Origin of the sequence: Paenibacillus sp. 1A_MP2 (genome assembly GCF_052244825.1) — a bacterium.
In the GTDB taxonomy this organism is placed as follows: Bacteria; Bacillota; Bacilli; order Paenibacillales; family Paenibacillaceae; genus Paenibacillus; species Paenibacillus vandeheii.
Genome location: NZ_JBQQCS010000001.1, coordinates 2,592,862 through 2,650,532 on the forward strand (window position 1 = coordinate 2,592,862; position 57,671 = coordinate 2,650,532).

General features: G+C 47.6%; 36 protein-coding genes, 14 pseudogenes and 1 other annotated feature (2 of these 51 only partly in view). Of the genes and pseudogenes, 48 read left to right on the forward strand and 2 right to left on the reverse strand.

The window, feature by feature from the left end; translation table 11 throughout:
- The 33 genes and pseudogenes from ACTWJ7_RS12690 to ACTWJ7_RS12850 all read left to right on the forward strand — a co-directional run.
- Positions 1 to 644 (forward strand): annotated as a pseudogene (locus tag ACTWJ7_RS12690) (ABC transporter permease) (it extends 219 nt beyond the left edge of the window).
- 17 nt (positions 645 to 661) lie between these two features.
- Positions 662 to 2,424: pseudogene (locus ACTWJ7_RS12695) on the forward strand (ABC transporter ATP-binding protein).
- Between the two features lie 153 nt (positions 2,425 to 2,577).
- Positions 2,578 to 4,209 (forward strand): bacillithiol biosynthesis cysteine-adding enzyme BshC, encoded by a 1,632-nt coding sequence (gene bshC, locus ACTWJ7_RS12700; RefSeq protein ID WP_301877921.1) that lies wholly within the window; start codon positions 2,578 to 2,580, stop codon positions 4,207 to 4,209.
- A gap of 45 nt (positions 4,210 to 4,254) precedes the next feature.
- Positions 4,255 to 5,520, forward strand: a complete 1,266-nt coding sequence (locus ACTWJ7_RS12705; RefSeq protein ID WP_301877920.1) for an adenosylhomocysteinase — start codon at positions 4,255 to 4,257, stop codon at positions 5,518 to 5,520.
- A gap of 275 nt (positions 5,521 to 5,795) precedes the next feature.
- The gene (gene mraZ / locus ACTWJ7_RS12710) at positions 5,796 to 6,233 is read left to right on the forward strand and encodes a division/cell wall cluster transcriptional repressor MraZ (RefSeq protein WP_017687291.1); all 438 of its coding nucleotides are present in this window, start codon (positions 5,796 to 5,798) and stop codon (positions 6,231 to 6,233) included.
- Positions 6,234 to 6,251: 18 nt separating this feature from the next.
- Positions 6,252 to 7,202: a 16S rRNA (cytosine(1402)-N(4))-methyltransferase RsmH gene (gene rsmH, locus ACTWJ7_RS12715; RefSeq protein ID WP_301877918.1), complete on the forward strand. Its 951-nt coding sequence runs from the start codon at positions 6,252 to 6,254 to the stop codon at positions 7,200 to 7,202.
- Positions 7,203 to 7,229: 27 nt separating this feature from the next.
- Positions 7,230 to 7,658: a hypothetical protein gene (locus ACTWJ7_RS12720; protein ID WP_301877917.1), complete on the forward strand. Its 429-nt coding sequence runs from the start codon at positions 7,230 to 7,232 to the stop codon at positions 7,656 to 7,658.
- A gap of 133 nt (positions 7,659 to 7,791) precedes the next feature.
- A pseudogene (locus ACTWJ7_RS12725) lies at positions 7,792 to 10,121 on the forward strand (penicillin-binding transpeptidase domain-containing protein).
- Positions 10,122 to 10,213: 92 nt separating this feature from the next.
- Positions 10,214 to 12,176, forward strand: a pseudogene (locus ACTWJ7_RS12730) (stage V sporulation protein D).
- A gap of 128 nt (positions 12,177 to 12,304) precedes the next feature.
- Positions 12,305 to 13,791, forward strand: a pseudogene (locus ACTWJ7_RS12735) (UDP-N-acetylmuramoyl-L-alanyl-D-glutamate--2,6-diaminopimelate ligase).
- Positions 13,791 to 15,203, forward strand: coding sequence for a UDP-N-acetylmuramoyl-tripeptide--D-alanyl-D-alanine ligase (locus tag ACTWJ7_RS12740; protein WP_301878423.1), 1,413 nt, complete (start codon positions 13,791 to 13,793; stop codon positions 15,201 to 15,203). The pseudogene ACTWJ7_RS12735 and the gene ACTWJ7_RS12740 overlap by 1 nt, the downstream one beginning before the upstream one ends.
- Before the next feature lie 12 nt (positions 15,204 to 15,215).
- A complete protein-coding gene (gene mraY / locus ACTWJ7_RS12745) occupies positions 15,216 to 16,184 on the forward strand; it encodes a phospho-N-acetylmuramoyl-pentapeptide-transferase (protein ID WP_024628420.1) in 969 nt (322 codons plus the stop codon).
- Between the two features lie 3 nt (positions 16,185 to 16,187).
- Entirely contained in the window at positions 16,188 to 17,606 is a 1,419-nt protein-coding gene (gene murD / locus ACTWJ7_RS12750) for a UDP-N-acetylmuramoyl-L-alanine--D-glutamate ligase (protein WP_443145504.1), read from the forward strand.
- A 48-nt stretch (positions 17,607 to 17,654) separates the two neighbouring features.
- A complete protein-coding gene (spoVE, locus tag ACTWJ7_RS12755; protein ID WP_285078090.1) occupies positions 17,655 to 18,752 on the forward strand; it encodes a stage V sporulation protein E in 1,098 nt (365 codons plus the stop codon).
- Positions 18,753 to 18,759: 7 nt separating this feature from the next.
- Positions 18,760 to 19,124, forward strand: a pseudogene (locus ACTWJ7_RS12760) (glycosyltransferase); the annotation flags it as partial.
- Positions 19,125 to 19,382: 258 nt separating this feature from the next.
- On the forward strand, positions 19,383 to 19,868 hold the full coding sequence (locus ACTWJ7_RS12765) for a UDP-N-acetylglucosamine--N-acetylmuramyl-(pentapeptide) pyrophosphoryl-undecaprenol N-acetylglucosamine transferase (RefSeq protein WP_443146371.1): 486 nt from the start codon (positions 19,383 to 19,385) through the stop codon (positions 19,866 to 19,868).
- A 148-nt stretch (positions 19,869 to 20,016) separates the two neighbouring features.
- A pseudogene (gene murB, locus ACTWJ7_RS12770) lies at positions 20,017 to 20,921 on the forward strand (UDP-N-acetylmuramate dehydrogenase).
- A 17-nt stretch (positions 20,922 to 20,938) separates the two neighbouring features.
- Positions 20,939 to 22,222 carry a UDP-N-acetylglucosamine 1-carboxyvinyltransferase gene (murA, locus tag ACTWJ7_RS12775; RefSeq protein WP_079349612.1) on the forward strand — a complete coding sequence of 428 codons (1,284 nt, stop codon included), beginning with the start codon at positions 20,939 to 20,941 and terminating at the stop codon, positions 22,220 to 22,222.
- Between the two features lie 58 nt (positions 22,223 to 22,280).
- Positions 22,281 to 23,048 (forward strand): cell division protein FtsQ/DivIB, encoded by a 768-nt coding sequence (locus tag ACTWJ7_RS12780; protein WP_301877908.1) that lies wholly within the window; start codon positions 22,281 to 22,283, stop codon positions 23,046 to 23,048.
- A gap of 290 nt (positions 23,049 to 23,338) precedes the next feature.
- Positions 23,339 to 24,622: a cell division protein FtsA gene (ftsA, locus tag ACTWJ7_RS12785; protein ID WP_024628413.1), complete on the forward strand. Its 1,284-nt coding sequence runs from the start codon at positions 23,339 to 23,341 to the stop codon at positions 24,620 to 24,622.
- Positions 24,623 to 24,773: 151 nt separating this feature from the next.
- Positions 24,774 to 25,885 (forward strand): annotated as a pseudogene (gene ftsZ, locus ACTWJ7_RS12790) (cell division protein FtsZ).
- Positions 25,886 to 26,135: 250 nt separating this feature from the next.
- Positions 26,136 to 27,114, forward strand: a pseudogene (gene spoIIGA, locus ACTWJ7_RS12795) (sigma-E processing peptidase SpoIIGA).
- Positions 27,115 to 27,125: 11 nt separating this feature from the next.
- Positions 27,126 to 27,848 (forward strand): RNA polymerase sporulation sigma factor SigE, encoded by a 723-nt coding sequence (gene sigE, locus ACTWJ7_RS12800; protein ID WP_017687308.1) that lies wholly within the window; start codon positions 27,126 to 27,128, stop codon positions 27,846 to 27,848.
- Positions 27,849 to 27,958: 110 nt separating this feature from the next.
- Positions 27,959 to 28,741, forward strand: a complete 783-nt coding sequence (gene sigG / locus ACTWJ7_RS12805) for an RNA polymerase sporulation sigma factor SigG (RefSeq protein WP_024628410.1) — start codon at positions 27,959 to 27,961, stop codon at positions 28,739 to 28,741.
- A gap of 229 nt (positions 28,742 to 28,970) precedes the next feature.
- Positions 28,971 to 29,323: pseudogene (locus ACTWJ7_RS12810) on the forward strand (YlmC/YmxH family sporulation protein).
- A gap of 51 nt (positions 29,324 to 29,374) precedes the next feature.
- On the forward strand, positions 29,375 to 30,268 hold the full coding sequence (pgeF, locus tag ACTWJ7_RS12815) for a peptidoglycan editing factor PgeF (RefSeq protein ID WP_301877905.1): 894 nt from the start codon (positions 29,375 to 29,377) through the stop codon (positions 30,266 to 30,268).
- A 6-nt stretch (positions 30,269 to 30,274) separates the two neighbouring features.
- Complete coding sequence (locus ACTWJ7_RS12820; protein ID WP_079349608.1) at positions 30,275 to 30,976, forward strand: YggS family pyridoxal phosphate-dependent enzyme; 702 nt, start codon at positions 30,275 to 30,277, stop codon at positions 30,974 to 30,976.
- Positions 30,967 to 31,434, forward strand: coding sequence for a cell division protein SepF (locus ACTWJ7_RS12825; protein WP_024628406.1), 468 nt, complete (start codon positions 30,967 to 30,969; stop codon positions 31,432 to 31,434). Before ACTWJ7_RS12820 ends, ACTWJ7_RS12825 begins: the two co-directional genes overlap by 10 nt.
- Before the next feature lie 7 nt (positions 31,435 to 31,441).
- On the forward strand, positions 31,442 to 31,711 hold the full coding sequence (locus ACTWJ7_RS12830; protein WP_024628405.1) for a YggT family protein: 270 nt from the start codon (positions 31,442 to 31,444) through the stop codon (positions 31,709 to 31,711).
- Positions 31,712 to 31,727: 16 nt separating this feature from the next.
- Positions 31,728 to 32,509 (forward strand): annotated as a pseudogene (locus tag ACTWJ7_RS12835) (YlmH family RNA-binding protein).
- 241 nt (positions 32,510 to 32,750) lie between these two features.
- Positions 32,751 to 33,260 carry a DivIVA domain-containing protein gene (locus ACTWJ7_RS12840; protein WP_024628403.1) on the forward strand — a complete coding sequence of 170 codons (510 nt, stop codon included), beginning with the start codon at positions 32,751 to 32,753 and terminating at the stop codon, positions 33,258 to 33,260.
- A gap of 58 nt (positions 33,261 to 33,318) precedes the next feature.
- Positions 33,319 to 33,610 (forward strand) — a binding site (T-box leader).
- Between the two features lie 768 nt (positions 33,611 to 34,378).
- Entirely contained in the window at positions 34,379 to 37,477 is a 3,099-nt protein-coding gene (gene ileS / locus ACTWJ7_RS12845; RefSeq protein ID WP_079349779.1) for an isoleucine--tRNA ligase, read from the forward strand.
- 228 nt (positions 37,478 to 37,705) lie between these two features.
- The gene (locus tag ACTWJ7_RS12850; protein WP_024628401.1) at positions 37,706 to 38,059 is read left to right on the forward strand and encodes a DUF5665 domain-containing protein; all 354 of its coding nucleotides are present in this window, start codon (positions 37,706 to 37,708) and stop codon (positions 38,057 to 38,059) included.
- Positions 38,060 to 38,071: 12 nt separating this feature from the next.
- Here the strand turns inward: ACTWJ7_RS12850 and ACTWJ7_RS12855 are convergent, their stop codons facing one another.
- Entirely contained in the window at positions 38,072 to 38,809 is a 738-nt protein-coding gene (locus tag ACTWJ7_RS12855; RefSeq protein ID WP_301877904.1) for a TraR/DksA C4-type zinc finger protein, read from the reverse strand.
- Between the two features lie 220 nt (positions 38,810 to 39,029).
- Between ACTWJ7_RS12855 and lspA the strand changes: the two are divergent.
- The 9 genes and pseudogenes from lspA to ACTWJ7_RS12900 all read left to right on the forward strand — a co-directional run bounded on the left by lspA (position 39,030) and on the right by ACTWJ7_RS12900 (position 45,444).
- Positions 39,030 to 39,523 (forward strand): annotated as a pseudogene (lspA, locus tag ACTWJ7_RS12860) (signal peptidase II).
- Positions 39,516 to 40,499, forward strand: coding sequence for an RluA family pseudouridine synthase (locus tag ACTWJ7_RS12865; RefSeq protein ID WP_301877902.1), 984 nt, complete (start codon positions 39,516 to 39,518; stop codon positions 40,497 to 40,499). The pseudogene lspA and the gene ACTWJ7_RS12865 overlap by 8 nt, the downstream one beginning before the upstream one ends.
- A gap of 109 nt (positions 40,500 to 40,608) precedes the next feature.
- Positions 40,609 to 41,862 carry an LL-diaminopimelate aminotransferase gene (locus tag ACTWJ7_RS12870; RefSeq protein WP_024628397.1) on the forward strand — a complete coding sequence of 418 codons (1,254 nt, stop codon included), beginning with the start codon at positions 40,609 to 40,611 and terminating at the stop codon, positions 41,860 to 41,862.
- Positions 41,863 to 42,039: 177 nt separating this feature from the next.
- Complete coding sequence (locus ACTWJ7_RS12875; RefSeq protein WP_443145505.1) at positions 42,040 to 42,954, forward strand: decaprenyl-phosphate phosphoribosyltransferase; 915 nt, start codon at positions 42,040 to 42,042, stop codon at positions 42,952 to 42,954.
- Positions 42,955 to 42,986: 32 nt separating this feature from the next.
- Entirely contained in the window at positions 42,987 to 43,706 is a 720-nt protein-coding gene (locus ACTWJ7_RS12880) for an HAD-IB family hydrolase (RefSeq protein ID WP_443145506.1), read from the forward strand.
- Positions 43,645 to 43,935: an EamA family transporter gene (locus ACTWJ7_RS12885; RefSeq protein ID WP_090810048.1), complete on the forward strand. Its 291-nt coding sequence runs from the start codon at positions 43,645 to 43,647 to the stop codon at positions 43,933 to 43,935. The genes ACTWJ7_RS12880 and ACTWJ7_RS12885 overlap by 62 nt, the downstream gene beginning before the upstream one ends.
- On the forward strand, positions 43,922 to 44,242 hold the full coding sequence (locus tag ACTWJ7_RS12890; protein ID WP_301877901.1) for an EamA family transporter: 321 nt from the start codon (positions 43,922 to 43,924) through the stop codon (positions 44,240 to 44,242). The genes ACTWJ7_RS12885 and ACTWJ7_RS12890 overlap by 14 nt, the downstream gene beginning before the upstream one ends.
- A 25-nt stretch (positions 44,243 to 44,267) precedes the next feature.
- Positions 44,268 to 44,963 carry a hypothetical protein gene (locus tag ACTWJ7_RS12895; protein ID WP_443145507.1) on the forward strand — a complete coding sequence of 232 codons (696 nt, stop codon included), beginning with the start codon at positions 44,268 to 44,270 and terminating at the stop codon, positions 44,961 to 44,963.
- A 40-nt stretch (positions 44,964 to 45,003) separates the two neighbouring features.
- A complete protein-coding gene (locus ACTWJ7_RS12900) occupies positions 45,004 to 45,444 on the forward strand; it encodes a DUF6080 domain-containing protein (RefSeq protein WP_443145508.1) in 441 nt (146 codons plus the stop codon).
- Between the two features lie 277 nt (positions 45,445 to 45,721).
- Here ACTWJ7_RS12900 and ACTWJ7_RS12905 read toward each other — a convergent pair whose 3' ends face one another.
- The gene (locus tag ACTWJ7_RS12905) at positions 45,722 to 48,397 is read right to left on the reverse strand and encodes a YhgE/Pip domain-containing protein (RefSeq protein WP_301877899.1); all 2,676 of its coding nucleotides are present in this window, start codon (positions 48,395 to 48,397) and stop codon (positions 45,722 to 45,724) included.
- 783 nt (positions 48,398 to 49,180) lie between these two features.
- On the opposite strand from ACTWJ7_RS12905, the pseudogene pyrR reads away from it, so the two are divergent.
- The 6 genes and pseudogenes from pyrR to pyrF form a co-directional block, all read left to right on the forward strand.
- Positions 49,181 to 49,788 (forward strand): annotated as a pseudogene (gene pyrR, locus ACTWJ7_RS12910) (bifunctional pyr operon transcriptional regulator/uracil phosphoribosyltransferase PyrR).
- A complete protein-coding gene (locus ACTWJ7_RS12915) occupies positions 49,742 to 50,653 on the forward strand; it encodes an aspartate carbamoyltransferase catalytic subunit (RefSeq protein ID WP_301878419.1) in 912 nt (303 codons plus the stop codon). The pseudogene pyrR and the gene ACTWJ7_RS12915 overlap by 47 nt, the downstream one beginning before the upstream one ends.
- Positions 50,654 to 50,776: 123 nt before the next feature.
- The gene (locus tag ACTWJ7_RS12920; protein ID WP_301877898.1) at positions 50,777 to 52,081 is read left to right on the forward strand and encodes a dihydroorotase; all 1,305 of its coding nucleotides are present in this window, start codon (positions 50,777 to 50,779) and stop codon (positions 52,079 to 52,081) included.
- Positions 52,082 to 52,477: 396 nt separating this feature from the next.
- On the forward strand, positions 52,478 to 53,620 hold the full coding sequence (gene carA, locus ACTWJ7_RS12925; protein ID WP_024631220.1) for a glutamine-hydrolyzing carbamoyl-phosphate synthase small subunit: 1,143 nt from the start codon (positions 52,478 to 52,480) through the stop codon (positions 53,618 to 53,620).
- A gap of 1 nt (position 53,621) precedes the next feature.
- A pseudogene (gene carB / locus ACTWJ7_RS12930) lies at positions 53,622 to 56,839 on the forward strand (carbamoyl-phosphate synthase large subunit).
- A 111-nt stretch (positions 56,840 to 56,950) separates the two neighbouring features.
- Positions 56,951 to 57,671, forward strand: the 5' portion of a protein-coding gene (pyrF, locus tag ACTWJ7_RS12935; protein ID WP_301877897.1) for an orotidine-5'-phosphate decarboxylase. It continues 20 nt past the right edge of the window; only the first 721 of its 741 coding nucleotides appear in the window; it begins with the start codon at positions 56,951 to 56,953; its stop codon lies off the right edge, out of view.

Genomic DNA, 57,671 nt, shown 5'->3' on the forward strand with positions numbered 1-57,671 from the left:
GGTCGTGATGTATGGGTAAGAACCTGGGTAGGTGCACGTGTATCTCTTACTGTAGGTCTAGCTGCTGCTTTAATTGACCTTGTTATCGGGGTCATTTATGGAGCGATTATGGGCTTCTACGGTGGACGTGTTGACGGCATCATGAACAAGTTCTCCGAGATCCTGTACTCCCTGCCTTACATGCTCGTTGTTATCTTGTTGCTGGTTGTATTGGAGCCAAGTCTGACAACGATTATCATTGCACTTACCATCACAGGCTGGATCAGTATGTCCTGGATTGTACGTGGTGAGATTATGCAACTCAAAAATAGAGACTTTATCCTTGCTGCTCGTTCCATGGGCGCTAGCACAGGACGTCAGCTTTTCCGTCATTTGTTGCCAAATGCTATCGGACCCATTCTCGTCACATTGACGTTGTCCATTCCAAATGCGATTTTTGCTGAAGCATTCCTGAGCTTCCTCGGATTGGGTGTATCTGCACCTAAATCTTCCCTTGGATCCATGATCAATGATGCACTTACAGGCTGGACGCTGTATCCTTGGCGGATGTGGTTCCTGCAGGTTTAATGGTTATGACAATGCTCGCATTTAACTTGCTTGGTGACGGCTTGCGCGACGCGCTTGATCCGAAATTACGTAAATAGAAATAGGAGGTGGGATTATGGAGCCGATTTTAACAGTCAAAGACCTGAGTGTGTCGTTTACGACGCGTTCTGGTGAATTTGATGCCGTTAAAAATGTGAGTTTTGAACTTGGCAAAGGAGAGACGCTGGGGATCGTAGGTGAATCTGGTAGTGGTAAGAGTGTTACTGCCCAAACCATCATGAAATTGATTCCCTCCCCGCCTTCGAAGGTCAAAAGCGGAGAAATTACTTTTCACGGGCAGGACCTGCTGAATAAGACAGATAAACAGATGGAAGCCATCCGTGGTAAAGATATCGGCATGATCTTCCAGGATCCAATGACTTCTTTGAATCCTACCATCAAAATTGGTAAGCAAATTACCGAGGTACTGCGCAAGCATCAGAATATGTCCAAAAAGAAGCTGAAAAAAGCGCATTGGAAATGCTCGAACTTGTAGGCATCAAAAATGCCGAAGTGCGTATGAACCATTATCCACACCAATTTTCCGGTGGTATGCGCCAGCGTGCTATGATTGCGATTGCCTTGGCATGTCGTCCATCCCTTCTGATTGCGGATGAACCAACAACTGCACTCGATGTAACGATTCAGGCACAAATCTTGGATGTTATGAAAGACATGCAGCAAAAGCTTGGAACTTCGATCATGCTAATCACGCATGACCTTGGCGTAGTAGCAGGAATGTGTGATCGAGTTGTCGTTATGAAGGAAGGCGAAGTTGTTGAAACAGGAACAACTGCCGAAATCTTCAGTAATCCTCAACATCCATACACGATTAAATTGCTGAATGCTCTTCCTCGTCTGGACGAGCCTAAGAAAGAAAAGCCTACTCCAGTTGGTATTATCAAAGGTGCCAACAAGCCGCTGGTTCAAGTGAAGAACCTGAAACAATACTTCAATTTGGGCAAAGGGAACATTCTCAAAGCGGTTAATGATGTTAGCTTTGATATTTTTGAAGGCGAAACACTTGGAGTTGTAGGGGAGTCTGGCTGTGGTAAATCCACAACTGGCCGTACAATTCTGCGCCTTTATGAGCCAACAGGCGGAAATGTTAACTTTAATGGAACGGACATCTACAAGCTGTCTCCGCGCAAGATGAAAGAAATGCGTAAAGATATGCAGATGATTTTCCAGGATCCTTATGCTTCCTTGAACCCACGTTTCAACGTTATGGATATCATCGGCGAATCTCTTGATATTCATGGTCTGGCGTCAAGCCGGGCAGAGCGGAAGAGACGTGTTGAAGAATTGCTGGATCTTGTAGGTCTGAATCCTAGCCATGCACTCCGTTATCCACATGAATTCTCTGGTGGTCAAAGACAACGGATCGGGATTGCCCGTGCACTGGCTGTAGACCCTAAATTCATCATCTGTGATGAGCCATTGTCTGCCCTGGACGTTTCCATTCAGGCTCAGGTCGTTAGTTTGCTTGAAGAACTTCAGCAACGCCTCGGCTTGACGTACCTGTTCATTGCGCATGACTTGTCCATGGTTAAGCATATCAGTGACCGTGTAGCTGTAATGTACATGGGTAAAGTGGTGGAGTTGGCAGAAAGTGAAGAACTGTATGCGAATCCGATTCACCCTTACACCAAAACATTGCTGTCTGCGATCCCTGTACCTGATCCGGAAGTAGAAGCGAGCAAACGTCGCATTTTACTGCCGGAAGAACAAGCACTTAAGAATGGATCTGGTGGTCCTGCAAATGATCCATACAACCTGGAGAATGCTCAATTGATTGAGGTATCCAAAGGTCACTGGGTTTCAGAACCTTACGTATAAAAGTACAATTTGTATTTGGACTTATCCATGAATATCAAACCGCCGACCTTGTTCGGCGGTTTTTTATTTTTTGATGCACTTTCTTTTGACGAAAAGGGCTCACATTCGGTACAATCAAGTAAGCTCTTTGAAGCAGAATAGGAGGCAGACCTCATGAAAGGTATTACCGAGGCACTCCGCAGCGGAACGAGACTTGCAGAAGACTATGTCTGTTCAAGGGATGCTGCGCGTGGCCTTTACGAGTATGACATTCGCTGGGAATCGGGGCTACATACACGTGCCGAGTGGCTGGACCAATCGGAGAACACACGTGTACCTCGTCAAAGTCTGGCAGAGTATCTACGTATATATAATAAACGGGTGAATGATCATGGTGCAGTCCATGAATCCATCACACGTCTCGCGGAACAAGATGCGTTGGTTGTTACGGGAGGGCAACAAAGCGGCCTGCTCACAGGTCCGTTGTTTGTAATTTATAAAGCGGCAAGTGTAGTTGCAGCTGCGCGGGAAGCGGAGAACAGGCTACAGCGGCCGGTCGTTCCCGTTTTTTGGATTGCAGGTGAAGACCATGACTGGGATGAAGTCAACCATATGTATTTACCTGATCCCAACGGAGAGATGAAGAAGCTCAAGTTACAGGGGCGATTCGCAGGAAGAGATTCCGTGAGTTATGTCCATGTGGAAACGGAGCAATGGATGAATGTGTTAGATCAGGTGGAACATGTATTGCCAGATACGGTCCATAAATCAGGATTGATGAAGCTGATCACCGAAATCCATCAGTCGAGTTCGAACCTGAGTGATGCGTTTGCCCGATTAATTTCAGCCTTGTTTGGAAGTAGTGGACTTATTCTGATGGATGCAGCAGATCCAGACTTGCGCAGACTGGAGCAGCCGGTATTTGAGCGATTAATTCGTGAGAATGAGACATTACGCAATGCATACTCATATGGCGCCTCTGTGCTGGAACAAGCCGGATATGCAATGCCTGCTGAAGTCGCGGAAGATGGGGCCAATTTGTTTTACATACATGATGGAGCACGGTTGCTTCTGATGTTGAAAGACGGATTGTATGGCGACCGTAAAGGTCTGGTTTCATTTACAGAAGAGCGGCTTCTTCAGGAACTGGCTGAACATCCTGAGCGGTTTAGCAACAATGTATTGACGCGGCCTTTAATGCAAGATTCCATTTTACCTGTAGCGGCTGTTATTTTGGGTCAAGGGGAGATTGCATATTGGGGGTTAACGCGTGAGGCGTTTCACCGCTTCGGATTACAGATGCCGATCTTACTTCCACGTCTGTCCTTTACCATTATGGAAGATGTTCATCACAAACATATGAAACAGTACGGCCTTTCTTTCCAAGACGTTCAATACCATATGGAAGAAAAGAAGGAACAGTGGCTGGCACAGCAGGAGACCTTCCAGGTCGATGAACAATTTGAGCGAGTTCAGCAAGCATTTGCCGACTTATATCGTCCATTGCTTGATCAGATCGCTGAGATTCACCCTGGTCTGGAACGTATTGGAGATACCAATATAGGCAAGATCATCGAACAGATGCAGTATCTGCAACAGCAGACCCACAAAGCCATTAAAGATAAACACAATGTGAGTCTAAAACACTGGAACGGGATGCAAAACTCACTCTTTCCCATGAACAAACCCCAGGAAAGAGTACATAATGCACTCTTTTACCTGAACCGTTATGGAACCGAGTGGATTGGACAACTGATTGAAAGTCAGAGCGAATTCCGTGGACAACACCAAGTAATTACATTGTAGTTACCTTTTATAATAGAAGGAATTTATAATCGAGGAGGATGAGGAATGGCTACCCCTGCATTGCAAAACAGTATCGTTAAGGATATGGGACTCGCTTCGGAAGGTCATCTGAAAATTGATTGGGTAGAAGCGCATATGCCGGTGTTGAACCGCATTCGTTCTCAATTTGAACAGGATCTTCCGTTTAAAGGTTTGAAAGTAGCCATTTGCCTTCATCTTGAGGCCAAAACAGCTTATCTGGCGAAAGTCATTCAAGCGGGTGGTGCAGAAGTAACGATTACACACAGCAACCCATTATCAACACAGGACGATGTTTGTGCTGCTCTGGTCGAAGACGGCGTTACCGTTTATGCCAAACATAATCCGGACCCTGTAGAGTTCAAGGAATTGCAACTCCGGGCACTTGAAGTGAAACCTGATCTGATCATTGATGATGGCGGCGATTTTGCCACCATTATTGCATCCGAACGTCCTGATCTTGCTGCCACCATTCGTGGCGGAGCAGAGGAAACGACAACGGGCATCATTCGTCTGAAAGCTTTGGCGAAAGAAGGACAACTGCGCTTCCCGATGGTTGCAGTCAATGACGCTTATTGCAAATACCTGTTTGATAACCGTTACGGTACAGGTCAGTCTGCATTCGATGGTATTATCCGTACAACCAATTTGGTTGTTGCAGGAAAGAACGTAGTTGTAGCCGGTTACGGATGGTGTGGTAAAGGTGTAGCGATGCGTGCTAAAGGATTAGGAGCCAGTGTAATCGTAACTGAAATTGATCCCATTAAAGCCGTAGAAGCACATATGGACGGATTCCGTGTGATGACGATGGTGGAAGCTGCAAAATTGGGTGATTTCTTCATTGCTGTAACCGGCAATAAAGATGTGATTACTGGAGAGCATTATGATGTGATGAAGGATGGAGCAATCCTGAGTAATGCGGGTCACTTTGACGTGGAAGTGAACAAACCTGAACTTGCTAAACGTTCCGAATCGATTCGTACCGTACGCCGCAACATTGAAGAATATCGCTTCAAAGATGGCCGTAAAATGTATTTGCTGGCTGAAGGACGTCTCGTAAACCTGGGTGCAGCCGACGGACACCCAGCCGAGATTATGGATACAACGTTTGCATTGCAAGCACTGGGTCTGCGTTATGTGAGCGAGAACTATGCGGAACTAGGTAAAAACGTTGTTAACGTACCTTATGACATTGACCAACAGGTTGCCAGCTACAAACTGGAAAGCTTGAATATTGCCATCGACTCCCTGTCAGCCGAGCAGGAAAAATATCTGGACAGCTGGAAATTTTAAGAGGCATCCAATAATTACAAGCTGATTAAGTGCTTCAAAGGGTTTAAAATGGTTTATTAATGATACGGCTCATATGCGGGTGTACGTGCAATTGCCCGTAAACGGGAAACGTCTTTGATCCTGAGTGACAGGATCAAAGACGTTTTTTTGCGATTACTAAATTAAAAAAAGTAAAGCAAGCAAGAAGGGTTTTGATTTTTTTGTTCGAATCTATTATGCTTAGGTGGTGGAAAGTGGGGCAAAGTGGGAGAAACGGGTGAGGAGTGAGTGGGCCAATGTTTATGGGGGAGTTCCAACATAGCATTGATGATAAGGGTCGGGTCATTATTCCGGCTAAATTCCGCGAATCTCTGGGACCGTCTTTCGTTGTCACACGGGGTTTGGACCAGTGTCTTTTCGTGTACCCTATGGAGGAGTGGGGGGTCATGGAACAGAAGCTCAAAGCACTGCCATTGATGAAATCTGATGCACGTGCGTTTACCCGGTTTTTTTTCTCGGGTGCCACCGAATGTGAATTGGATAAACAGGGCAGGGTAAATTTGCCGGGCAATCTTAGAGAGTATGCCAAGCTGGACAAGGATTGCGTTGTTCTTGGCGTGTCGAACCGGGTGGAGATTTGGAGCAAAGGCATATGGGAGAGTTATTTCAATCAATCCGAAGAAGCATTCAACGACATTGCCGAAAAGCTGGTCGATTTTAATTTTGATCTATAAAGTCAGGAGGGGTGCAGGTTGTTTCACCACATAACCGTACTCAAAGAAGAGGCAACAGAGGGTTTAAACATCAAGCAGGACGGTATATACGTGGACTGCACTTTAGGCGGTGGCGGACACAGCTCCGTTATTGCATCCAAGCTCGGTCCAGGGGGGCGTCTGATCGCACTGGATCAGGATGATTGGGCTTTGGATAACGCGCGTGAAAAATTGGCTCCGTATGGAGAGCAGATTACATTGGTCAAAACCAATTTTCGTGATCTGGAACAGGTTCTGAAAGATCTGGAAGTACCGATGAAAGATGGCGTGCCGCAAGTAGACGGTATTTTGTACGATTTGGGGGTATCATCACCGCAGTTCGACGAAGGAGAACGTGGATTTAGCTACAATCACGATGCTCCGTTGGATATGCGTATGGATCAGGATGCATCCCTTACCGCCAAAGAGATTGTTAATGAATGGCCGGAAGAGGAGATTGCCCGCATCTTGTATCGCTATGGTGAAGAGAAATTCTCTAGAAGAATTGCTCGTGTCATTGTTGAAAAACGAAAGCAATCCCCGATTGAGACTACTGGTGAACTGGTGGAATTGATCAAAGAAGGCATTCCGGCCGCGGCCCGTCGAACTGGAGGACATCCCGCGAAACGCAGCTTTCAGGCATTGCGAATTGCGGTTAATGATGAGCTGGGCGCGTTCGAAGAGGGGTTACACCAGGCCGTTCGGTGCTTGGCACCCGGCGGACGTGTATCTGTTATTACTTTTCACTCACTTGAGGACCGGATTTGCAAACAGATTTTTAGCAGTTATTTGGAGAAGTGTACATGCCCTCCCGATTTCCCGTTGTGTGTTTGCGGCGGTAAGGGTGTCATGCGTTTAGTGAACAGAAAACCGCTGATTCCAACGGAAACGGAACTGGCCGAAAACTCCCGTGCTCGTTCAGCGAAGCTGCGCGTAGCCGAGAAACTGTAAACCAAGAGCGGAGGAGAGAGTCGGAGTATGGCATATACACGTGGTAATTTAGCAGTGAAAGAAAAAGCGTCCCAAGAACGTGTGAACCAGCAGCGGTATAAGGAAACCACCAAAGTGGTGACCCGTCGTACCGGTCTTCCGGCACGCGAGAAATTTTTGTATTTGATCACTTTGCTCGCAGTCATTGTTGTGGGTGGTGTAATGATGTCGCGTTATGCTCACATCTATGATCTGAATAAGCAGGCACAGACGACATTGTCCGATGTGAGAGAAGCAGAGAAAACCATTGCAGATCTGCAAGTGGAAAAAGAAAGACTGAACAATCTGGTCATCGAGAATGCTCGCAAACTTGGTTATGTTGAGGCTTCCGGCAAGGATGTCATTTTTGTACCTCGTTCAACAAGTACAACGAATTCGGCAGGTACTGATTCGTCTTCGGATACAGCAAATAACTAGAACATTTTGTATCAATCCATAACGAGACTTCCAAGCAAGATGAGATCGAAATGCTCCTGTTCGACAACATCTTGCACTTGGGAGTGAGCTGGAATTGAAATATACAAAATGCTGAAGTAAAAGAGGTGTACCGATGGTAAAAAGAATAAAGATGCGCACGCTGCTTATAGGGGGATGTATTACCCTCTTTTTCTTGTATTAATAACCCGCATTTTTTTTATTCAGGTTGTTAATGGCGGTATTTGGCAGGAGCGAGCGGCTGGTTTGGTCGAACGCGAACAAACCATCAAGGCAAGTCGCGGGACAATTACAGACCGCAATGGCAACATTCTGGCGACGGATGCACCTGCTTACACGGTGTCTGTGAATCCGGCTCTGATTAACGAGTTCGGGATTGAAGATGTGATCATTAAAGAATTGTCTAGTTTGTTGGGGAAAAACGAGAGCGAAATGCGTTCGCTTGTAACAGCTAAAGATAAGGATGGGAAGTTCTACAAGCAACGTGAAGTTCGCAGTGAAGGGTATAAAATCAGCCCTGAATTGGCTGCTAAAGTAGATGCATTTCGTGAAAAACTGCAGGATGACTACAAGGCTAAAAACGCGATTGTTATGACACAGGAGTCGAAGCGATATTATCCCGAGGAAACGCTCGCCTCTCATCTACTGGGATACATGAGCCGTGATGGCAAGGCTGTTAATGGACTTGAGGTTTCGTATGATGAACAGCTTACAGGTACAGATGGTTATCTGAACTATCAGAAGGATGCCAAAGGTATTAAGCTTCCTGACTCCCAGGATAGTTATCTTCCTCCGCAGAACGGGAACAATCTGAAGCTGACGTTAGATGATACCATTCAGTACTACATCGAAGAAGCGATGAAAGAAGCGGTAGCCCAGTACAATCCACTGAGCATGACTGTCATCGCAGCAGATCCTAACACCATGGAAATCTTAGGGATGGCCAATTGGCCGACCTTTAATCCTAATACGTATGGGGAAACGCCGGATCAGAAAAACTTTATTAACCATGCGATACAATCCATCTATGAACCAGGGTCTACTTTTAAAATTGTTACTCTGGCGGGTGCGGTTGAAGAGAAGCTGTTTGATCCAAATGCAACATTTGAATCCAAACGGGTATACATCGGTGGCTATCCAATTAGTGATAACGGTCACGCCTATGGCCGAATTTCCTACTTGGAAGGTGTCAAACGTTCAAGTAACATTGCGTTTGTTAATCTGGGTTATAACATGCTTGGTGGTGAACGGTTGCGTCATTACATAGACCAATTCGGTTTTGGTAAAAAGACGGGCATTGATCTGCCGAGTGAATCGGCCTCACCAATCAAGCCGCTGGTTTATAAATCAGAAATTGCCACAGCAGCATATGGTCATGGTCTTGTACAGGTAACGCCAATCCAGCAGGTAGTAGCCATTTCGGCCATTGCCAACGGTGGCAAACTTATGGAACCGCATCTGGTAAAAGAAATTATTAATCCAAATGACGGTACATCAGAAGTAATTAAGCCGAAGGTTGTTCGTCAGGTTATTTCCAAGGAGTCTTCCAAACTGGTGAGCGGGTATCTGGAACAGGTAGTAGCAGACCAAACAATTGGTACAGGGCGTAATGCATACATTGAAGGTTATCGCGTGGCTGGTAAAACGGGTACAGCAAGAAAAGTTGTGAACGGGACATACAGCAAATCGAAGGATGTCGTTTCTTTTATCGGATTTGCACCTGTTAATAATCCCAAAATCGCGATGTTGATTGTGATTGACCAGCCTGATGGATCCAATATTGGCGGAGGGACTGCAGCAGCTCCGGTATTCAAGAAGATTGTAAGCCAGACTCTTCAGTATATGGGAGTTCCCAAAGACACGGTGAAGACCACTGACAAAAAGTCAAAAACAACTCCGGTCGTTCAAGCTAAAGCTCCTGATCTGTCAGGTAAAACAGCCAAACAGGCCAGAAGCCAATTATTGAACGCAGGAATTGCCTATGAGACACTTGGTCAAGGTGAAAATGTCATTCGCCAGTATCCTGTGGCGGGTGCAGCCATGAATCCTGGCCAGCGAATTTATCTGCTCACCGAAGAGAGCAGCAAGATGAAGATTCCTGATCTGACTGGCGAATCTCTCCGGGATGCCCTTGAAGTTCTTTCTCTTATGAAAGTGGGGGTAACCGTTAAAGGCGAAGGATATGTCGTGAAACAAACGGAGCAGGTATCAGGCGAACAGAGAACGGTTGAGCTTTCGCTGCAGACGGCCAAAGCGGCAGTTACCGGTATAGCAGATGAAGCCCCCGAGTCTTCTGATCCAGCATTAGGTGACGAGACTAACAATCAGGGAGCAGCTAATGGTACGGAGAACACCGAAGAAACGGGCAAAACGGATACTACAAAACCACCTTCAAATGAGACAAAATCGTCTGCCAACACATCGGACGAGGGTTCGCTCCCATAGAGATCACTGACAGCTTGTTCTAACCCCCGGTTGTCCTGAATATTCATGAATGGAACACAATCATGATTTTGGGACGAGTGGGGGATCTTTTCGTGAAGGGGTCAAGCGTAAATCTGCGGCGCAGGCTGTTGTGGAGTTTAGTGATTTTAGTTCTGTTATTCTCAGCCTTGGTGATCAGGCTTGCTTATGTACAGTTGGGAAAAGGACCGGAACTATCCGCGAAAGCGGAGGAGTCTTGGCGGCGGAATATTCCTTATTCAGCCAAAAGGGAGAGATCCTGGATCGAAACGGAACCTCTCTTGCCTACAATATAACTACACCGACCATTATGGCGATTCCTGCCCAGGTGAAGGAAGCAGAGACAACAGCAAGAGCACTCGCTCCTTTGCTGGGGATGACCGAAGAGAAAGTGCTGGCAACCATCAAAAAAGAGAACTGATTGTAAGACTACAACCCGGTGGCCGCAAAATTACGATGGAGAAAGCTCAGCACATCCGTGATTTGAAGCTTCCGGGTATCGTTGTTGCTGAGGATAATAAACGCTTTTATCCTTATGATGATTTGGCGGCGCATATTCTCGGTTTTACGGGCATTGATAATCAGGGCTTAACGGGTGTAGAAAAAAGATATGATGATAAGCTGAACGGTTTAAATGGCAGTGTGTCCTACTTGTCCGATGCGGCCGGAAGGCTAATGCCGGGCTCATCTGAGAAGTATGTGGAACCGAAGGACGGTCTGAACCTGAAGCTGACTATTGATAAATCGATTCAGTCCATCATGGAACGTGAGCTGGATCAGGCTATGGTCAAGTTCCAGGCCAACTCGGCGCTTGCCATTGCAATGAACCCCAAAACGGGTGAAATCCTTGGCATGGCCAGTAGACCCGGATATGAACCAGCGGATTATCAGCAATACCCGGCCGATGTATACAACCGGAACTTACCGATCTGGATGACGTACGAACCCGGTTCAACGTTTAAGATTATTACGCTCGCAGCAGCACTTGAAGAGAAGAAAGTAAATCTGACGCAGGATCAGTTCTATGATCCCGGATTTGTTGAAGTTGGAGGCGCTCGCCTGCGTTGCTGGAAAAAGGGTGGCCATGGAAGTCAAACCTTCCTCCAAGTCGTGGAGAACTCCTGTAACCCTGGATTTGTTGCACTGGGTCAGAGACTGGGTAAAGAATCGCTATTCTCCTATATCAAAGACTTTGGATTCGGGACCAAAACAGGCATCGATTTAAGCGGTGAAGCCAGCGGGATTCTGTTCAAACTGTCACGGGTCGGACCTGTTGAGCTTGCAACAACTGCTTTTGGTCAAGGCGTTTCGGTTACACCGATTCAGCAAGTAGCGGCTGTGTCAGCAGCCATTAATGGTGGTAAACTATACAAGCCTTATGTTACAAAGGCATGGGTTCATCCGGAAACGGGTGAAGTGATGGAAGAGGCCAAGCCGGAACTGGTTCGTCAAGTCATTTCGGAAGATACGTCCAAGCAAGTACGTGAAGCGCTAGAGAGTGTAGTTGCCAAGGGTACGGGACGTCCGGCGTTTATTGATGGATACCGGGTTGGCGGCAAAACGGGTACAGCCCAGAAAGTAATTAATGGACGTTATTCCTCTACCGAGCATATTGTATCCTTTATTGGCTTTGCTCCGGCAGATGATCCGCAGATTGTTGTTTATACTGCGGTGGATAACCCGAAAGGGATTCAGTTCGGCGGCGTGGTTGCCGCACCGATCGTACAGAACATTCTGGAGGATGCATTGCATTATATGAATGTTCCTGTTCGGAAGGATCAGGTAGCCAAAGAATACAAGTATGGAGAAACGAAAATCGTGACGGTTCCCGATCTGACAGGAGCTACGGTCGAAGACTTGTATGAGGATCTGAATATGAATTTTATGCTGGCCAAATCCGGCAGTGGAAAATATGTCATTAACCAGGCTCCAAAGCCAGGAGCACGGGTCGATCAGGGTTCTACCATACGCATCTATATGGGTGATGTACTGAATGATATCCATGACCATACCAAGGAGGAAGGACAAGAGCCCTGATCGGGCTCTTGATCTCCACCGCAACAAAATGCACGGAGTTGCGTTTCATTAATTGGCTGTGTTGACGATAGTAATGAATACAGAACTGTTGAAATTGAAGTAAACTTGGAAAAAGTGAGGTTATTCATGTGCTTTTAAAACAACTTTTATCAATGCTGACAACCGCCCGTATCATTGGCGAACCAAATACAGAATGTCAAAACCTACAGACAGATTCTCGCCAGGTACAACCGGGAGATCTGTTTATCTGTCTTCCGGGGCATACGGTTGACGGACATGATTATGCCGAGAAGGCCGTAAACGCTGGAGCTGTCGCTCTGGTTGTGGAACGAGAGCTGGATCTGCCTGTACCGCAGCTGCTTGTAAAAGACAGCCGTTTCGCTATGGCTGTACTGGCGGATTCCTTTTTGACTCACCAAGCCGCAAGATGAATATGATTGGTGTAACGGGAACCAACGGGAAAACAACGACTACCTATTTAATTGAAAAAATCATGAGTGATTTTGGTCGAAAAACAGGATTAATCGGGACTATTCAAATGCGTTATGACGGGCGTACGTACCCGATGTCAGGCACTACACCGGAAGCACTTGATTTACAGCGCAGTCTGAATGATATGGTGCAAGCGGGCACGGACTGTTGTGTAATGGAAGTTTCCTCCCACGCTTTGGAACAAGGTCGAGTAAAAGGGACGGAATTCCGTACGGCTGTATTTACCAACCTGACGCAGGATCATCTGGATTACCATCATTCCATGGAAGAATATCGCGGAGCCAAAGGATTGTTCTTTGCAAGATTGGGTAACGGATATACTGCGGATGCTTCCAAACGCAAATTTGCAGTGATCAACGCAGATGATCCCGCTGCAGACTATTTTATATCTGTAACGGCAGCTGAAGTAATTACATACGGCATGGAGGACAATGCGGATGTACGCGCATCCCAAATTTCAATTACTTCGCAGGGTACCTCTTTCCATGTAGACACATTCAGAGGCAGCACCGATATTCGTTTACGCATGGTAGGTAAATTCAATGTGTACAACGCAATGGCTGCCATCGCTGCTGCTCTGGTTGAGGACATTCCGCTGGAGGAGATCAAACGTAGCTTGGAGACGGTTCCTGGCGTAGATGGACGTGTTGAGGCTGTTGACGAAGGACAGTCGTTTGCTGTCATTGTTGACTATGCGCATACTCCAGATGGCCTGGAGAACGTATTGCGGACGGTGAAGGAATTTGCTGAAGGACGTGTGATCTGTGTATTTGGCTGCGGTGGTGACCGAGATCGTACGAAGCGACCTCTAATGGGCAAAATTGCAGCAAACTATAGTGATATTGTATTTGTCACTTCCGACAATCCGCGGACAGAAGATCCCGATCTGATTCTCAAGGATATTGAACAAGGCCTGATTGAAGACGCCATTGAATCTGACCGTTACACCATGATTGTGGATCGGCGCCAGGCGATTCATGAAGCTATTGAAATGGCAAGCCCTGCCGATGTAGTATTGATTGCGGGCAAGGGGCATGAAACCTATCAGATTATCGGCACAACTAAAACGGACTTTGATGATCGGATCATAGCGAAAGAAGCGATAAGGGGCAAATCCAATTGATAAAAAGAACATTGGCACAATTGGCCGAGATGTGTGGAGGAACACTAATTGACATTGCTGCTTATGGTAATGTTGGTGTTGAAGGTGTATTTACAGATTCGCGTAAGCCCGTTCCAGGCAGTCTCTTTATCCCGCTAGTTGGCGAAAGGTTTGACGGACATGAATTTGTGCAAACCTGTTTAGAGAAGGGCGCTGCCGGGACATTATGGCAAAAGGATCATGGAACTGCACCTCAAGGTGCTGTGATTATTGTGGAGGATACCCTTGTTGCCTTGCAGGAGCTTGCGACCTCCTATTTAAAAGAAAACAAGGCCTCCGTTGTAGGCATTACAGGCAGCAATGGTAAAACAACAACAAAGGACATCGTGGATGCCATTCTGTCTACCACATTCAAAGTGCATAAAACTCAAGGCAACTTCAATAACCATATAGGTCTCCCGCTCACCGTGCTAAGCATGGAGCCGGATACGGAGATCGTCATTCTGGAGATGGGCATGAGTGGCCGAGGAGAGATCGAAGAGTTATCTGTAATCGCCCAGCCCGATGTCGCGATCATCACGAATATTGGTGAATCCCATCTGCTTCAACTGGGATCTCGATTGGAGATTGCTCGGGCCAAAGTTGAAATTGCGGCTGGCATGAAACCAGGTGGGCTACTGATCTATAACGGAGACGAACCGTTGATTGAGCAGGTTCTGGCAGAGCCAGCCACTAAGCTCCCTGAAGGGCTCCAGCGGTATACATTCGGCTTGCAGGCAGATAATGATGATTATCCTACCGGAATCATGAATGCGCAGAGCGGGGTCGCTTTTACAACCAAGCAGTCTGGAGAAGTTGCTCTTACAATGCCATTACTGGGGACACATAATGTGGTCAACTGTCTTGCTGCATTAGCGGTTGCCCGTCATTTCGGAGTGGCCGCTGAGCAGATTGTGGCAGGACTGTCACGTCTGAAATTAACCGGCATGCGAATCGAGATTATTAACGGTGTCAGTGGTTTGACCATGCTCAATGATGCTTACAACGCCAGTCCGACTTCTATGAAAGCAGCTGTGGATGTGCTGGAGAGCCTTAAGGGGTATCGGATCAAAGTAGCCGTGCTTGGTGACATGCTTGAACTGGGGCCTCAGGAGCATGAGCTCCATCGGGGAATCGGTGAATACATCACACCCGATAAAATGAATATGGTGCTGGCTTATGGCCCATTATCAGCGAGTATTGCAGAAGGGGCAAGACAAAACATGCCAGCGGAAGCCGTGCACGCTTTTGAGAGCAAGGAAGAATTGACTCATTATCTGCTGGAGAATCTTCATTCCAGAGACGTTGTCTTGTTTAAGGCCTCCCGGGGCATGAAGCTGGAAGATGTGGTCGAAGCGCTAAAAATAGCTCCATTACAGAATAGAGTAGACTAGAGGGGTGAACCCATGGATTTTCAGGTATTACTGTTAACAATCGGTGTTTCATTTATTTTGGCGGTGATCGCCGCACCGCTCTTGATTCCATTGCTGCGTCGAATGAAATTCGGACAGCAGGTTCGGGAAGATGGGCCACAGAGCCATCTGAAAAAGAGTGGAACACCTACAATGGGCGGAGTTGTTATTTTACTCGCGTTCACATTGGCCTTTTTGAAATTTTCAGCGGTCAAAAATACGGACTTTTATGTCCTGCTTGTGGCTACACTCGGTTTCGGTCTGATCGGATTCCTGGATGATTACATCAAGATTGTATTCAAACGTTCACTGGGGCTGACCGCTAAACAAAAGATGATTGGTCAGTTGTTTTTCAGTGCCGTGATGTGCTACTTGCTGATTCAGAACGGCCACAGCACAGCCATATCGATTCCAGGTACATCCTTCTCCTTCGACTGGACGGGATGGTTCTACTATCCGTTTGTCGTATTCATGATGCTTGCCATCACGAATGCAGTCAACTTTACCGATGGTCTGGACGGCTTGTTGTCCGGCGTGAGTGCCATCGCTTTTGGGGCATTTGCCATTGTAGCGATGCAGGCAACATCTATGCCGGCAGCGGTATGTGCGGCGGCGATGATTGGTGCGGTACTAGGCTTCCTGGTATATAACGCACACCCGGCCAAAGTGTTTATGGGAGATACGGGATCACTTGGAATTGGTGGTGCGATCGGTGCCGTTGCGATTGTAACGAAGACAGAACTTCTCTTTGTCATCATTGGCGGTATTTTCGTCATCGAAATCCTGTCTGTTATTATCCAAGTGGTATCCTTCAAAACTCGTGGCAAACGCGTATTCAAAATGAGTCCGATTCATCATCACTTTGAACTGAGTGGCTGGTCGGAATGGCGAGTTGTCATCACTTTTTGGGCGGTAGGTGCCATTTTGGCCGCTCTTGGACTTTATCTCAACAAGGGGTTGTAGACAATGAATCATCCGGAAACATATCGTGGGCAACAAATCGTCGTGCTTGGACTGGCCAAGAGCGGCGTGCAGGTCGCCAAAGTGCTGGATCGTGCCGGCGCAATAGTTACAGTCAATGATAAAAGAGAGAGAACAGTGTCCCGAAGCATCCGAATTGGAGGCTTTGGGAATTTCTGTTGTATGCGGGGGCATCCGGACGATCTGATTCACAGTGATGTGAAGCTTGTGGTCAAAAATCCGGGTATTCCTTACCATGCGCCTCCTGTGCAGCAGGCACTTGCCTTAGGCATTGAAGTGGTGACTGAGGTGGAAGTGGCATATCATTTATGCGCTGCACCTATGATCGGAATCACTGGGTCTAATGGGAAAACGACTACAACAACGTGGGTAGGCAACATGTTGGAGCATGCCGGCTTGAAACCGATCGTTGCCGGTAATATTGGAACACCATTGTGTGAGGCGGCAGAGCAGGCTTCTGCGGATAACTGGATGGTGGTGGAGCTTAGCAGTTTCCAACTGAAAGGCACATCCGATTTCCGTCCGCGCATTGCCAGTCTGCTAAACGTAGCGGAGACTCATTTGGATTACCATGGGGACATGGATGATTATGTGGCTTCCAAATCCAAATTATTCTCCAACCAGCAACCGGAGGATGTAGCTATCCTGAACTGGGATGATCCAGTATGCCGTGGACTGGTTCCTTATATCAAAGCAAGACTGCTCCCATTCTCGCTGACAGAGAAGCTTGAAGCAGGGGTATATGCTGATCCTCCATACGTGGATGGGGAAGAGGATGACGTGAAGCGCCAGGTGATCTATGCAGACGGTCAGGGAAACCATCATATCATTATTGATGTGGAAGACATCGGACTCCCAGGACGATTCAATGTGGGAAATGCATTGGCAGCAGTAGCTATTGCTGTGTCCGCTGGAGCCGACCCGTCTGTGCTTGCTGCGCCTCTGGCTGATTTCAAGGGGGTTGAACACCGTCTTGAGTATGTACTTGAACATGATGGAGCCAAATATTACAACAATTCTAAAGCAACCAATTCCAAGGCAACTGTAATGGCGCTGAACTCATTCAAGGAACCGGTTGTGCTCATTGCCGGAGGACTGGATCGTGGTTCAGACATGATGGAACTGCTGCCCTTGTTCCAGGAGCGTGTAAAAGCTGTGGTTGCTCTAGGAGAGACAAGAGCGAAAATTGCCAAAGTCGCGGAACTGGCGGGATTAAAGCAAATTAAGGTCGTCGATAATGAGGAGGACGCTGCCCGGACGTTAACCGCTGCCGTGCAGGAAGCTTCACAGTTTGCAGCTCCAGGTGATGTTGTCTTGTTATCACCGGCGTGTGCAAGCTGGGACATGTTTGCTTCCTATGAAGAGCGGGGACGCATTTTTAAAGAGGCGGCGCATAACTTGTAAGTAGGGGGGTGGAAAAGCCCCTACTTCCATGCAAGGGGTGGCCTCCTGATGAAACAGACGCGACCGGCGCCGGATTTCTGGCTCCTAATTTGTATTCTGGCATTGCTTGCCATCGGCATTATTATGGTATACAGTGCGGGCTCGGTGCTTGCTTTTCATGACTACGGTGATTCATTTTACTTTGTCAAAAGACAGCTGTTGTTCGCCGGACTTGGACTTGCTGCCATGTTTGTTACGGCAAATGTGGACTACCGGGTCTGGAGAAAGTATGCAAAGCCGATATTGATTGCCTGCTTTATAATGCTGATTGCGGTGCTGATTCCTGGCATCGGAGTGGTTCGCGGAGGGGCACGAAGCTGGTTGGGCATTGGCTCATTCGGCATACAACCTTCAGAATTCATGAAACTGGGTATGATCCTGTTTCTGGCTCATTGGTTAAGCAAGGAGCCTGGTAAAATCAAAACGTTTACGACGGGGCTTCTGCCACCGCTCGGCCTGATTGGTTTGGCCTTTGGTATTATTATGCTTCAGCCCGATTTGGGGACAGGCACAGTCATGCTGGGTGCTTCAATGCTCATTATTTTCACAGCAGGAGCACGGATGAAGCATCTATTACTGCTTGCCCTCGGTGGTGTAGCAGGGTTTGCCGGGCTGATTGCGGCAGCTCCGTACAGATTGCAGCGAATAACGGCTTTTTTGGACCCGTGGTCTGATCCACTTGGTGCAGGATATCAGATTATTCAATCTTTATATGCGATCGGTCCTGGAGGACTTGCGGGCTTGGGGCTGGGTATGAGTCGACAAAAATACAGTTATGTACCCGAACCACAGACGGATTTTATTTTTTCCATTTTGGCAGAAGAGCTTGGCTTCATTGGTGGAATGATTGTATTATTGCTGTTCCTGGTCCTGGTGTGGAGAGGGATGCGCGTAGCGATGACGATACCGGATACTTTTGGCAGCCTTCTGGGCGTAGGCATTGTGGGTATGGTCGCTGTGCAGGTCATTATCAACATTGGTGTGGTCATCGGGCTTATGCCGGTTACGGGGATTACACTCCCACTCATCAGTTATGGCGGTTCATCTCTGACCTTGATGTTGACAGCGTTAGGCATATTATTGAACTTATCCCGTTATGCGAGGTGAATGTACGATGCGAGTCGTTCTAAGCGGCGGCGGTACCGGTGGACATATCTATCCGGCCGTTGCGATAGCAAGGCAATGTGAGGCGGAGAATCCCGACTCGACATTTTTATATATCGGTGGTACCCGTGGACTGGAAAGCAAACTGGTGCCACAAGAGAATATTCCATTTCAATCGATTGATATTACAGGTTTTCGCCGGAAATTATCCTTTGACAACGTGAAGACGGTAATGAGATTTCTGCAAGGTGTACGCAAAGCCAAGAAAATGCTCAAGGAATTCAAACCCGATGTTGTCATCGGTACGGGGGCTACGTGTGTGGGCCTGTCGTGTATGCGGCAGCCAAACTCGGTATTCCGAGTGTCATCCATGAACAGAATGCCATTCCCGGACTAACCAACAAGTTCCTTACACGTTATGTGGATACGGTCGCAGTTAGCTTTGAGGGTTCGGAGAAAGCATTCTCTGGAGCCAAAAGGGTTGTGTATACCGGCAATCCAAGGGCTACCACGGTAGCTCAAGCCAGCCGTGATCGCGGATTCGCGACACTGGGTGTACCTATGGACAGCCGAGTAGTTCTTGTGGTTGGTGGCAGCCGTGGTGCGAAGGCAATCAATAAAGCTATGGTGGATATGGCACCGATGCTGGCCAAGCTTGAAGATGTGCACGTGGTCTACGTAACAGGTGATTCTTATTTTGACGAAACGCGTGAAGCGATCCGCAGCTCCCTTGGAACGATGCCGAATCATCTGCATGTGCTGCCCTACGTCCACAACATGCCCGAAGTTCTTGCATGCACATCGCTGATCGTGAATCGTGCTGGGGCTTCGTTCCTTGCCGAGATCACATCGCTCGGAATTCCATCCATCCTGATTCCGTCACCTAACGTGACGAATAATCATCAGGAGGCAAACTCCCGCACGCTTGAGGGTGGAGGCGCATCGGTTACGATGCTGGAGAAGGATCTGACAGGCCAGGGGCTATATAAAGCGATTGCTGGAATTATGAATGACGAAGCGGCGCGCAAAAGGATGGCAGAGGCCTCCAGGAAACTGGGAAAACCCGATGCAGCCGAGGTACTTGTGAGCGAGATTCGGCGTCTTGCTGCAGGGCGTTAAAGTGCGTTTTGGGCGATTGTCACACACACGGCGGGACTGACATAAGATACCCTATAAATCGTGACAATCGTTCCATGGCGACGCAACACGGCCAGCAGCAATGTAAACTGCCGTGCTCATTGGTTTTGAAGTAAAGGAGGATGTTAATATGCAGCAGTGGATATCGCTACTATCCCAGAACAATGTCGGCAATGTTCTTGAAAACGAGCCGCTAGCCAAATACACCACATGGAAGATCGGCGGTCCTGCAGATGCGCTGGTCATACCGGAAAACAAAGAGCAGATGGTTAATCTCATCCAATTACTGCACAAGCATCAGATCCCATGGATGCAGCTTGGACGGGGTTCAAACATGCTGGTGTCCGACAAGGGAATACGCGGAGTTGTTGTGAAACCGGGAGAAGGCTTTGATTATGCCGAGTTTCACGAGGGCGGGGTAACTGCCGGAGCGGCACATTCCTTTGTTAAACTCAGTGTTGTTGCTGCAAAAAAGAGTGGACCGGTTTGGAATTTGGCAGCGGCATCCCCGGAACGGTCGGGGGAGCCGTATATATGAATGCTGGTGCCCATGGATCGGATGTGTCACGGATATTTCAATCCGCTGAGATTGTACTGGAGACAGGGGAATTGGTACGTTACAGCAAGGAGGACATGGAATTTGCTTATCGCCACTCTGTTCTGCATGACCGGAGAGGCATCGTGCTGGAGGCTACATTTGCACTTCAGCAGGGAGAACGCAAAGTCATTTCGGAATCAATGGCAGCTTACAAAGACCGTAGGCGCCGTACACAGCCACTACAGATGGCGTGTGCTGGCAGTGTATTCCGGAATCCACCTGGTGATCATGCCGCCCGTCTGATTGAAGCAGCGGGGCTAAAGGGTAAGACTCAGGGAGGCGCACAGGTATCCACCATGCATGCCAATTTCATTGTCAATACAGGCCAAGCAACAGCAGAGGACGTTATCACCCTAATGCAGCAGATTCAGAGCACTATATCATCTCAAAACGGTATTAACCTGGTACCGGAAGTCTTCGTAGTGGGTGAACGGTAAACCCCGGAGGTGATACATTGGACAAATTGGTGATTGAAGGCGGGAAACCCCTCTCAGGATCCATACGCATCCATGGAGCAAAAAATGCAGCTTTACCGATCATGGCCGCAAGTTTGTTGGCAGACGGAGAAATTACGCTGCACAACGTTCCGCACTTGCTGGACATCGAAGTGATGCTGTATATCCTGGAACGACTTGGATGCACGTGTCGGCATGAACAGGGAACAGTGACGATAGATACGTCGTCCATCCGGTCATATGATGTGCCTGAGGATCTCATGAAACAGATGCGTTCTTCCATTTTTTTAATGGGACCATTGCTGGCTAAGTTTGGGCAAGTATCTGTATACCAGCCAGGTGGCTGTGCTATCGGGGAACGCAAAATTGATCTTCACCTTCGGGGCCTGGAAGCGCTCGGAGCTTCGATTGAAGAGCTGGATCAGCAGATCATTTGCCGTGGGCGTAAGCTGGTAGGTACAGATATTCATCTGGATTTCCCCAGCGTAGGAGCCACAGAAAATATTATGATGGCTGCCGTTACGGCTGAGGGTACAACAACGATATTTAATGCAGCCAGAGAACCAGAAATACAGGATCTGCAGCATTTTCTGAATGCGATGGGTGCACGAATTATCGGTGCTGGAACGGATACGATTACGATTAGTGGTGTGGAGAAACTCAAGCCTTGCTCTTATGAAATTATACCGGATCGGATCGTTGCTGGAACGGTGATGATTGCGGCCGCAGCAACGAGAGGGAATGTAACGCTTACACACTGCAATCCGGCTCATCTTACTTCCCTTATACATGTGTTGAAGCGTACTGGTGTTCAAATCACAGTCTGCAATGATATAATGACGGTGAGCTGTATGAGCCGTCCCAAATCAGTAGACCGCATTGTGACTTCTCCGTATCCTTCATTCCCAACAGACCTGCAGTCGCAAATTATGGTGCTGCTCAGTCTGGCAGACGGTTTTAGTGTGATGAAGGAAACGGTATTCGAGGGTCGGTTCAAACATGTGGATGAGCTGAATGTCATGGGTGCCGATATTTCGGTAGACCTGAATGCAGCATTTATCCGTGGCGTTCCCCGTTTGTACGGGGCTACAGTGGAAGCAACCGATCTGCGTGCAGGTGCAGCATTAGTCATTGCTGGCCTTGCTGCCCAGGGAAAAACGGTTGTGGAGCAAGTGCATCATATTGATAGAGGGTACGATCGTATCGAGAAGCTCTTTCAGAGTTTGGGAGCTTCGGTTGAGCGACAGTCCCCCGTTTCGAAGCAGCTGGATTTTGCCAATTAACGTCCTTTGAGTCCCCTTCTTAAGGGAAGGGGGCCGGAGGCTTTGTGGAGCGCGACCTATGCCTAAAAGCCAAATTCCGGTTCTGAAGAAGAATCGGCCCAAACGAAACACAAGCCGTAAAATTGTTTTTATTCTCTTACTTCTTTTTATTGTATTACTTGCTGTACTTTTTTTTCGTTCTTCGATGAGTCGGATTTCGGCAATTGAGATTACGGGTAATGTATACACAACAACTTCGGAACTGCTGGAGAAAAGCGGTCTGAAGGAGGGCGAACAGTTTTTTGGGATAAGCTCGGCGGATGTGATCGAGCGTCTGAAAACGATCAAGGCTATATCAACCGTAACTGTGGATAAACAATTTCCGGGTACTATTCTTATCAAGGTGCAGGAATATCCAACGGTTGCGTATGAACTTGGTTCTGACGGTACGCTAAAAGCCATACTGGCAAGCGGGACAAGCTTAACGGTTCCTGCCACCATTGGAGTTGCCGTAGAGAAACCTATATTAACCCAATGGAAGGCTGATGATCCGCTCAAGGCCAAGCTGAGTGAAGCGTTGGCCAAGATCCCGAATGAACTAACGACGGATATTTCAGAGATTATTCCGAATCCTACGCCTTCATTCCCGGATCAGATTCGGATGTATACCAAGTCACAGTTTGAAGTGATTACAACCGTCTCTCTATTGTCCGATAAGGTAGAGTATCTTAACCAGGTCATTGAGACGGAACGGCCAGGGAAAATCACGATGCTGGAGGCCGATACGTACGTGCCTTTCATTCCGGATAACCCGGAAGAAGATGCTGAACCAGGAGCAACTCCCTGATTTCCGCCTTTAATTCGGTTAAGCTGCATTCAAAACCAGGCGGGATCGGGGTTTAGCCCCTCTTATCCAGTGAAAGTTGTTCTTTCTGAGACGAAGAAAAAATGATACACTTGAATATGGCACCTAAGTTGCCTCCTTCTTTTTCTTCAAGGTTTTATGTCTCACAACCAGATCTTGGCACCCAAAAAAATTGTAGAAAAAGAGGGAAAGCCTAAAGTGTGTTGAATATGTTTTAAGAGTGTTTAAACCCGAACGTATTTTACTATTTGGAGTCAGGAGGTGCCACAGACTTGAGCAACAATGACATCATTGTTAGTTTGGACATCGGTACATCCAAAATTCGCGCTATTATTGGGGAAATGAATAATGGAACCTTTAATATTATTGGAGTTGGATCTGCCGACTCGGAGGGAATTCGCAAAGGTGTAATCGTAGATATCGATCAGACGGTGCAATCGATCCGCAATGCAGTGGATCATGCAGAACGTATGGTAGGTATTCAAATATCCGAAGTATATGTTGGAATCTCGGGAAATCATATCGGACTGATGAGCAGTCACGGCGTCGTGGCAGTGTCTAACGAGGATCGTGAAATCGGAGAAGAAGACATGGAGCGGGTGTTGAAAGCAGCCGAAGTGATTGCGGTCCCACCGGAACGGGAAATTATTGATGTTGTAGCCAAGCAGTATGTTGTAGATGGCTTGGAAGGCATACAGGACCCCCGTGGTATGATTGGTGTTCGTCTGGAAGTGGAGGCGACCATCATTACGGGTGCAAAAACCGCGATACATAATCTTTTGCGCTGCGTGGAAAAAGCGGGTCTGAAAGTAAGTGATCTGGTACTCATGTCACTTGGAGCAGGTCAGCTGGCTTTGTCCAAAGATGAAAAAACGATGGGTTCCGTGCTTGTTGATATCGGAGCAGGGGCTACAACCATCGCCATCTTTGAAGAAGACAGTCTCGTTGCAACTTCAACCCTGCCTATTGGCGGGGAGTTTGTAACCAATGACATCGCCTATGGTTTGCGCACATTAACAGATCAAGCCGAAAAGGTAAAACTGAAATATGGCTGCGCATGGCTGGATGACGCTGCTGCGGATGTCATGTTCAAAGTAACACGGATCGGCAGCAATGTAGACAAGGAGTTCTCTCAAGAGGATCTGGCGGCTATTATCGAACCTAGGGTTCAGGAAATATTCCAGATGATTTCTCAAGAAGTGAAGCGTCTTGGTTACAATGATCTTCCGGGAGGTTATATACTAACGGGAGGTACGGTCTCTATGCCGGGTGTTCTGCAGGTAGCTCAGCATGAGCTTGCTGCTTCGGTACGAGTTGCGGTGCCGGATTATATTGGTGTGCGTGACCCGGGCTATACAAGCGGTGTCGGTATTTTGCACAGTGTAATCCGCAGTTTGCGTATTCGTCCCTCGATCAACAACGGCGGTGGAAATAATAATAACAACAATAATAACAAAAAACCGACCAACCGTCCTAAGCCGAATGCGGCCCAGGAATCGGAGCAGAAACCAGGTCTGTTCGAACGGCTGAAAAATATGTTTAGTGAATTTATATAACAGGTTGGATCTATTTCATACAATTCTTGAAGCCGTTTGAATGCGCTGGTTCTAAAATAAACGCTTTCGTTCGTCGATATATGAAATTGATTCGGTTCAAATCAAAAATTGGACGGGCCATCCATGCACATTGAGGGGGAGATGGAATAATATGTTGGAATTTGATTTCGAGATGGAGAGCTTGGCTCAAATTAAAGTCATCGGTGTAGGCGGCGGCGGAAGCAATGCAGTCAACCGAATGATTGAAAATGGTGTACAAGGTGTAGAATTTATTACGGTGAACACGGATGCACAGGCATTACACCTGGCAAAATCCGAGCATAAATTGCAAATCGGTGATAAATTAACCCGTGGTCTTGGCGCTGGCGCCAACCCGGATGTAGGTAAAAAGCAGCGGAAGAATCCCGCGATTTGATCATGAATACCTTGAAAGGTGCAGACATGGTATTTGTGACAGCCGGTATGGGCGGCGGAACGGGTACTGGTGCGGCTCCGGTGATTGCCGAAATCGCCAAAGAGTGTGGCGCACTTACCGTTGGTGTGGTTACTCGCCCGTTCACATTTGAAGGACGTAAACGTTCCAGCCATGCAGAGCAAGGTATTGAAGCTCTCAAGGAAAAAGTGGACACGCTGATCGTCATTCCTAATGATCGTTTGCTTGAGATTGTTGACAAAAAGACACCGATGCTGGAAGCATTCCGCCAAGCGGATAACGTGCTTCGTCAAGCGGTACAAGGTATCTCCGATCTGATTGCAGTACCGGGTCTGATCAACCTTGACTTTGCAGACGTCAAAACGATCATGCACGAGCGTGGATCTGCGCTGATGGGGATTGGTGAATCGACTGGCGAAAACCGTGCAGCAGAAGCAGCACGCAAAGCCATTATGAGTCCTTTGCTTGAAACGTCCATCGAAGGTGCACGCGGCGTTATCATGAACATTACGGGTGGCATTAACCTGTCCCTGTATGAAGTTAATGAAGCAGCTGAGATCGTTACGTCCGCTTCCGATCCGGAAGTAAACATGATCTTCGGTGCGATCATTGATGAGGATCTGAAGGAGGAAATCAAAGTAACGGTCATTGCGACTGGCTTTGAAGATAAACCTGCTTCACCACCACCTGGACGTAAACCGACTCCCGCAAGTGAGCCTGCGGATAACCGTTCGCCGAACCTGCGTCCATTCGGAAATCAGCCGAGCAGTGATCAGCTGGATATTCCGACATTTTTACGCAATCGTTCACGCAATAATAATAACGATTAATACGTTAATCGATTTCAATGAAGACCCGGTACTCCTGATGGAGCCACCGGGTCTTTTTATTTTTTTACATTTTATCACACATCATTGAACAAATTCTGAACAAGGGGCCTGAGTAATTCCGACAAAAAAAGTTGAAAGGGTCCCCCATGATTAGACAGACTTTGAAAAGTGCGCTCCTTATACTTGTGAATATGCTCATGAATATCGGATAACGTTATTTCGATATGCTGCGCGCAGGCAGGTGAAGAATGTGGTAGTTTATGTGGATCTTATTTTTTTGACGAACCTGTGTATTGACGGTGCACTCATCGGCTTGACGGCCTGGATGCGCAAAACGAAGCTGGTCTGGTGGAGATGGTTGCTGTCCGCGATCGTCGGTGCGTTGTACGTCGTCATGATGTTTGTGCCGGAGTTTGATTTTATGTTCACCTTTTTGATCAAGTTTGGATTGTCTCTGGTGATGCTGAGTATTGCATTTGGGTTTACGGGTCTTCAGGCATTTATACGGACTTTGGGCACCTTCTATGTGATCAATTTTGTCGCTGCCGGAGGAATTCTGGGTGTACATTACATGCTCCAAAGCTCCGGGAATTGTTCAACGGCATATGGTTTACAGCATCGGGTGGAATGTCATTTGATCTGAAAATCGCCTTCTGGTTCACGTTTGTCGTCTTTTTTGCCGTGCTTTTTTTATTCAAAGCCGTGCAGAGCTCGAAACGTAAAACAGACCGAATGACAACGTACTTGGGTAAAGTGGAGGTTTTTATTGACGAGGTGACTATTACTTGTACAGGCCTTCTGGATACAGGAAATCAACTCACAGACCCCCTTTCACGAATGCCCGTTATGGTCATGGAGGTATCGTTATGGCAAGACATGCTGCCTGCTGCATGGAAGGGCAGGTTGAAGGATGAGGCGCCGGACAACCTTATCATGGAGCTCGATCAGGAGGATTTTCACTGGCAGGATCGTTTAAGGCTGGTACCTTATCGAGGTATTAACAAAGGAACTGCGTTTATGCTGGCGATGAAGCCAGACCGGGTGAAGGTAACGATGGATGAGATGTGTTATGAGACGACAAAGGTATTAATAGGGTTGGACGGGGCGTACTGTCATCCGATGGAAAATACCAGGCCGTGATTCACCCTGAGCTTGTGCAAGACGCCGCTTCTGCGCAGTCTACGGCTATCTCTGCGGGAGCAACAGAAAAGCCGCTGAATGTGGTATAGGAGGAACGTACATGCTTGTAAAATGGAAACTGGTGGCGCAGCTGCAGTACTATCGTTTATTATTTCTGCTTGGTTTAAAAAGTGAAGAGATTTATTATATCGGAGGCAGTGAGGCGTTACCGCCCCCATTAACACGTGAAGAAGAAGAGTTTTTGTTGCAAAAGCTGTCTTCAGGCGATTCGGCGATTCGTGCCATGTTGATTGAACGTAACCTGCGGCTGGTGGTATACATCGCGCGCAAATTCGAGAACACAGGTATCAATATCGAGGATCTCGTCTCTATCGGTGCGATTGGGTTAATTAAAGCAGTTAATACATTTGACCCGGAAAAGAAAATTAAGCTGGCTACCTATGCTTCCCGTTGTATCGAAAATGAAATTTTGATGTACCTGAGACGTAACAGCAAAATTCGTACAGAAGTTTCTTTTGATGAACCACTCAATATTGATTGGGATGGAAATGAACTATTATTGTCCGATGTACTCGGTACAGAGAACGATACAATCTATCGGAATATTGAAGAACAGGTAGACCGGAAGCTTTTGCATAAGGCATTGGAAAAATTAACCGAGCGGGAACGAATGATTATGGAGCTTCGTTTTGGGCTGACAGATGGGGAAGAAAAGACACAGAAAGATGTCGCCGATCTGCTTGGAATCTCCCAATCCTATATCTCCCGTCTCGAAAAAAGAATCATTAAAAGACTCCGTAAGGAGTTCAACAAGATGGTCTGAACAGGAGCATTTTTCATAATGGGTATTAATGGCAAGGATGCCAAGTGCGAATAAAAAAGCCTGCCCGGAGATAATGTACATTAATGTTTCTCCTTGGGAGGTAAATCACGATGACCCGAAACAAAGTCGAGATTTGTGGCGTGGACACCGCAAAATTGCCTGTCCTCACCAACACAGAAATGCGGGAATTGTTTCATTCCCTTCAGCAACACCATGATCGCTCAGCAAGAGAGAAATTAGTGAATGGCAACCTGCGTCTTGTACTCAGTGTCATTCAGCGCTTTAACAATCGGGGAGAGTTTGTCGATGATCTGTTCCAGGTTGGATGTATTGGCCTGATGAAAGCCATTGATAATTTTGATTTATCCCAGAATGTCAAATTTTCAACCTACGCGGTGCCGATGATTATCGGTGAAATCCGTCGATACCTGCGCGACAATAACCCCATTCGGGTATCTCGCTCTTTGCGGGACATTGCTTATAAAGCACTTCAGGTGCGTGACAGCCTGACGAATAAAAACTCTCGTGAACCGACGATATTCGAAATTTCTGAGGTACTGAACGTACCGAAGGAAGATGTGGTTTTTGCATTGGATGCCATTCAGGACCCGGTTTCGCTCTTCGAACCGATTTATCATGATGGTGGAGATCCGATTTATGTAATGGATCAGATCAGTGATGACAAAAACAAGGATGTGTCCTGGATTGAGGAAATTGCACTGCGTGAAGCGATGCACCGTCTCGGTCAAAGGGAGAAAATGATTCTGTCGATGCGGTTTTTCGAAGGGAAAACCCAGATGGAAGTGGCTGATGAAATTGGCATTTCCCAGGCGCAGGTATCCCGTCTGGAGAAATCAGCGATACAACAAATGCAGAAACATGTGAAGTCGTAACAAGGGGCAAGCCAGGAGGCGATCCAAGGGAAGAGATATTCCTTGGATCGTCTTTTTGCTTTTTGCATTTCGACACCAGTGGAAGTGAATTTGTTCAGTTTCCTCTGAAAAAGAGGACATTTTTCGCGTATGAAACATATATTGTATAGAAGCGGAGAACGGGCAGAAGCGGATTAATCGGGGGCGGGACCATATGAAAGTGAACACAGGTGAACCGGTGGGTAGCGGGATGAAAATTTCGGATTTTCAAACTAAAGATGTTATTAACATTACGGATGGCAAACGTCTGGGTCAGATTAGTGATTTGGAGCTGGATCTGAAACAGGGACGAATCGAAGCGATTGTTGTGCCGGGTTATAGTCGTTTTATGGGGCTGTTCGGCGGGGAACGGATCTGATTATCCCATGGAGAAACATTGTGAAGATCGGTTCGGATGTCATTTTGGTTAAAATGGATGAAATGAAGGAAACTACCTATGATGAGCGTGACCGTGAAGCCCGCTTGTATGACGAACAGAACAACCGCATGGACCGGGCGGAACGAATCGAACGGCTAGATCGCAGCCAGCGCCGAACGATATAATCGAGACAGAACGGGGTTCATTTGGTACACTGGAAGTTGTGAGGTGAGAGGATGGAGCCGTTTATTTTGGATAAGGAAATACGGTCGGGAAGCCAGAACTCTAATTGGGGTCCTGACCCGTTGTTATTATATGTGGAGCCGTGGAAACTGGAGTTTAAGCATGTGAAAGCCGGTTTTACGACAAGGCAGGGTGGTGTCGGAAGCGCGCCTTACGCCAGTCTCAACTGTGCCTATCATGTTGGGGATGATCCGGCTGACGTGCTACATAATCGTAAACTTGTAGCTGAAAAGTTGGGTTTCCCTTTGGAATCCTGGACTTGTGGAGAACAGGTACATGGGAAACATGTAACTGTAATTACAGCTGATGATCGGGGCAAAGGTTTGCTGGATCGGCAGTCTGCATTGCAGGATACGGATGGTTTGGTCACCAATGTGCCTGGTGTGCTGCTGACTTCCTTTTATGCAGATTGTGTACCCCTTTATTTCTATGACCCCGTACAACAAGCGGTGGGGCTTGCTCATGCGGGATGGAAAGGTACAGTTGCAGGTATAGCCGAATCGATGGTTGAAAAGATGGAGCAGGAATATGGAAGTCGCAGACAGGATATCCGTGCTGCAATTGGTCCCTCGATTGGGGATTGCTGTTATGAAGTGGATGAAGCAGTTATGCAGCATGTACGAGTTTGGCTGGATCATTCCTCGGGTAATGATGAATACAAGAACTCTGCATCAAATCAAGTGTATCGGCCAGCCGGAAATGGCAAAACGATGTTAAACTTGAAAGAATGCAATCGACACATTATGATGAAAGCAGGAATATTGCCGGATCATATCGAATGTACAACTTGGTGTACAAGCTGCAATCCCGAGCTGTTTTTCTCATATCGTAAAGAAAATGGCATTACCGGGAGAATGGCGAGCTGGATTGGGCTGGAAGAGAGGTGACCCTCTGTGTCATTGGAGGAGCGTATACAACTGGTAAATCAGAAGATCGAAGCCGCGTGTCAGCGCAGTGGCCGTCAACGTGAAGATGTGAATGTGATTGCTGTCACGAAATACGTCTCACTTGAAACAACGGGAGCTGTGCTGGACCACGGTCTTGAGCATATTGGCGAAAACCGCTGGCAGGATGCACAAGCGAAATTTGAAGCATTCGGTCAGCAAGGTACCTGGCATTTTATCGGTCATTTACAGACGAATAAGGTGAAGGACGTCATCGGTAAATTCCGTTACATACATTCACTGGATCGTTTGTCCCTGGCCAAGGAGTTGGATAAAAAGGCGGCGTCTCTTGGCATCCAAGTGGAAACACTATTGCAGGTGAATATTTCGGGTGAAGAAAGCAAGTATGGCTTGCAGCCTGAACAGGTGAGTTCTTTTTTACGTGAAATCAGTTCGTTCAACAACCTGAAGGTCATCGGTCTGATGACCATGGCACCCCATGAGGAAGATCCGGAGCTTACACGTCCTGTATTTCGCGGACTGCGCGAGCTTAGAGACCATTTGAATGGACAAGCTCTGACGGCAGAGCCATTAACCGAGTTGTCTATGGGCATGTCCAATGATTTTGAAGTGGCGATTGAAGAAGGGGCAACCTGGGTTCGGCTTGGATCGATTCTCGTAGGAAAAGAGGAGGGTTCACAATGGGCGTAATGAATAAGTTTATGAATTTCCTCGGGCTACAGGAAGAGGAAGAAATTGTGGAACGTGAGCGTATGGCGGCACAAGAGGAACATGATCCTGATCAACAGGAAGCTGAAACCTCAAGTCTCGATAAACGTAGAAACCAAAGGGGGAATAATGTGGTGAGCATTCATTCCCAGAAAAATGTTAAAGTCGTCCTTTATGAACCGCGTTCTTATGACGAAGCACAGGAGATCGCTGACCATCTGCGCTCCCATCGGACAGTTGTGGTTAACCTGCAGCGAGTGCGTCAGGATCAGGCACTGCGCGTCATTGATTTCTTGAGTGGCACAGTATATGCACTGGGCGGCGGTATTTCAAAAATTGGTGGCAACATTTTTCTCTGTACGCCAGATACGGTTGAAATTCAGGGAGCAATTACGGAAATACTGGCTGACAGCGAGCAAGATTATAACAGAATGAGGTGAGCCACTTTTGCAACAGGTTGAAGTTGTATTGTACACGCTATACCAGATTTATTTTTACATGGTCATTGTCTACATATTGATGTCATGGCTTCCCAACGCACGGGAAAGCTTCATCGGTGAATGGCTAGGTAAGTTGGTGGAACCATACCTAAGACCTTTCCGTCGATTTATTCCGCCTTTGTTCGGTATGTTGGATATTTCACCGATTGTGGCGTTAATCGTTCTGCAACTTGCGCTTAATGGGCTGATCTCCATCCTCCGATACTTTGTATATTAGGGTAGGGTGAACATAGATGAGCGGTGAAATTTACGAGCATTTTAGTCATGACGAGCGGGATTTTGTGGATAAAGCCTCAGACTGGGTTGAACGTGCAGGCAAGTTTCATGACATGAAGCTAACTGACTTTCTTGATCCCAGACAGGCCTTTATTTTACAAACACTTGTTAACCGTCGAGATGATGTACAGATTCGTCTGGATGGTGGTTATGAAACAGCTGAACGTAAGCGTGCGCTGATTGCACCGGATTATCGGTATCTGGACGATGAAGATATGGGTATGCAGGTGATGAGCATTACGTCTGACGATCAGAAGATTAAAGAGCTGGAGCATGGGGACTATATGGGTGCCCTGCTCGGGCTTGGCATGAAACGTGGCAAGATCGGTGATATTCAAGTGCTGGAGGACGGGTGCCATACGGTGGTGGCGTCGGAAACCGGCGCTTTTTTATCGCTTCAATTGAACCAGGTGCACCGGGTACATGTGTTTACAGAGCTACTGCCATTGGATCAGCTGAAATGGTCCCAAAGTAAACTGGAGACGATGGATATTACCGTGGCTTCCCTGCGTTTGGATGGCATCTGTGCAGATGTGTATCGGCTTAGTCGCAGTAAAGTTCTGGTCCCGATCAAGGCTGGTCGCTGTCGTGTGAATTGGAAAGTGGAGGAAGACCCGTCCAAATCACTAAAAGCTGGCGACGTGGTTTCCATTCAAGGTTTTGGTCGATTCAAGGTGCTGGAACAGGATGGGTTGACCAAAAGGGACGCTGTCGCGTAAAAATCGGCAAATTTGCCTAAGTGTGTTGCAGGAAAACCCGCTTTCTTGTCGAAATGTTTAAGGTAAAGGTGCAAAAAACATTCGGTGTTTCCGATATACATTAAAGTGCAAAGGTTGATATGATCGCTAAAGGATCAGAGTCTGATCCTGCATTCCGTATTAGTTGCCAGAATTGGGCATCTCATATACGGCCCCTTGGGTGGAACCCATATGCTGCAAACCTTCTCGTCCGGGAAGGAACTTTTACAGGAGGTGGACAGCATGCCATTAACGCCGCTGGACATACACAACAAGGAATTTTCCCGACGCTTGCGCGGGTATGACGAGGATGAGGTCAATGAATTCCTGGATCAAGTCATCAAAGATTACGAAGGCGTCATTCGCGAAAACAAAGAGCTGAGCAATCAGTTGCTGTCCGTACAGGAGAAGCTTGATCATTTTGCAACGATTGAAGAGACGCTGAGCAAAACGATTATCATTGCGCAGGAAGCTGCGGATGATGTGAAGAACAATGCGAAAAAAGAAGCACAGTTGATCGTGAAGGAAGCCGAGAAAAATGCGGACCGGATCATAAACGAATCATTGTCTAAATCACGCAAAATTGCTTTGGAAGTCGAAGAGCTGAAAAAGCAGGCGTCCATCTACCGTGCCCGTTTCCGTACACTTGTGGAAGCACAGCTCGAACTGCTGACTCAGGATGGTTGGGAAGCGCTGGAGAGCCGGGAACAGGAAGTCCGTGACCGTGAGCGGGAAATGAAGGAAATTTATTAGTCTATCCGCCTGGTTGACTTTTACCTGTAAAGAGGCTATAACTATATTCATAATGAATAGTGATTCCATGACGGGTTCAGTACGTTATGATCTCATCCCTCAGAGAGTTGGCGTTTGGTGCAAGCCAATGGATGAGTTATAGCCGAATATCTCCCCGGAGAAGTGACGCTGAAGCGGTGAATTAGTTGCCGTGTGTAAGCGAAACCGTGAGCCGAACGTTATATCGGCACCCTGCTGTAGTGAAGCGGGGCATAAGCGCTGTTGATGACAGAGCATACCCAATTTATATTGGATGTGGTTTGTGATGAACAGAATTAGGGTGGTAACGCGAGTATAACCTCGTCCCTTTCCAGGGATGAGGTTTTTTTGTGTCCAAAAAAAGCAGCGAACGCCCATGAGGCCCGAAGGGACCTCAAGGAGAGAGCCACTCGCCGGAGGAGCGAAGCGTCCGGCAACCGGGCTCCACCAAGGCGAACGCCCATGAGGCCCGAAGGTGCCTCAAGGAGAGAGCCAACTCGCCGGAGGAGCGAAGCGTCCGGCAGGGGCCTCACCAAGGCGAACGCCCATGAGGCCCGAAGGGACCTCAAGGAGAGAGCCCATCGCCGGAAGAGCGAAGCGTCCGGCAGCCGGGCCCTCACCAAGGCGAACGCCCATGAGGCCCGAAGGGACCTCAAGGAGAGAGCCCATCGCCGGAAGAGCGAAGCGTCCGGCAGCCGGGCCCTCACCAAGGCGAACGCCCATGAGGCCCGAAGGGACCTCAAGGAGAGAGCCACTCGCCGGAGGAGCGAAGCGTCCGGCAGCCGGGCTCCACCAAGGCGAACGTCCATGAGGCCCGAAGGGACCTCAAGGAGAGAGCCACTCGCCGGAGGAGCGAAGCGTCCGGCAGCTCCCCTACGTAGTAAGGCCCGGCGGCGTTCCCGGAGGGGACAGCCGCAAAAGGGCCGACTCCAACATATACACCTTCTCAAACGCCACCGCAGTCCCGCCAAAGACAACCCATCCCGGGTGTCCAGAGGGCGGAGCGCCTATGGGGTCCCCCTTGGTAAGGGGGATTTAGGGGGATTGAAACGCTTTTTGTGGACGGTCCACAATCTAACACAGTTGAAAGGAAGATAATTATGCAACGAGTTGACGTCAAAGAGAAAGCACGCGCCAGAGAACTACGCGTGTTAAACAAATGGAAAACCGAGAATACATTCAAAAGATCCATCGAAAACCGGGAAGGCAAGCCGAACTTCGTATTTTACGAGGGACCGCCAACGGCCAACGGTAAACCGCATATCGGTCACGTACTCGGACGGGTCATCAAAGATTTCGTGGGACGTTATAACACCATGAAGGGTTATCGCGTCGTTCGTAAAGCAGGCTGGGATACGCATGGTCTGCCTGTAGAACTGGGTGTTCAGAAAAAGCTGGGGATCTCCCACAAGTGGGAAATCGAAGATTACGGCGTGGAGAAATTCATTAACGAATGTAAAGCGAGTGTGTTCGAATACGAGCAACAATGGCGTGATCTGACGGAAGGGATCGGCTACTGGACGGACATGAATAATCCGTATATCACACTCGACAACAATTACATCGAAAGTGTGTGGAACATTCTGGCGACGATTCATGAAAAAGGCCTGCTGTACCGTGGTCACCGTGTGAGTCCGTACTGTCCTTCTTGTCAGACGACACTTAGCTCCCATGAGGTAGCGCAAGGGTACAAGGACGTCAAGGACCTCAGTGCTACGGCCAAATTCAAGCTGGATGACAGCGGCGAATTTGTGCTTGCCTGGACAACGACGCCTTGGACATTGCCATCACACGTTGCGCTGGCCGTGAACCCGGATATGGATTACTCCCGTGTTCGTCAGGAAAACGAAGTGTATATCATGGCGACCAATCTGGTTGAAAAGGTTATGAAGGACGCCAAAGGTGAATATGAAGTTATCGGTTCCCTGAAAGGGTCCGATCTGGTTGGTAAAACGTATAATCCTCCGTTCAACTACGTGCAGGCTGAGAAAGCAAACATCATCCTGGGCGCTGGATTTGTAACCGATGCAAGTGGTACAGGGATTGTACACATGGCACCTGCTCATGGTGAAGATGACTATCGTGTATGTCGTGAGAATGGCATCAGTTTTGTGAACATGGTGGACCTGGAAGGCAAGTTTGTGCCGCAGGTAACTGATTTTGCCGGACGTTTTGTGAAGGATTGCGATATTGATATCGTTAGATACCTGTCGGAAAAAGGACGTTTATTCAGCAAAGAAAAATATGAGCACAGCTATCCGTTCTGCTGGCGTTGTGATACACCTCTTCTGTACTATGCTATGGACAGCTGGTTTATCCAAACAACAGCAATCAAGGATCAACTGATCGCCAATAACAGTGAAGTAGACTGGTATCCAGGTCACGTTCGTGATGGTCGCTTTGGCAAGTTCCTTGAAGATCTCGTAGACTGGAATATCAGCCGTGACCGCTATTGGGGAACGCCACTGAACATCTGGGTGTGTGAAGAGACAGGTGAACAATTCGCCCCGCATAGCATCGCTGAACTGCGTGCTCGTGCTATTGGCGACGTGCCAGAGAATCTGGAGCTGCATAAGCCGTATGTAGATGACGTCAAAGTCATGAGCTCTTGTGGCAAATATGAAATGAAACGTACACCGGAAGTGATCGATGTCTGGTTCGACAGCGGCTCCATGCCGTTTGCCCAGCAGCACTATCCATTTGAAAATAAAGAAACATTCGAACAGCAATATCCGGCAGATATGATCTGTGAGGGAATTGACCAAACGCGCGGGTGGTTCTACAGCTTGCTGGCCGTATCTACACTTTTGACAGGCAAAGCGCCTTACAAAGCAGTTATGGCAACAGGACACGTTCTTGATGAGAATGGACAGAAGATGTCCAAATCAAAAGGCAACGTTATCGATCCATGGGAAGTGATTGAAGAATACGGTACAGATGCATTCCGCTGGGCTTTGCTGTCTGACAGCGCACCATGGAACAGCAAGCGTTTCTCCAAAGGTATCGTGGGCGAAGCGAAATCCAAAATGGTGGATACGCTGGTCAACACTCATGCATTCCTGACGCTCTATGCTACGATTGATGGATTTGATCCACAAGAGCATCCGTTCAAGCTGTCTTCACACAACCTGGATCGCTGGATCTTGTCAAGACTGAATAGCCTGATTCTCGTTGTAGAAAAAGCGCTGGCTGTTAACGACTACTTGAACTCTTCCAAAGCTATTGAAGCATTTGTGGATGAGCTCAGTAACTGGTACATCCGTCGTTCCCGTGACCGTTTCTGGGGCAGCGGATTGACAGAAGACAAACTGGATGCCTACCGTACATTGACTGAAGTGCTGGTAACTACAGCCAAGCTCGTGGCTCCGTTCACACCAATGCTTGCAGAAGATATCTATCTGAATCTGACTACTGGTGAGAGTGTGCACATGGATGATTATCCGGTTGCCAATGAAGCGCTGATTGATTTGGATCTGGAGCAGGATATGGAGACAGCTCGCCGAATCGTTGAACTTGCCCGTAACGTTCGTAACGAAACAGGCATCAAGACACGTCAACCGTTGTCCGAACTGATCGTTTCTCTGGATAAAGGTTTCAATCTGGCAAGTTATGAAGAGATCATCAAGGATGAGATCAATGTCAAAAGTATTCGTACCGAGCATGATGATGCGGACTTCGTTGATTTCACTTTGAAGCTGAATCTGAAAGTAGCAGGCAAAAAATACGGTAAAAACGTAGGCTTCCTGCAGAACTTCTTCAAGGGAATGTCAGCGGATGAGACTCGTAAAGTGGTAGCAGAGGATGTGCTAAACGTCGTTTCTCCGGAAGGTGAGGAGCTGCAAGTGACGGGTGAAGAATTGCTGGTGGAGAAACAAGCCAAATCCGGTTTTGCCTCGGCATCCGGCTATGGTCTGACGGTAGCTCTCAATACGGAGATCACAGCAGAACTCGAACAAGAAGGCTGGGTCCGTGAAGTCATTCGTGCAGTTCAAGATACACGGAAGAAGCTGGATCTGCCAATTGAGAAAAGAGTTCGTTTGACGCTGGATGTGGACGCTGCTCTTCAAGCAGCGATTCAGGCCTTTGATCATGTGCTGCGTGAGAATGTGCTCGTTACCGAAGTAACCTTCGGAACAAATGATTCGATGCAACGAATTGAAGCCGGAGGCAAAGCCATCGGTGTATATATCGAGGGGTAATACAGTAATTTTCACGTAAGGCGGTCCTGGAGAAAGGATACTTTGTCAGACTTTAACGGAGACAGAGTAACTCTATTTCAAATAGGACAGTATATAGAGACAGAAATGCCAACGAGCCTCAGATGCAGGAGAAGAATCCTGTGTCCTGGCTCGTTTGGTTTTTCAGCAAATGGGCAATGATTTCTATTGTGCAGACACTCTATATACATCAAAGGAACTGAGTAAATTATGAACGAACAGGATAGCCGATCACCATTGAATTCAGAATCCACGCATTCCAAGAATGCAGAGGACAAAATTGAAGAACTTCATACGCTCACCAACCGGCTCGCCAATGAGCTCGAACGTTCGCGGATCGCGCAGTACACAGAATTGCTGAACCGGCCATGGAAGCTGATTGGACTTAATCTGTTGTCCGGAGCAGCACGCGGCGTGGGGATTGCAATCGGGTTTACCTTTTTTGCAGCCACGATCATTTATGTGTTACAGGTTCTTGGGGCTCTTAATCTGCCCATTGTAGGTGATTACATTGCAGATATTGTGCGAATTGTGCAACGACAGCTGGAGTTGAACACATATTAGTCAGTCAAGTGATCAATACGAATCGTCCGAATCGAAATCCGGTTCTAACAGTCCTTCGCCTTCACGGTTCTCCAGATACTGTCGATATTGCCGATTGCGCACGATGGACACATCATGACCGTAGATATCGGTGGCGACAAAGCTCTCATATGCTTCAACGCATCCCTCGACTTCGTCTGTGGCTTCAATCGCCATAACATCATAACTGTCGATGTCCCGTCCCTCAGCCATGGATGGCGTGTTGGAGGTACCCCAACTTTCAACAATCTGCCACGCATCTTCGCCGTCGAAGCCGTTCTGGTCATCCCGTTCATCCAGGCTTGTGCGGCCAAAGGCCGGAGCGAGGAATTCTTCCTCGACAGGACGATTTTCGGAGACAACGGTTTCGGGTTGATGCTTTTTGCAGTACTTGGTGTAAGGAACAGCTTGCATGCGTTCATAAGAGATGGGCTGCTGACACACGGCACAAATCCCATAATGGCCTTCATTGATGGAATGCAGAGCAGAATCAATGCGCTCCAGTTGAAATTCATCATGCTCCAGCAGCGAAATATCCTTTTCGCGTTCATACAATTCGGTAGCGATATCACCTGGATGGTTATCAATCGGTGATAATTCACCTGTCTGGAGTTTCATGGAGTCACCAAGACCATAATGTTCGTTTTGCTCCAGTCTATGTTCAATATCACGCTTTTCGGTTATCAGTTGGGAACGTAACAATTGCAGTTGTTTGGCAGTGAAATGTGACATCGTTTTCCCCTTTCTGTTCCGTGTGGACTCCGGTTTTTGTCTCTGTTGTAGGATGTACCATTTCGTGCAGAATTACAGAAGGCAAATGTTATCGTTTTTGCCATCCGGACTGCGGCGTACCGCGTCGTGGACGATTTCCAAACAGCTGTGCTACAATGAACAAGTCTGGCGTTAAGCCTGGTATCGTTTGGAAAAGACAAGAACGGAGTGACAAACAAACGTGGTGTATTATATCCTCGCTTTTATCGTATTTTTAGTCGATCAGGGAACGAAGTTCCTAATTGCAACCCGGATGGAACTTAGAGATGAAATTCCGGTGATTGGCAATTTTTTTGTCATCACATCACATCGCAACTCAGGTGCAGCCTTTGGTATTTTGCAGGATCAACGCTGGTTCTTTATTGTGGTTACGCTTGTAGTCGTGGTGGCTTTGGTTTGGTATTTGCAAAAGGTGAAAGATACTCCGCACAAATTGCTGCCCGTGGCGCTTAGTTTGGTGCTGGGGGAGCCATTGGTAACTTCCTGGATCGGGCTCTGACCGGAGAGGTTGTCGATTTTATCCAGCTTAATTTTGGAAGCTACACGTTTCCCATTTTCAACATAGCCGATTCGGCGATCTGTATCGGTGTGGTACTGATTATTGTGGAAACGCTGCTTGAAGGACGGCGCGAGAAAGCTGCCGCAAAGGTCGAAGGGAATGAACATCATGAGTAAATCGCAAAATGAAGAACAAATTAACGGAGATACGTCAACGCATGACGATGAACTCTTGAATGGCAATGATCGTATGGAATGGACGGTTGCCGCAGAACATAATAGGGAACGAATTGACAAATATATTACAGAATCCATGGATAACGTATCGCGCTCTCAAGTTCAATTGTGGATCGGAGACGGGTTCGTAACGGTGAATGGGGCTAAAGTTAAAGCCAACGCCAAATTATCTGAAGGTGATCTGATAGAGCTTCTGATTCCTGAGCCGACGACTGTGGAGATTATTGCTGAAGACATTCCGCTTGAAGTGGTATATGAAGACAGTGATTTGATCGTTATTAACAAACAGCGTGGCCTGGTTGTACATCCAGCACCAGGGCATACGTCGGGAACACTTGTTAATGCACTGATGTATCACTGTAAAGATCTCTCAGGCATTAACGGCGAGTTACGTCCCGGTATTGTGCATCGGATTGATAAGGACACCTCAGGTCTGATTATGGCTGCCAAAAATGATCGTGCTCATGCCTCGTTGGCCGCTCAGCTCAAAGAGCATAGTGTGAATAGACGATATATTGCACTCGTTCATGGGCATCTTAGTCACGATCAGGGTACGATTGATGCACCGATTGGTCGAGATACCAATGATCGCAAAATGTACACCGTTACAGAGCGGAACAGTAAACATGCGGTCACGCATTTTACTGTCACGGAGCGCATCAATGACTACACGTTATTGGAACTGAAACTGGAGACAGGGCGTACCCACCAGATTCGTGTTCACATGAAGTTCATTGGTCATCCGCTTGTTGGAGATCCGACGTATGGTCGTAATAAAGGGATCAAAATGCAGGGACAGGCTCTGCATGCTGCGATTCTCGGTTTTGTACATCCAACGACCGGAGAATACCTTGAGTTTACAGCGCCGCTTCCGCAGGATATGGAAGATGTTCTGGCCTCACTACGTAGTCGCTGACAGCTCGAGAAAGTACAAATGTTCGGATAATTTGTCCATGGTTTTGAACGCGCAAATGCTTCATATTAAAGTGTAGAAATTTGCGTCAAATGAGGAGATGAACAAAATCATGAGTATCGATAAATATCAGGAAACGTACATTCAGACTAATTTTGCCGACCGTATTGGCGGCTCCAACTATGGTAAAGACACCAACATTTATAAATTCGAGAAAATCAAACGTGCCAAAGCTTCGGCTAAAAAAGATTTTCCTAATGTAGAACTGATTGACCTCGGCGTAGGTGAACCGGACGAGATGGCAGATGCAGGCATCGTAGCTGCATTGGCGGAGCAAGCCTCCAAACCAGAAAACCGTGGTTATGCGGATAACGGTATTCCGGAATTCAAGGAAGCGGCTGCTGCTTACCTGAAAAATGTATTTAATGTAGAGGGTATTGACCCATCAACTGAGATCGTGCATTCCATCGGTTCCAAGCCGGCTTTGGCTATGATGCCTTCCTGCTTCATCAATCCAGGTGATGTAACGATCATGACGGTGCCAGGATATCCGGTTATGGGTACACACACCAAATACCTGGGTGGGGAAGTATTCAACATTCAATTGACCAAGGAGAACAACTTCCTGCCTGACCTGACGGCCATTCCGGAAGATATCGCAAAACGTGCGAAGTTGCTCTATCTGAACTATCCGAATAACCCAACGGGTGCGAGTGCAACGGTGGAGTTCTTTACGGAAGTGGTTGAATGGGCGAAGAAATACAGCGTTGTCGTTGTGCATGATGCTCCATACGCAGCACTGACATATGACGGCAAAAAACCGTTCAGCTTCCTGTCCGTACCTGGTGCGAAGGATGTTGGCGTAGAGCTTCACTCCTTGTCCAAGTCCTACAACATGACAGGCTGGAGAATTGGTTTTGTAGCAGGTAACCCGCTTGTTGTAAAAGCATTCAGCGACGTAAAAGACAACAATGACTCCGGTCAGTTCATCGCGATCCAGAAGGCTGCAGCCTATGGATTGAACCATCCGGAAATCACGGAAAAAATCGCGGAGAAATATTCCCGTCGTCATGACCTGCTGGTAGCTGCACTGAACGAGCTGGGCTTCCAGGCTGAGAAACCTAAAGGTTCCTTCTTCCTGTATGTTGAAGCGCCAAAAGGGATTGTGGGTGGCCGCCGCTTTGAATCCGGCGAAGACTTCTCCCAGTTCCTGATCCGTGAGAAACTGATCTCTTCGGTACCTTGGGATGATGCCGGTAACTTTGTTCGTTTCTCCGTTACCTTTGAAGCTAAAGGGGAAGAAGAAGAGAAACGTGTTATCGCTGAAATTAAACGCCGCCTGAGCGACGTGCAATTCGAATTTTAATTTAAGTTCACATCATCATAATGATGTAGCTAAAAGAGACCGGAAACGGTCTCTTTTTTATGCAAAAAATTATAAATTCTTCCTGTAATCCCTTTACAAAATTATACAAGCAACATATGATTAAATCTTTACGTTATGTATTTAGTCAGAAGTTGCTTTTGAAGGGAGTTATGGAAATTGTTATCATCTCGTACCAATACCGTGTCCACACCTGCTGCAGGAACAGGTAGTACCTTTTCAGGTTTGCTTAAACTGTTGAGGCCGAAACAATGGACCAAAAATTTGCTATTGTTTGCCGCACTGCTTTTCTCTTTTGAGGAAATTCGGACGGAGACCATTCTATCGACTTTGTTAGGTTTTATTTTATTTAGCCTGGTTGCAGGCTGCGTTTATATTTTAAACGATTATGTAGATCGCGACAGAGATCGTCAGCATCCGGTGAAGATGTTCCGTCCCCTTGCTTCTGGACAGGTCAACCCGGCTCACGCTTTGGTATTCGGAGTTCTGCTGCTGATTCTTTCCGTCGGGACAGCCTTTGTGATAAACCCGTTATTCGGAGTGTTATGTATTGTTTATTTCCTATTGAATGTGTCGTATTCATTTGTGCTGAAACATCTCGTTATTTTGGATATGATGACTATTGCGGCTGGATTTGTGCTTCGTGCGATTGCGGGTGGCGTGCTGATTCATGTGCCATTTACGCCGTGGTTCCTCATTTGTACAATGCTGCTGTCCTTGTTCCTGGCTATTGGCAAACGGAGGAATGAACTTACCCTGCTTGAGGGAAATACTGGTTCGCACCGTAAAGTTCTGGATAACTATTCAATTACGTTATTGGATCAGTTTAATACCATTGTCACAACCGCGACCATTATCAGCTATTCGCTTTTTACGTTCACATCCGATCGCACCATTCATTTAATGTGGACGATTCCATTGGTCATATACGGCATGTTCCGCTATCTGTATTTAATTCATATGAAGAACCAGGGTGGTTCGCCAGATCGAGTTCTATTTGAGGACAAGCCTATCTTAATCACGGTCATTTTGTATGTCATCAGTGTTATTTTGATTTTTGCTATTTTTGAATAAAAGTTAGAGTCTGGAAGGTAGAGGGGATCAGGGTGAAAAGCACGAAAGTCGCCATCTTTGATATTGATAAAACGATTATACGCAGAGATTCCATGTTTCAGTTTGTACATTACGGCGTTCGGCGTTACCCGTGGCAGGTATGGAGATTGCCTGTCATTGCATTTCATACCGCGCTGTTCAAGGCAGGTCTGATGAGCGTTGAACGTGTTAAACGTTCCTATTTCAAGAGCATTGAGCGCATGTCCGAAGAAGATCTGGAGCATTTTTTTGATACGCGACTCCGTACTGCCATTTTTGCGGAGGCAAGTGTAGAGATGCAGCATCGTAAGGAAGCCGGTTACCACGTATTACTGGTGACTGCATCTCCGCATGCCTATATGAAATATTTTAAAAACTTCCCTTGGGTGGATCATGTCATAGGTACCGATCTGGTTCGTCACCCGAATGGCTATACCTGTAGGATCGAAGGCAGCAATTGCAAAGGGGATGAGAAGGTTCGCCGAATTCAGGCCTATCTGGATGAGAAAAAGATGGTGATTGATTATGATCAGTCCTGCTCCTATTCCGACTCCTTATCCGATCTTCCAGTGATGCAGTTGGTAAGTCAGCGATACTTTATTAACAAGCGCGTGCCAGAGATGGAGGCATTGTCGTGGGGAGATAAAAGGGCGCCATACAGGCAAGCTATTGATGTTGGTCTCCGCCTTTCTTACAGCGACGGGCCAACTGTTCTGGAAGTGGGGTCTGACTGAGTGGATCTATTTGGGCATCGGCTTTCTTTGTTATGGACTGGGTGCCATTTTGATGATCAAGGCGTTTGCTTTGGAAAAACTGTCTGTAGCCTATCCTTTGATGTGTGCCAGCTACGTGTTTGCGCTGATCTATGGATATTTTTTGCTAGGAGAAGAAATTACGGTGCAGAAGCTGGCGGCTGTCGTGCTGCTTGGAATCGGGGTGACATTGACCAGTGTTGATCGATAGCTGGATGATTGCTGTACTGATCGCAATGACCCTGTGTGGAGCGATGGGAGGAGCGGGTCTGAAAGCCTACGCCACCAGCCGCAAAAAGCTGCATGTTCTAATAGGGCTTGGATTCTATGGTACAGGTGCGCTGCTGAACATTGTATTGTTAAAATTTCTTCCATTAACGGTTGTACTGCCTGCCAATGCGTTAACGTATGTGTGGACGCTCGTTATTGCGCGGTTGGCATTTAAGGAGAACGTGGGTCCTTTGCGTTGGATAGGTGTCACTTGTATTATGGGCGGGTTGTGTTTATTGGTTTTCTAGAATAATTGAAACTGGATGTGAACGCATGAGATTTTTGGACTACATATTTGTTAATCGCAGAACCAATCGGACGGCATTTTGCCTGTTTGCAGGTTTTGCTCTTTTTTACGGTCTGATGAATGGCCCTTACGTGACGTACATTGCAGATCACGCAGAGCTTCTAGGGTCATACACGCCATTTAGTACGGCGCAGTTCCCACTTAATTTATTTAACTTTGATCCTTCCATGTATTATGGAGCCAACAGTTCTTCGGTTATTCATCCGTTAATTTCATTTCTGGCGGTGACGCTTGAAGCAGGTGCTCAATTACTGGGCGGAAATTGGTTCTTTCTTATCCTGCAGTCGCTTGTGAATGCGGGCTCGGTTGTGCTGGTATTTCTGTTCTTGAATCAAAAAGATAAACAAAGCACGACACCGTTACTTTTCGCTTTATTATTCGGTTTTAGCTCCTATCTGATGTTTACTGCATTGATTCCGGACTCCTATCCGTATGTACAGTTTGTTATCCTGTTCTCTGTGCTGTACATGCAATACACCCGTGAACGCAAAGATGTCCGTTACATCCCGAATGCGCTGCTGGCATCCATCAACTTCGGATTGACGTCGACCAACATTGTACCATTTGCGGCCGCCATGTTTTTCAATTTGCGGACGTGGCGTAACAAGTCGGGTTGGAAAAGTATATCGGAATCATGGCGCTGGCCGTTGCTTTCATCGTAGTATTGACAGGGATTCAGTACATCGCGTTTGGCGGTCGCAGTTGGGTCAGCAATTGGTTGCTCGGTATTCAAAATGGGGAACAAGCTATGCCACTCCATTCCAGTTCGCAGTTCATTGGAAGGCTCTAAGCTTGCTAACGATTAATCCGATGCTGTCACCGAAAGTTCATTTGCTGGACCCGGGCATGGTAGCGTTTGTAACGGACCTGTCCCGTTCCAATCCGATCTATGTGCAGCTCACGGGGATTTTTATCCTGTTGCTAGCGCTCACTGGGTTTATTAAGGGCATCCGTGAACGGGAAGTGTGGACTCTTGCGCCATACATTCTGTTTGCATTTGTACTTCATATCGTTGTTGGTTTCGGGCTGGCGGTATTTCAATACGATATGTACCTGTACGCAGGACACTATCTGTTTGCGTTTTTCCTCCTCGGTGGGGCTTTGTCATCGGTCTTCGTCAGGGGCTGGGGAAAAAAGTGTTAATAGGCTTGATTATGCTATGTATTCTCGTTACTGCAGTCAACAATACCTATCGTCATGTAGAAACATTAACAACGATTAAGCAGTCCTATGTTCAATTGGAACAGGAACGTACAGTGAAATAATCAGACATTTTAATTATTCTATACAAAGAGACAAGGCCATTGGATTTACAGTCCAATGGTCTTGTCTCTTTGAGCATGATTCATTCGGTATGTGCAGGTTGGTTTAAAAACAAAAGACCCTCTGCATTCATGACACAGAGGGTCGCTCGGACGATTTAAGCAATAATTTTGGTCTTCTTGGCATTCTCGGCTGAACGTTTGGTGAGACTGCTGAGTGGACGTTTCAAAGCGAGGGCAACAATGAGACTCAGTGCGATGAACATGCATAACCACAGAATATCCTTGATGGCCGTCGACCACAAGATGCCGCCGACCGACTCACGCAGCAGACTGATCGCATACGTGAAGGGCATGAACGGATTCAATGCCTGGAAAAAGGGCGATGTCATGCTGATCGGGAATGTACCGCCCGAGCTGGAGAACTGGAACACCATGAAGATGATGGCGATCCCTTTGCCGATATTCCCAAAAACGGACAGCAGGGTGTACGTTATGGTGACAAACACGGCACTCACCAGCATGGCAAACAGGACAAACCACAGCTTATCTGCGACGTATGTTCCGAGAATCAGGATGTCTCCCAGGCTGACACATACCGCTTGAAGCAATCCGATGGTCAGAAAAGTACCAAGACGTCCGAGATACAACTCATATCCCCTGAACTTGCCTTCTGGATTTTCAGCTTCGGCACGAAGCAGGGAAATCAGCAGCGTTGAACCGACCCACAAGGACAGCACGCCATAAAATGGTGACATGGCCGATCCATAATTCGGAATCGGGTAAAGCTGCTGTTCCTTGATTTGTACTGGACTTGCAAGGAAAGCACTTTCTTCTTCAATGTCTCCGCGCAAAAGCTTGGCGAGTTCGGCAAACTGGTTATTGCCTTCCACTTCCCTAAGCTTGTCTGCAGCCTTGCTGATAGCACTTTCCAATGCGGGCAGGTCATCACGTACAAGCGTGGCAACACGATGTACTCCTTTTTCGACCTCTGGCAGCTGGTTCTGTACAAAATCGGATGCCTTGCCGATCTGTTTCTCGGCATTAGGCAGATCGTTCCGAACAAAATCAGCTGCTTCGTTCAGCTTGATTCCCAGCTTGGGCAGATCGTTCCGAATTAATGAAGACACCGTGTTCAAAGCTTGGATAAAGCCTTCACTTTTGTTCGCGAGTGTCTCCGATATTTCATGGATCTTAGATTGTATCTGAGGCAGTTCGCTCTGGATTTTCGTCAACTCGGTCTGCCCAAACGTAATCCCTTCTTTGGCTGACGCAAGAATGTCCTTAATATCCGGAATTCGATCTCTGGCCCCCTGTAGTGCATCTGCTGAAGTGGAGAGGATAGACCTGAGTTTATCCGCACCAGCCGCAAGTGCAGGTGATATTTCGCTATCGTAGGTGTTCAGGATATTGCCAATGCCGCTGCTAATGTCCTTGGAGAGGGCATTTAACTGAGCGATGACGTCTGCAGGCGGAGTTGTATTGCGACGCATCGCATCACTGATGATCCCAGCCAGGCGGATTTGCAGCTGAAGTTTATCAGAAATGGTGTTCAGTTGCGTTATTTTATCGCTCAGTGGATGGCTAGGAAGCAAATTGTTGATTTTGCTGAGTAATTCCGCCATACTGTCAACGAGTTTTACCGCAATCCCCAAGCGGGCAGCGATCCGGTCCAGATCTTCTGGTGTCGGCAGCTTGTTAAGATCCGTATTTTGCAGTTGCCCAAATACATCTCCTGCAGCGTTTGCGATTTGCTGCACCAGCAGCAGGTTTTGCCGGATCGCCGGGCCTATAGCCTGAAACGCTTCTTCACTGGAATCTACAAACTTATTCAAGCCTTCGGCCAGCTCAATCCCGTTACCAGCGATTTGGGATACTTTGTCCAGATCTTGCTCTGCGGCGGTTACGATAGACAGAGCTTTGTCGGTTTTGTCCAGGGCCGTTTGAATCACACCTGATACCTGACCAAAGTTTGCATCCACTTCCCGAATACGTTCTACGGCTTTTTGAATATCGGGAATCCGTCCCTGAATAGCCAACACCTCGGATGCCGCATCATTAATTTGTGGCCAATACTCCTGCACCTTGAGCACATACTGTGCGGCTTCATTAATTTCGGGCAGTTTTTTTTCGATTTCGACGATCTTTTGAGCATCTTTGACAATACCAGGCATGGCTTTTTCCACTTCCAGTACCTTTTGACCTGCGGACTGTATAGCCGGAAGATTTTTCTCCAGCGTGAAAATGCCATTCTCCATCTTGCGCAAAGTTGGAAGCTGGGCATTGATTTCAACTCCGGCTTCCTTCAACTTGGTTAGAACAGCCTGACTGACGGCTTCAGTAAAATTTTCATTGATTTGTGTTGTTATCGCAGATACACCGGAGCCTGTGATTTTTGGAGCAATGGCATTAACCTTCTCATTAACGGTATAGATTACCTCTGGGCGCTCCAGCTTCCCGTCAACAATGCCTGTAATTTTGGATGAAAAGTCCTCGGGAACGAGTAGGCTTGCATAATACTCTCCGGTTTGCACACCCCGTTCAGCCTCAGCCTGATTGACAAAAGTCCATCCCAGTTTTTCATTCTGTTTCAGGCTGGATACCAGTTCGTCCCCGATATTGACGCTGGTTCCCGCAACAGTCGCACCTTTGTCCTCGGTTGTCACCGCAATTTTGATCCCTTGGGTGTTACTGTACGGGTCCCAGACAGATTTTACGTTAACCCAGTCATACACTCCCGGCAGTAAAATAATAGCCACAATTAGAAATATACCTGTGGGAACCTTCAAAATATGTAACCAGTCTGTTTTGTAAATGTGCCAAATGTGACGCATAACTTCCTCCTAAATGTAAATAAATGTAGATCTTATCTTATTTCTATGTCGCATATTTGTAAATCCTTATGTATATCGGCTTTATTGCAGCTTCAATGAATTGTTTCATGTTTATAAACTTTACCCATTTCACAGCGTACTAATGCAGAGCCTTTATGTATTCCGTGTTTCTGGACGTTGAACTCTAGAATTTGAAGATATGGATTACATTAAATATGTTATTAAAACTTAAGGCAGTTAAGGCTAAACTCACCGAATGTTTTAAAAGGGAGGGCTCTGTCTCCACGTTGAAAATAGTCGGAGGATTATTTTGGCGGTAATATTCTCCTTAATTTCTTATGGATAAATATACAGTTTTATTGTATAATTATGAATAACGAATGAGATGTGATGTGTTTGGATGTTTTTCAGCCGAACTGCTGATTCTAATAGGAATACAGTAGAGGAATTTCGCCTGTGATGTTGAGGTGTTGACAGGGAGTTGTCTTTCTGTCATAATTCATGAAGATAAACGGACATATTGAATACAGAACCCTGTGAGGTCCTGCAATATGAACGACATGAATAGCACCTTTAAATCAGTCCCGTGAGACTGGCAAGGTAACGTGAACGATACATCGTTTTTTTGCTGCGGCAAATGAAGCGATGCATCCCGAGAGTAAACTTTCTTCAGAGCGGTCTGAAGTTCGGAGACTCCTTGCCAATAAACACGGCAAGGAGTCTTTTTGTTCTCCTCGTCACGGGGCCATGATCTGAAAGGTAAATCCTGAGGAGGCTGAACGCATGAGCACAGAGACACATGTCATTATGGATGAAACCGCGATCCGCCGCGCATTAACACGGATTGCCCATGAGATTTTGGAAAAAAACAAAGGCATTGAGGGCTGTGTACTGATCGGTATTCGAACACGGGGTGTATACCTAGCAGAACGGATTGCCGCCAAGATTGAAGAAATCGAAGGTACACCGATCCCTTGGGAGAGCTCGATGTGACCCCTTATCGCGATGATCGCTTGGATGAAAATAAAGCGAATCGCAAGGAACTGTTGACGATGACCCCTGAATCACTTTCGATTCATAACAAAAAAGTGATTTTGTTCGATGATGTGCTCTATACCGGACGGACGATTCGCGCAGCGATGGATGCCCTGATGGACTGTGGAAGACCACAGAACATTCAGCTGGCAGTTCTCGCGGATCGTGGACACCGGGAACTTCCGATTCGACCTGATTTTATCGGCAAGAATGTACCGACTTCCAAATCAGAGGAGATCGAGGTTGCACTCATCGAAACGGACGGAACGGACGAGGTCAAAATCATTCAGAACCGGGGGAACAGGCATGATGATTACACAACCTGCATTGAAGGACCGGAGCTTGCTTGGCCTTAAGGAACTTAGTCGTGATGAGATCGAATCCATTCTGAACAGAGCAGCACACTGGGAAGCCCAGAAGGAGAAGCTGGTTCCAGTACTGGAATCGCACTTTGTAGCCAACATGTTCTTCGAGAACAGCACGCGCACTCGCTTCTCGTTTGAGATGGCTGAGAAACGTCTGGGTGCACAAGTGCTGAACTTCACGGCGGCTGCATCAAGTGTGGAGAAAGGTGAATCCATCTATGATACGGTACGCACACTGGAGTCCATGGGCATTGACGCTGGGGTAATCCGCTTGAAACCATCGGGTGTTTTACAACAACTGGCTCAGAAAGTAAATGTTCCACTGGTGAATGCCGGAGATGGGAATAACGAGCATCCTACACAAGCGCTGCTGGATCTCTACACGATGCGGAAGGCATTTGGTGAACTGAAAGGTTTGCGTGTGTCGATCATCGGAGACATCCTGCACAGCCGGGTAGCCCGCTCCAATCTGTGGGCACTGCAAAAGTTTGGTGCGGATGTGCGCTTCTGTTCGCCGCAAACGATGCAGGCACCGGAGCTCGCAGAACACGCGCCTTATGTTGGTCTGGAAGAAGCACTCGATGCGGATGTAGTCATGATGCTAAGAGTTCAACTGGAACGTCATAAACACGGCCTGATTACTTCGGCTGAGGATTATCGCGAACACTATGGATTGACGGAAGAACGGGCGTCACGCCTGAAACCAAGTACCATTATCATGCACCCTGCTCCTGTGAACCGCAATGTCGAGGTAGATGACGCGGTAGTGGAGAGCGCAGCATCGCGGATCTTCCCGCAGATGACTAACGGTGTTCCGATCCGCATGGCGGTCATGGAACGCGCGATGAAACTGTAACAGGGTCTGGCTGTGGGTCATAGGCTGACGGGACGGAAGTTCTTATAGAGCAATGTGAGGGTTCACGATAAAAATCATCCGGCTTGTCTGGCAAGTCGGACAGAATCGAAGCGGAGGGCAATTATGCTACAGATTATAAAAAACGCGAACATCTTGAATCAACAAGGGGAACTTGAACGGAAAACGATCATTATAGATGAAGGAAAAATTCAAAAGATCGCTGGAGTGGAAGATGAAGCGGTACTGACAGCAGAGCAATCAGCGCATAACGTCACCGATGCTTCAGGCAAACTGGTTATCCCCGGTTTGATTGATATGCACGTGCATCTGCGTGAACCTGGATTCGAGCATAAAGAGACGATCGAAACAGGTGCCCGTTCGGCAGCGCAAGGCGGTTTTACAACGATTGCCTGCATGCCAAACACAAGACCGGTAACCGACAATGCGGATGTCGTTAAGTTGGTTTTGGATAAAGCCAAAGAAGCCGACCTGGTTAAAGTGCTGCCTTATGCAGCTATTACGAAAAACGAGCTTGGACGTGAACTTACGGATTTTGCCGCATTGAAAGAAGCGGGCGCGATTGGATTCACGGATGATGGTGTAGGCGTACAAAACGCTCAAATGATGAAAGATGCCATGAGCCTTGCAGCAAGCATGGATATGCCAGTCATCGCTCACTGCGAAGACGACTCATTGGTAGTCGGTGGATATGTGACGGAAGGCGAGTTTTCGAAGCGTCACGGTATCAAAGGTATCCCAAATGAATCCGAGGCTATCCACGTAGGCCGTGATATCCTGCTTGCAGAAGCAACGGGAGTTCACTACCATGTCTGCCACGTAAGTACGGAACAATCGGTTCGCCTGATTCGTCTGGCGAAGTCCATCGGCATTAAAGTCACTGCTGAGGTATGTCCGCACCATCTGGTATTGTCCGATGAAGATATCCCGGGCATGGATGCCAACTGGAAGATGAACCCGCCTCTTCGCTCACCACGCGATGTGCAGGCTTGTATCGAAGGTTTGCTGGACGGAACGCTGGACATGATCGTTACCGATCACGCGCCGCACAGCGAAGAAGAGAAGGCAAAAGGCATGGAGCTGGCACCGTTCGGTATCGTCGGATTCGAAACAGCCTTCCCGCTGCTGTACACGAAGTTTGTGGAAACAGGGCTCTGGAGCCTGGACTTCCTCGTCAAACGCATGACAGCTGACCCGGCACGGGTATTCCGACTGGATACTGGTAAGCTGGAAGAGGGAGCACCTGCGGACATCACCATGATTGATCTGAATCAGGAACAAGTGGTTGATCCGGCAGCTTTTGCTACCAAAGGAAGAAACACACCATTCACAGGCTGGAAGCTGAAAGGCTGGCCAGTACAGACATGGGTGGACGGCAAAAGCGTGTGGAACAACACGGTCCAACAATAAATCAGTACTTAGTAAATCAATAAACTTTACATCAAAAAGCTCTTAATAACTCTTAATAACTCTTAATAACTCTTAATCTACAACCTATACACCATTAACATCTTTACGACTAACTCGAGGCAGATCATGCCGAGAGTTCAATATACGAAACAAAGAAAAGTTGAATAATGCTTTTGAACATGGACACCAACGTAACTGTGGAGTGGGCAGAAAGAACCCGAAGAAGCAAAGCGTTCGCCTTTATCACCGGATTACACCATTTGAAGAATGGGATCAAAGTAATCCGGGATAACAGCGATCAAAGGGTTTTCTGCCAACGGAGCCGCACCAAACGTAACGTCCCCCATGTTCAACTCAAAGTATTCAACGTTGATAAACACAGAGGAGTGAAATGGGATGCAGGCACAGGCAAGATTATTGTTGGAAGACGGCACACTGTTCACCGGGAAAGCATTCGGTGCTGAAGGTGAAACAACAGGTGAGGTCGTTTTTAATACGGGAATTACAGGCTATCAAGAAGTGCTTTCGGATCCTTCTTATTGTGGTCAAATCGTAACCATGACGTATCCACTGATTGGTAACTACGGCATTACGCGTGACGACTTCGAGTCGATTCGTCCGTTCGTACACGGTTTTGTGGTACGCCGTCATGAGCCAACGCCAAGCAACTGGCGTGCGGAATACAGCGTAGACGATTTGCTTAAAGAGTATGGCATCGTAGGGATCAGCGAAATTGATACACGGATGCTGACTCGCCGGATTCGTCACCACGGTACAATGAAAGGAATTCTCACAACAGGATCGAAACCTGTGGAAGAGTTGCTGGAGATGATGGAAGACACCAGCATCGCTGAACTGCGTAACCAAGTTCCTATGACTTCTACTCAGCATGTCTACAACAGCCCGGGAACGGCTGAACGCATTGTATTGGTTGACTACGGTGCAAAAACAGGGATTTTGCGTGAACTCAGCAAACGGAACTGTGACGTTGTCGTAGTTCCGCATGATGTAACAGCGGACGAAATCCGCCGCATGAACCCGGATGGAATTCAGCTGTCCAACGGCCCTGGAGACCCGAAAGACGTACCTCACGCGGTTAAAATGATCAGTGAACTGCTCGGTGAATATCCGATCTTCGGAATCTGCCTGGGTCACCAACTGTTCGCACTGGCGGCAGGAGCCGATACAGAGAAACTCAAGTTTGGTCACCGCGGTGGAAACCACCCGGTTAAAGAACTGGAGAGCGGACGTTGCTTCATCACATCTCAGAACCACGGTTACACCGTAAACGAAGAATCCGTGAAAAATACGGAGCTTGAAGTGACACATATCAACAATAACGATAAGACCATTGAAGGTCTGAAACATAAAACATTCCCGGCGTTTTCCGTTCAGTACCACCCGGAAGCAGCGCCAGGACCGTATGATAACAGCTATCTGTTCGACCGCTTTATCGAGATGATTCGGGAGCACAAGATTACTCACCCGCAACAGCCGCGTCAAGCCGTATTGGCAGCCGCAGTGAAAGGAGCACAATAACATGCCGATTAACAAAGATCTCAAAAAAATCCTGGTGATTGGTTCAGGTCCAATCGTCATCGGTCAAGCGGCCGAGTTTGACTATGCCGGTACACAAGCATGCCAGGCACTGAAAGAAGAAGGCGTGGAAGTTGTACTCATCAACAGCAACCCGGCTACGATTATGACAGATACCAACATGGCTGACAAAGTATACATTGAGCCCATTACACTTGATTTTGTAACGCAAATTATTCGTCAGGAACGTCCAGACGGTTTGCTGCCAACTCTTGGTGGTCAAACGGGTCTGAACATGGCGGTGGAACTGGCACGTGCCGGCGTCCTTGAACGTGAGAATGTCAAATTGCTCGGAACACAGCTCACATCCATTGAGAAAGCGGAAGACCGTGATCTGTTCCGTGATCTGATGCGTGAACTGGAACAGCCTGTACCTGAGAGTGTAATTGTAACAACACTTGAGGAATCACTTGATTTTGCCAATGAGATTGGTTATCCAATCATCGTTCGTCCAGCCTACACGCTTGGCGGAACAGGCGGCGGGATCTGTGCCAACGAAGAAGAACTGCGCGAGACAGTCGTAGCAGGTATTCGTTACAGCCCGATCGGTCAATGTTTGGTTGAGAAGAGCATTGCAGGTATGAAAGAAGTCGAGTACGAGGTTATGCGGGACAAAAACGATAACTGTATCGTCGTCTGCAACATGGAAAACTTTGACCCGGTAGGTGTTCATACCGGTGACAGTATCGTTGTGGCACCAAGCCAAACGCTGTCTGACCGTGAATATCAAATGCTGCGCTCAGCTTCCCTGAAAATCATCCGTGCCCTCAACATCGAAGGTGGTTGTAACGTACAGTTTGCACTTGATCCGCACAGCTTCCAATACTATGTTATCGAAGTTAACCCACGGGTAAGCCGCTCTTCGGCACTGGCTTCCAAAGCAACGGGTTATCCGATTGCCAAGATGGCTGCCAAAATTGCCATGGGTTACACACTGGACGAAATCGTGAACCCGGTAACGGGCCAAACATATGCATGCTTTGAGCCAACACTGGACTATATCGTGAGCAAAATCCCACGCTGGCCGTTCGACAAGTTTATCTCGGCGAACCGCAAACTGGGTACACAGATGAAAGCGACAGGCGAAGTTATGGCGATTGGCCGGACATTCGAAGAGTCGATTCACAAAGCGGTTCGTTCCCTGGAAATCGGCGTACACCGTCTGTATCTGAAAGATGCCGAAACACTTGATGAAGAAACGCTGAACGAGCGTCTGGTCAAAGCCGACGATGAGCGTATCTTCCTCATCGCTGAAGCCTTCCGCAGAGGGTATACCTTACAACAGCTTCAGGATCTGACGAAAATTGATTGGTGGTTCCTGGATAAACTCGAAGGGCTGGTCGGCTTCGAAGATCGCATTCGAGAGGAATCCGAATTGTCTTCCGAAACCTTGTATCAAGCGAAGCGTCTGGGCTTCACTGACCGTGCCATTGCTGAATTGCGTGCTGAAGGACAGCCAGGAGGTACGTTGACAAAAGAAGCTGAAGTCAGAGCACGCCGTGAAGAGGAAAACCTTCGCCCAGTCTACAAAATGGTAGATACGTGCGCAGCTGAATTTGAAGCAACAACGCCATATTACTACTCCACTTACGAAACTGAGAATGAAGTCATTCCTTCAGATAAGAAAAAGTCGTCGTACTTGGTTCCGGTCCAATCCGGATCGGTCAAGGGATTGAGTTCGACTACTCGACAGTACACGCAGTATGGGCTCTGCAAAAAGCAGGCTATGAAGCAGTTATCATCAATAATAACCCGGAGACGGTGTCTACCGACTTTAATACATCGGATCGATTGTACTTTGAACCCCTGTTCTTCGAAGATGTAATGAACGTTATCGAACAGGAACAGCCTGTAGGTGTTATCGTACAGTTTGGTGGTCAAACGGCAATTAACCTGGCAGCACCACTGCGTGCCGCTGGGGTGACAATTCTCGGAACAGATCTGGAAAACATTGACGAGGCAGAGGATCGCAAGAAGTTCGAGCGTCTGCTCTCCCGTCTGGAAATTGCACAACCAAAAGGTAAAACAGTCATTTCGGTAGATGATGCAGTTGAAACGGCTCAAAGCCTGGGTTACCCGGTACTGGTTCGTCCTTCCTACGTACTCGGCGGTCGTGCGATGGAGATTGTATACTCCGATGCCGAATTGCTGACATATATGGAACAGGCGGTTAAAATCAATCCGGAGCATCCGGTTCTGATTGACCGCTACATGATGGGTAAAGAGGTTGAGGTTGACGCGATCTGTGATGGTGAAACGGTATTGATTCCGGGTATCATGGAGCATATCGAGCGCGCAGGGGTTCACTCTGGTGACTCCATCGCGGTATATCCGCCACAGCACCTGTCCCAGGATCTGAAAGAGAAAATTGTAGAGATTACAATCAAGATTGCAAAAGAATTGAAAACGATCGGTTTGGTTAATATCCAGTTTGTTATCCATGATGGCCAAGTGTACATCATTGAGGTGAACCCGCGTTCATCCCGTACAGTTCCTTTCCTGAGCAAAGTAACCAACATTCCGATGGCGAACCTGGCAACACAAGCCATTCTGGGCGTGAAGCTGAAAGACCTCGGTTATGTAGACGGTCTGTGGCCTGAGTCGGATCATGTTTCGGTAAAAGTTCCGGTCTTCTCCTTCGCGAAGCTGCGTCGTGTGGAGCCAACGCTTGGACCTGAGATGAAATCCACAGGTGAGGTTATGGGGCGTGACCCGAATTACGCCAAAGCGTTGTTCAAAGGTCTCATCGGTGCAGGCATGAAGATCCCGGCCACCGGAGCAATCGTGGTAACGGTAGCGGATAAAGACAAAGAGGAAGCTGTTCCACTGCTTGAAGGTTTCTATAGACTGGGATACAAAATCATGGCTACTGGAGGCACGGCAGCTGCGCTCGAAGCAGCGAACATTCCGGTGACGACGGTGAACAAATTGAGTGAAGGTTCACCAAACATTCTCGATATGATTCGCAGCGGCGAAGCAAACTTTGTGTTCAACACGCTAACCAAAGGCAAAACTCCGCAGCGTGACGGATTCCGTATTCGTCGTGAGGCGGTAGAGAACGGCATTGTATGTATGACTTCACTGGATACCATCCGTGCCCTGTTGATCATGCTGCAAACGATCAACTTCTCCTCTGAGGCTATGCCAGCTCTTGTACAATAAATAAGACGATTTGTCACTGATCAAGGACATCAGTCAGCCTTCGGGCTGGCGGGATGTCCTTTATATCGGGCAAAAACGGAAAAATGAAGCTTTTGGAAGGAGCGCTGGTAAATGAATCACCCGAATTTCAACGAAATGGCTGGCCGTCTGATGGTGGCACTCGATTATCCCGGAGCGGAGCAGGCTCAGGAATTGGTAAAGGCCCTCGAAGGCATTCCCTGTTATCTGAAGGTGGGCATGCAGCTCTTTTACGCCGCTGGCCCGGACTTCATTAGGGAATTAAAGTCGAAGGGATACTCGGTATTCCTTGATGTGAAGATGCATGATATTCCAAACACGGTTCGTGGGGGTGCTGAAAGCATAACTCGTCTGGGTGTGGATATGTTCAATGTGCATGCAGCTGGAGGTAAAAGCATGATGCGTGCTGCCCGTGAAGGGGCAGAGGCGGCTCTGGCTGCTGATCCATCCCTACGTAAACCTGAGATTATTGCAGTTACTCAGCTGACCAGTACAAGTCAGGAAACGATGAATTCCGAGATCGGCATCCAGGGAAGTGTTGAGGCAGCGGTAGTCCGTTATGCAGAACTGGCCCATGAGGCAGGTCTTGATGGTGTTGTTGCTTCCCCGCTGGAAGTACCTGCGATCCGCGCAGCCTGTGGCAGTGATTTTCACACGGTCACACCAGGCATTCGTCCAGCAGGAAGTGGCCTGGGAGACCAGACTCGTGTCCTGACGCCCGGTGAAGCCATTGCCAGAGGCAGTCATTACATCGTTGTAGGCAGACCAATTACGGGCGCTCCCCATCCGCGTGAAGCGGCAGAAACCATTTTGA

Coding starts and splice junctions, on each gene's coding strand:
- bshC (WP_301877921.1), top strand. CDS start 2,578: ATGAAAGGTATTACCGAGGCACTCCGCAGCGGAACGAGACTTGCAGAA.
- ACTWJ7_RS12705 (WP_301877920.1), top strand. CDS start 4,255: ATGGCTACCCCTGCATTGCAAAACAGTATCGTTAAGGATATGGGACTC.
- mraZ (WP_017687291.1), top strand. CDS start 5,796: ATGTTTATGGGGGAGTTCCAACATAGCATTGATGATAAGGGTCGGGTC.
- ACTWJ7_RS12720 (WP_301877917.1), top strand. CDS start 7,230: ATGGCATATACACGTGGTAATTTAGCAGTGAAAGAAAAAGCGTCCCAA.
- mraY (WP_024628420.1), top strand. CDS start 15,216: ATGGATTTTCAGGTATTACTGTTAACAATCGGTGTTTCATTTATTTTG.
- murD (WP_443145504.1), top strand. CDS start 16,188: ATGAATCATCCGGAAACATATCGTGGGCAACAAATCGTCGTGCTTGGA.
- spoVE (WP_285078090.1), top strand. CDS start 17,655: ATGAAACAGACGCGACCGGCGCCGGATTTCTGGCTCCTAATTTGTATT.
- ACTWJ7_RS12765 (WP_443146371.1), top strand. CDS start 19,383: ATGGCACCGATGCTGGCCAAGCTTGAAGATGTGCACGTGGTCTACGTA.
- ACTWJ7_RS12780 (WP_301877908.1), top strand. CDS start 22,281: ATGCCTAAAAGCCAAATTCCGGTTCTGAAGAAGAATCGGCCCAAACGA.
- sigE (WP_017687308.1), top strand. CDS start 27,126: ATGCTTGTAAAATGGAAACTGGTGGCGCAGCTGCAGTACTATCGTTTA.
- sigG (WP_024628410.1), top strand. CDS start 27,959: ATGACCCGAAACAAAGTCGAGATTTGTGGCGTGGACACCGCAAAATTG.
- pgeF (WP_301877905.1), top strand. CDS start 29,375: ATGGAGCCGTTTATTTTGGATAAGGAAATACGGTCGGGAAGCCAGAAC.
- ACTWJ7_RS12825 (WP_024628406.1), top strand. CDS start 30,967: ATGGGCGTAATGAATAAGTTTATGAATTTCCTCGGGCTACAGGAAGAG.
- ACTWJ7_RS12840 (WP_024628403.1), top strand. CDS start 32,751: ATGCCATTAACGCCGCTGGACATACACAACAAGGAATTTTCCCGACGC.
- ileS (WP_079349779.1), top strand. CDS start 34,379: ATGCAACGAGTTGACGTCAAAGAGAAAGCACGCGCCAGAGAACTACGC.
- ACTWJ7_RS12850 (WP_024628401.1), top strand. CDS start 37,706: ATGAACGAACAGGATAGCCGATCACCATTGAATTCAGAATCCACGCAT.
- ACTWJ7_RS12855 (WP_301877904.1), bottom strand. CDS start 38,809: ATGTCACATTTCACTGCCAAACAACTGCAATTGTTACGTTCCCAACTG.
- ACTWJ7_RS12865 (WP_301877902.1), top strand. CDS start 39,516: ATGAGTAAATCGCAAAATGAAGAACAAATTAACGGAGATACGTCAACG.
- ACTWJ7_RS12870 (WP_024628397.1), top strand. CDS start 40,609: ATGAGTATCGATAAATATCAGGAAACGTACATTCAGACTAATTTTGCC.
- ACTWJ7_RS12885 (WP_090810048.1), top strand. CDS start 43,645: ATGTTGGTCTCCGCCTTTCTTACAGCGACGGGCCAACTGTTCTGGAAG.
- ACTWJ7_RS12895 (WP_443145507.1), top strand. CDS start 44,268: ATGAGATTTTTGGACTACATATTTGTTAATCGCAGAACCAATCGGACG.
- ACTWJ7_RS12905 (WP_301877899.1), bottom strand. CDS start 48,397: ATGCGTCACATTTGGCACATTTACAAAACAGACTGGTTACATATTTTG.
- ACTWJ7_RS12915 (WP_301878419.1), top strand. CDS start 49,742: ATGATTACACAACCTGCATTGAAGGACCGGAGCTTGCTTGGCCTTAAG.
- ACTWJ7_RS12920 (WP_301877898.1), top strand. CDS start 50,777: ATGCTACAGATTATAAAAAACGCGAACATCTTGAATCAACAAGGGGAA.
- carA (WP_024631220.1), top strand. CDS start 52,478: ATGCAGGCACAGGCAAGATTATTGTTGGAAGACGGCACACTGTTCACC.